Below are 54,531 nucleotides of genomic sequence, written 5' to 3'. Positions count from 1 at the left end.
ACATTTGCGGCCAGCGTTTCTGCCTGCCCTGTCGTTACTGATACTTGCGTACTTCCGGCACTCCCGAAGTTTTGGATAAAGATGTCCCTTCGTACGTTGAGTCCAGCTCGATTCGATCTGATCCAAAACGTATGCGTCACTTTTTTTCCCGCAAATGTTCGGACGTCTTCAATTCGCTGCGAAATACCTACTCGTGTACCTGTGCCTGCATTTGTTACCGTAATTCGCAGGCAGTAATTCGGTTCATTCGGAACTTCCGTCTGTCCAGGAGCAAAGGAACGGCGCGTAACATCTGCCGTCAATGTTCCATCGTACTGAATCGACCATCGGTCTGCTGAAAATCCGTTCAAACTCGTGAAGCTCGTACCCCTTTGCCAAATGTTAAAATTGCCATTAATTATCGCTTGGCGACTTAACCCCATTGTCGGGCCGGCAGTTAACGCCAAATTGTTATTGATGTAATCTCGCATTTGGTCAAGCAAACTCTGCATTGAATCTCGAAATGCATCTTCACTTGTCGGCGTTGTTGGAAAACTCGTTTTATTACGGTAACCGTCTGGCGGCGTAAATGTTAAAGGCATCGAATCCCTCCCCTACTTCACCTTTTTCACAACCATGTATTGAATAACCAAGCTCATCAAAGACAAGTTCTGATTCAAATTGCCATTGCTGAACTCAATTTGGAAGTACACGACCTTCTTCATTTTCGGTTTGATCCGCTCCGGCGGCGGGTACTCATTGACTGCCCACGTCCACGTCGCCCAGGTAGCCGTGTTCCAACGAAACGAATTTACATTCACATCCTCGCTGTCAGCCTTTTCTCCCTTTTCCGTGATGTACTTGATGTTAACGGTCGAATAGCCGCCTGCCTTGGATGTAAACCAAGCCTTTTTAATTGTCTTAAGCCAATCGGGCAAACCGAAGCTGAAGCGCTTCGTCTGCCACACGGCCGGGATCGGCTGCCCGAAGTCGTTGTAATTTGGCTGAAAGGTTACGACTCTGCCTGTTGTTCGGTCGCCATAATAGAGCGCGCGGTCATCTTGAATCCAGCAGCTCGCTTTAATATTGGTCTGCGGAAACCACGACAGCCGATCCTCGTCCGCCGCCACATCGCCGGTATCTGCGAATGGAGAAAGCCGATAATCCCACACGAAAGCCTGATTGCCGACGCACAGCCAGTACCGGCCGTCAAAGTCAACGCTGGAAGCCGCCTGCAGGTCGGAAACGCTCAGATCGAGCAGGCCCGGACGCGTCGGCGCGCCGTTAATGTTGCCGCTGATTGGGCGCACGTCTCGCTCGTCCTTTACCTGCGTGGACAGAAGGATGAACAATCCCAAGTCCGAATTCCCAAACACGATGTTATTGTCGATGATCTGCACGCTTCCCGGCATGTCGCAGCCGACGGCGCTATTGATCGGATACAGCGGGAACGAAGCGCCGATCTGACTCGCGCCCCAGAAGCCCTGCGTAACAGGGTTCGTGTAGGTCGTGAAATACAGGCTTCGTTCTTTCAGATAAACGAGCTTGTCGTAATGCTTCGCGCAGGCGACGAGCCGTTCCGAGGCGCTGCCGACGTCCGAGAATTCATTCTCCGGCCAGTATGTCGGATCCATCAGCCCGCTGCGAATAGCGCGGTTCGGATAGCTCGGATTCCCCCACAGAAAGACGCGCGTGTCGTTGTCGCCGCCGTAATCGATTGCGTAGCGGCAATTTTTGACCTTGGCTTCGTTACCCGCCGTCGTCTTCGCCGCCGTGACGATGACGTTGTTCGGCGCGCCAGTCGCGATGATACCGGTCGGCGACGTGCCGGCAGCGAAATCCACGTATGCATACGGCGTCGCCGTGCGGTTGACGGTGAAATGCGTGCCCTCCGTCTTCGCCGCACCGTTTACCATGACCGTAACAGCAGCCGCGTCTAAGCCGGTGAACGGGAAGTAGAATTTCGTCGCCGCGCCGTCCGCGCTGAAGCTTATCTTGAACGATGGCGTCAGCAGGTTGGCCTGTTCGTATGGCGTGCCGCTGCCGGTCGGCGTCGTGGAGATCAGAAGCGTCGGCACATATGGCGTCACCGCAGCCGCCGTCAGCGTGTCGCTGATCACGACGAAATTCGTACCATTGATATAATAGAGGAGCCCGCCGAACGCGAAGAATGACCCCTTCGCATTGGCGAGCCCGCTCATGATGGAGACCGGCGCCGACGTGCCGGACTGCGTATAAATGGCCGTGCCCCAGGCGAAGACCTTCACGCCCTGATACAGCCGTTCATAAGCACCGTTGATGCCGCCGCCGCCGAGGGACGACGCGTACACGTAGGCCTGCCCGTCGCGCTTATTAAGGATGGATCCGCGATCAATCGCGAACATATTGACCATGTACGGCGACTGGTTGTCGCGCACTTGTGTCGGGTCCTTCTTATAATTGACCCCGCCAGACATGAGCAGGTTCGCGTCGGCTCCTAAGCGCAGCTCCGGCGGGTCTGGCATGCGCGGCGGATGTTGGATGGCGATGCTCATCGCTCGATCACCTCTCTACGCGGAAAATCGTATATTCGCTCGACATTGCCATCGGTGCGCTGTCGATCCCATCGTTAAACAGGCCGAGGAATGTCGAAGCCTTCTCGCGGCTTTCGTTGTCCGGCTCGAGCGACAACACGTAGAAGTCGGCGTAATAGCAGAAAATCATATGATCGATCTGCCGCTCCGTGATCAGCGGCGAGCCGTTCAGGTTCGCGATCAGCAGCCGCGGCGGCAGATACGAATATTCGACCGTCACCGCTGCGCCCGAATCGTAATCCGAGCAGACGATCGTCGCCTGGTTGCGCTCGATCCAGTCAATTGGCTCACCGCTGGCGTCGTAGACGTTCCAGACTTTGACCACGGGCTGCGCGAGCGACGAAACGGTGAACGAACGCTTGTCGTCCAGCGTCATCGTCTCCTGCATCGTCAGAAAGTGCTTATCCCTCGCCGCCTTCTGATAGGCGTAATTCAGCCCGGCCACGATCTTATTGGCCGTCACCAGCTCGTCCCCGACGTACACGCCGCCGCTCTTGGGCAACTCCTCGTCTATATCCACCGCACACTGCTGGATCATCTCGTCAAGCGTCAAATTACGTCACCTCCGAACGTAAAAAGGGCAGGACATCGAATGCCCTGCCCCGTAAATGAGTGCGGTATACTATTCGGCCGCCGCTGCCTGCGGTGCCGGCGCGGACTCGCCGCCCTTGACTTCAATAATCGCGTTACCGAAGAGGCGATGCGCGCGGATGAAGTCGACTTCCTTCTTGCTGTTCGTCTCGTATTCGCCATGCTCGAACCGGATGTTCTGTCCCGGTACAGGAACGAGGATACCGTCCACGATGCTGTTTCTCGCCGGGACCATACAGAGCACCTGGTTAGGACAGCGGGAAGAGAATTTAGCCATGTTAATCCTCCTATCGATTTACTTATAGAGTACTTTGTGCAAATCGTTAATCCAAGAAACCGCCTGCCATCAGGTCGGCGAAACTAAACGATCCGTATTCGATGTTATTGGCATTAAAATACTCGCTCACCTTATCAACCAGCATCTGGCAAGTATCCTTCTTTACCGGATACGCATCTCCATCGACGACAATGCTCTGTTGTAGAGCCCACGCTACTGCCTCGGCTGTTTCGGCCGGCATTAATTCGGCACCCCCACGACTTTTATTGTTATTGAACCCGAAGTAGGGGCGACGGATGCGGAGAGTCTCAATGCCAACGACTCGAAAGCTCTGTCTAAACAAGGCAACGCGGTATTAAGTAGGTAGTAAATGCTGCCTTTGGGAACAGTTGTTTGTGCCCCAGCCCATGCTGTGCCGTTCCATTGATAAATGTTTTGAGGTGCTCCCAAATCAATCTTTTGGAGTGTCACCGAAACGTCTTGATCCATGGAATTGAACGCCCATATTTGGAATCTTTGGAACGCTGACAGGTCAAGATTAGGGCGATAGTTATTTGTGTCTCGAATCGCAAAGGCATTCTCATAAAACTGAACGCCTAGCTGAATGTTTCTGCTCATCAAGTCAACAGGCTGCGGATCCCTTGCCATCTGTTCCACCCTTTCAGAAGGCGGCCGAAGCCGCCCTGCATCAGCTCGCTACGCCAGTCAATACGGCGTGCGTATCCGGCAGCCGGACTTCAACGCCGGCCTCGGTGATGTACTGATCGACGCGGGAGTCCGAATCGTTCGCCTGGATGTTGGTTTCGAGTTTTGTGTCACGGCCGGCCAGCGGACGGTGCTTAACGTTCGCTGGATCGAGGATGACGCCATAGCCACCGTACACCGCGCCTTCCAAGATGTGCTGGTAGTTCATGATGCTGTATTTCCCGAATGGCGTGACGTACTCGAAGATCTCGAGGCCGAAGCTCTTGGCCTCCTGGTTGATTTGCAGCTTGTTCATCGCCCAGCCGTTGATAACAGAGAGCAGGCGGGCGGATGCGAGCATGATCTTGTTCTTCGAGCCGTATTTGAACACGACCTCGGAAATGTTGTTGTCGAACTCCGTCTGCGTCAGCTGGCCGCCGGCGTCGTAGTTGTTCTTCGTGAGGAACGACAGCAGACCGCCCGTCGTGCGCATAGGCTTCGAACCGGTCGTATCAAGTTTCCGTTCGCCGTACATGTAAGCCCGCGCGATGTCGATCTTGTGCTGCACGCCAGCTTTTGCTTGTTGGTAGGACAGGTCCTTCCCGCCGTACATCTTTGTTGCATTCTCGGTACCTGTCACGCCGAATGGCGTTTTGAAGATTTGTGTGAGGTTGAACTTCGGCACCTCTTGCGTCGACTTGAGTTCTCGAGTGCCGGAGCCCTCTTGGTTGGCGTTGCCGATGATGATGAGCGGATCATTGTCCACGAGCGCCGCGGCCGCCGTCAGGCCGTATCCGCGAATCACTGTCAGCGTCTGCGTGCCGGTATTGATCGCCGTCACGAGCATTACTTCGGCGGTACGCGGCACCTTCACGACGTCGTTCACCGAAAAGTAATTCGCATTGTCGACGACCAGCGCCGTGATACCGGAAGCATATCCGGCGCCGGCATTGATGGCGTCCCAGCGCGGAAGCAGATCGTCTTCCATCCATTCGAATTTCGGATTATTCGCGACTTCCGTGTTACGTTTCGCGATTTTCATAAAGCTCATGAACGGTTCTGCATTGGGTTGCAGAAGGCCGATCGTGTCGGACATGTCGACGACGATTTTATTTTGGGTGATATTCGCGGTATCGCGAACGCCAGAAACTACTGCCATGAACAATCATCTCCTATGGTTAGCCGAAGAGCCCGCCGCCCTTGCCAGCAGCGAGGATGTTGGCCTTCATCTGCTCGGCCGGGCTGAGGTCTGTCGGCTTTTGTTGTTTGTTGCCTTTCGGCATATTGGCCGCCTGCTTGTTGCGGCGTGTGTTCGCGGCGTCCTCGCGGCCGGCGCGCTTGCCTTGCTCGTATGCTTTGGAGGTGGAAGAGCCAAACGCTTCCTGCGCCGCCATGCGGAGAATACGTTCCGTCGGCTGCTGCATTAACTGCGGGTTGCCGAGCTCATTTGCGATCTCCGACACCTTTTCCCACACCTGCTTCATGCCTTCCTCAGTACGAGCAGCCGGGTAGGCCTTCGCGACGGCTTCGAAGTTGCGGCCGAGCGTCTCATTGTTGCGCTGCTCGAGGATCGGGGCGATTTCACCTTGCGTAGTGAAGCGAATCATTTGCAGCATCGTGCCGAACGGGTCGCTCTTGAATGAGTCCCAGAAGATTGCATTCGGATCCTGATGCTGGCCCGCAGGCTGCTGCTGCGTTGGCGCCTGCTGTTGCCCGCCCTGTCCGCCGCCCTGGCGCTGCTTGGTGAACTCGCGCTGCAGGTTCGTATACGCCTTAGCCAGGTCGTCCTGCGTCTTGAACTTACCGAGAATCAGGCCATCGCCTTGTCCGCTTTGCGGGGGCTCATCGTCGCCATCTTCCGGCTGTTCGTCATCGCCTTCATCGTCGAAGTCGGCGTCATTGTCATCCTGATCGTCGAATTCGGGATCGTCGCTTCCGGTCTGTCCGGCCGCCGCTGCATCGTCTTGTCCGGAATCGTCCGGGGACTCCAGCGGGGTTATCGTCTCATCACCGAAAATGCTCATTGGGTATTGCTCCTCTCAATGCGTGGAATATAAAAAAGGCTCCCGAAGGAGCCGATCCACCGAAGTGGGTTGCGGGCGCGGAGTCTCGCCGGGCCCGCGTGTTTACTGCTCTTCACCATCGCGAATCGTTTGATCTATAAATAAAAGCACCGCCTCCAAGGCTTCGGCCCCGGCGCGGTGCTGTAAAACGGATTCCCAGTCCTTGCACGTCATCAACTGCTCGCGGTGGTCGGCGGCGCGCTCAAGGATGTGCTGCTCAATGAGCTGCCAGCCTGCCATTTCCTGCACGAAGCGTAGCGCCTGAGCGCGTTCCTGCTCTGCGGCCATCGCTTACACCCCCGCGCCCTGCATCTGCATGCCCTGTTCCTGCATCGCGGCCGTGTTCGCGCCGCTCGCTCCCGGCGGGGCGGCGGCGTCCGGCGGAACACCACCCGGCGGCGCTGGCTGCCCGGGCGGCGGCATGAAGGCGGACAACACCTGCGCGACGTTCGGCGGCAACGATTGAATGAAGCGCTGAATCGTCTGCTGCTCCATCACGCCCGCGACTTGCGCGTCCGACGGAAGCAAATCTTCCGTATCTTGAATGTCGAAGCTTTCGAAGACTTTCTCCAACAGGTTCCGGCGCTTGTCCGGGAACTGCTGATAGAACGGATCCTTCGATGCGATGCCGTACAGCTCGACCATTCGCTGCTTGTACGCTTCCTTGTTCGCGATCGGCTCGACCGACGAGCCCGCCGGCGTCAGGTAGAATTCGCCCTGAATTTCCTCCGGACTGATCTCCGGCCATTCCGACTCGTCCTTGTCAAACAGCGGCAGAAGACGTATATCGTCGACGTACTGCTGATCGAGCTGAACCATCTTGCGCGTGATCGCGACGAGCAACGTCTTCTCGAGCGCCGAAATGACCATCTTAAAGCGCGTCGAAGCATTGTTGTCCTTGCTCATGGTCGTCGTGGCTGTTTCGCTCGCTCTGCTGCTGCCCATCACGACGTCCTGCGCGCCCGTCGCGTCCTGCGCGTCCTTTTTGATGGTCTGTTCCTCGTTAAACGATCCGCCAAGGTTGTTGTCCGGCGCCGGAAGCACGTCGAGATCGTCCATCTTGTCCAACTCGACATATCCGCCCTGCTTCCAACGAAGCTGCTGCTTCGGAATGTTCGCGCCGCGGCGTACCTTGAACATGCGCCGCATGCTGTACGAACGGTAATCGATGCGCTGGTTGCGCTCGGCATTCAGCTCCATCTGCAGGTCATAGACCATTTCGATGATGCCGATGCCGTAGAAGTTGCCCGGATCCGTACAGTAAACAGCGCGATCATACGGCTTCTTGCGGTGCCAGAACGGGTTTTCCGCGTCCTTGGCGAGGTACGCCCGGTTGATGATCACGACGCTACGGTCGTCCTCCCAGTAAAAATGCACCTCGTAGAGGTCGTCGTCCGCGCTCTGATCTATGTTCGCGTCATCCACGCTCGGCATGCCGATAGCGGTCATGCGGTAATTGCGTGCCTCGTTCGACGCGCTCAGCTTCGGGACCTTCTTCCAGTCCACCTTCATATCGTCGTCGTTCTCGGTCATGCCGTCGATGTCTGCCTTTGACAGGTAGCAGACGTGGCCGGCGAATCGCGCGTCATCAATGTCCGAAGCGTTCGGGTCCACAAAAAACAGGCCCAAGTCCAAGAACTTGACCTCTGGATCGTCATATTCCGGCACCGTCTCCTCGATCTGCACCCAGTCCGTGACCGGCGTCATGCCGTCGTCGTCCATGAGCGGAACCGGCGCCCCCGTCTCCGGGTCCATCTCGTCACTCATGACTGGCTGCTGTTCCCGGCGGATGCGCGTCCGCTCCGTGTACTTCCATCCCGTATACGCGACGGTCGTGCCGTACAGGCCGCAGATTTTCAAGCCGTCCGTGAACAAGTCGCGAATGTCCATAGGCACGTTCATCTGATAGTCGATGAGCGTCTCCATCTTCTTGGCCGCGATCTCCCACGGCTTGACCATCTTGTTCAGCCGAAAGTCCATGACACTGGTCGGCACGCCGCGCATGCGGATGTACGGCCGCGCCGCAAACAGTGTCTCGACAAGGCGCGGAAGGATCGTCTCCAGCATCGTAAAGGCCATCGGAATGCTGATGTTCGATCGGTCCGTGATCGGCTTACCCTTTTCGTCCCGCAACTGGTCGACCATGTTGCGGTAAATCTTGTAGTATCGCGTCCACTTGTCGCGGTACGTGCGGTCGCGGTAATTCTCCGCGGCTTCAATGCGCGTCATATACCAGCTCGCCGTTCGCTTCTTCTTTGTCGCTGCTGCTGCCATACGCCCTCCTTAATATCCGGTGCTCCCAAAGGCCACCTCGTAATCGACATCCTCGTATTCCTCCGGCTCGAGCACCATCGACTGTTGCCCGCGCGCCTGGTGCGCAATGGCGAGCGCCATGATCAGGTCGTCGTGCTTGCCCGGCAGCGCCTCCGGTCGGCCGTTGTCGTTGCGCACGAAGGACAGCATCTCCTGCAGCGTGGCGATGTCGTTGATGAGCTGGATGGACTCGCGCACGACGGTGACCAGTTCCGCAATGATGACCGGCCGCGTCACCTTGGTCGTCCTAAAGCCGTACTTCGGCTGCTCCGACTCGTTGATGTCGTCCAACTGCTCACGCCAGTATTGCCGGTGATAGCCCAAACGGTCGAGCTCCTTGACCGGATGCAGGTCGAAGTTGACCTCGATCGCCGTCAGCGCAATGTTGTAATACTTGCCCAGGCAGTACATCTGCTTCGCGTACAAATCCGTGTCGCTGTGCCCGTGCCAGACCGCCACCTGCTCGCCGGTGATGTTATCGAGCACTTGGCCCGCGCTGTAGTCCTTGCCACCCTCCGCTGTGTCGCCGCCGATGACGTACGGCCGGCGCGGCTCCGGCGCCACATAGATGGTCACGATGCCGTTCGGATCCGGAAGGAAGCGAATGCTGCTGTCGACAATCATCTGCCCGGTGTACGTGTACACGAAGTTGCCGCGCACGACCGGATCTCCGTGCTCGGCCCGCTGCTTGTACCGCTCCTGCAGTAGCTCGATGCGAGCCATGACCTTCTTCGCATCGAATACCGGAGTGCCGGTCATGAGGAAGGCTTCCATATCGTTCGCCGGGTACTCCTGCGCGAATCGTTCCTCGGCGCTCATATCGGCTGACGACGGCATGCTCGCGATCTTCCAACGGCGCCACTTGACTTGCTCAGGTGTCAGCTTGTACTTCTCAACGAGCTCCCGTTCGTCAGCTGTGTATTCCAGCATCTCCCCCTCGTTCAGCGGGAGCTGGTAATCCGGATGCTGGAACCAGGCGTAGAAGTGCGGCGTCCACGTATTATCGCCCTTCTTGGCGCCCTCGTACGTCTGATGGTAGTAGTTGCCGACGCCATTTGCAGTGCTCTCGATGACGATCTCACCGTCGATCGGCACAGCTTCGAGCAGACCGGTCATGAGCTCCTCAGGATTCGGCCAGAAAGCTACCTCGGAGCAGAGCAGATAGTTGATCGTCTGCCCGCGACCGAACTTGTCCGCGCCGGCGGTACCGACGTAGATCCGTGAGTTGTTGCCGGCGAAGAAGAATTCCTTGCGGTTGCCGTACTTCGGCTTGTTTTTGCCGTTGTTCAGCTGCTCCTTCTTCGCTTCCGGCAGCCGTTCGTACATGAGCTGCACTATCTGGAATATCTTCTGTGTCGAATCGCTGTCATGAGCTACTATGGCAGCAGTGACGTTCTCCTCGTTTATGACGCACTCAAAAAACCTCGCAACAGTTAAGGTGGAAAACCCTAACTGGCGAGGTTTGAGGATGATGTCGCGCTTCGTCTTCTCCATCCAGTAGAGCGCCTGAATCGGATTGAACAGCAACGGCACGACTTGCTTGGTCTTATTACGGATGAACAGGCGCTCCTGGATGTACGATTTCGGCTCCCGCACCCATCGCACCGTCTGCTTGACCTTGGCCTGCTCTTTGATGCGGTTATGGATGTTGGCGAGCAGCATCGCCCTCCACTCCGATCGTTCCTCTCTGCTTCAAAATCCGCTTCAAAAGCTCGTTGTATTCTTCAACCCATTCTGGCGGGATTCTGTTACCGGCGCATACAAATCGATTAATGCTTTCCTGCAAATCGCTAAACCGCCGTTCCTCCCATACAAAACGCGGTACGACACCGAGCATTGGACGAATCAAAAGCCCCACCTCCAATAATAGAATAGTGCCCCTATCAGCAACCAAATCGGCAAGGAGAGCAGACCTGCGATCACGGCGCCGACGATGGCGTTCGAGTCTTCATCGGTCGCTTCCTCTCAACCTCTCCAGTTCGTTCAAGGCGCGTGCAATCAACATGTCATCATCGTCAATCCGCGCTGGAATCGTCATTTGGAATTCACCCTTAGCGAGCCTAGAGAGAGCATCGCGACAGAAAGCGAGGTCAACTGGCTCTTTACATCGTTCTTGGAACTCTTCATGATTCATCCCTCATCCATCCCCCTCATTGACTGCTGCTGCTCCACGATACGCTGCATGCGCGGATTGCTCGCGATCTCGGCTTCGGCGATCTCGTAAGCCTCCATATTGACGCGCCGGAAGATGTCCATGAACAAGGCCAGGTACTCTTGAATCAGCGAGAATTCGAATGCCTTCTCGCGCAGGCTGGCCATGAACTGACTGTTCGCTCGGATCTCCCGGTTCAGCGCGGCCATGTTTCCGATGTTACGCCGCAGCTCCAAGGTGAACCCGATGCCCCAATGATCCAGCTTCGCAGTGTCGATGCCGTCCTCGCGCAACGAATCACTCAAGCGCCGCATGCGCGCCTCGAACAGGTCTGGGAGCTCCGCGATCCAGTCAAAGCGAGCTGCGAGCGTCGACGTCGTCTTGTACTGGAGCTCGATCAGGTCGATATCGCGGTCCACCAAGCGCTGCACACGCTCGCGATCCGCCTTGACGGCAAGTGCCACTTTCTCCGGCGGCGCCTGGTCGGACGCGGGAATGCCGGGAATGATGCCCTCGGTATACTCCAGGTAGCGCCGCACCGCCATGTTGCTGATCGGTTTCTTCGCTTCAAGGGTGCAGGCTTCGGCAATCTGCTGCGGGTTCATTCCTTCCCGCATACAAGCGGCCACGATGCTCTGCAACCCCAATTGTTCAATCTTCAGCGGCTTAGCCATGGCATCGCCCTCTTAACGTTAAAATTTCACGATATGGCTTTATAACGTGATCGGATTGGGCTCGTTTTAAAGTCCGTATTTTCTAAAACCCTGTAATACCAACGGTTTAAGGCTTAACGTTATAACGTTAAAACTTTCACTATATGGCTATTTGTACGACAAAAAACGCACATATTTGCATTACATTGTTCCGAGCGGGAACAAAAAAGAACCTCCGCCTTATACAAGGAAGAGGTTCGTCAGTTTCGCATATTCAATTTTCTCCCGCGACCTTTCGATGTAGACTTGCACCGTGCTCCTCCCCAGGTGCAATTCCCGTCCAATGTCCTCATAGGACATTCCGTCCACCACATGAAGCATGAAACATTGCCGCTCGCGGTCCGTCAAGTCCCGCATGGCCTCCTCGATGCGGAAGCGCTCATCGGCCGTCAAGTCCCGGGAAGATGAATCGCGCTCGATCACGTAGCGCGCGTTCGGAGACGCATACCGATCGATCCAGTCCGGGTCCCAGCTGCTGATACGCATAGGCCGCTCGACACCGCGGACGCTGCCGGGCCGGCGGCCGGTCTCCATCCACTCGATCGCGTAATCGCAGTCGCCGATCATCTCGGCAATCAGGCTGCGCTGGGCCTTGTCCTGCGTACGCGCATGCAGCGCCCTGACCATCTTGCGGGATCGACGGTAATTGTCCGGCGTCGCCTGCCCCATCTGCATGATCGTCACGCCTCCGCTGTGGTGGTACAGTTGTCCGATTGCCATCTCGATCATCTCCTTCGCTTGATGTGCCGAAGAGCGCCCGGGGAGGCGCCCTGTCGGTTTGGTTATGGATTAGGCCGTTTGTCGTTGCTCCAGAACTGCGACTCGTGCTTCCAGCGCTGCCAATCGGTCAGCAACGCCTTCTGCCTTGCCCTCCATCGCTCCATCAGTGGACTGTCCCTGTACGGTGGCGAGCGTTGCCACTTCCGCGGGAAATCGTTCTTCCGGCTCCGCAGCCACTTCAGGCGCTTCCTCCGGTTGCTGTGGCGATGTAGGCGGCGGCACCTGTACCGGCGTGATTCCGCGACGTTCAAGCATCCGATTAAGCTGCTCTACCTTCTCGCGCTTAACACGATCGGCGCGATCGGTATCCGATTCCGGCTTGAGCGTCGATGTAAGCACGAGACCGCCTGTGCCGTTGCTTACGCCCTGTCGGCCACGGTATGTACGCAGCATGCCTTCCAGCTCATTGATCTGGCTGTTCAGGCTTCCTACCTGCGTCCGTAGCCGGTCTCGTTCTGCCTCAGCTTCTTCCTTTTGTTGAACGGCGTTGTCGCGCTTCGAGAGCGCGTCTTTCAAATCATCCTGCGCCCGGAGCACCGCGGACTCTGCCGTCATAGCCCGGTTGGTCAGCGTCTCCTTGTCGGCTTCCAACTGGTTGACCATTGTCGCGCTGACCGCGAGCTGTTGTTCGAGATCCTGCAGCTTTGCACGATACTGATCGGATTGCTCGGCCATCTCGTCGTTATGAACCGAGAACGCGTATTCCTTGACTTGCCGAATCAGGTTTGCAATCTCGTCGTTCGCGCCGGTCACGCCCCAGCGAGCGTCGTAATCCTCCGGCAGTTGGATGTCCGCGACCTCTTCGGCCTGGCGCTGTAGTCGGTCTGCATCCGAAAGCTGGTCCTTGATTTGCTGCTGCTCGTTCTCGATGACCGTGATCTGAAATTTGTCATCGGAATTGTCCGGGTTAAGCGCCGCCTTTTGTGCCTCAAGCGCGTCGTAACGCGCCTGCAGTTCCTGCGTTGCGTTGTCGTCCATGGTATTGCTCCTCTCGTAGTATCGGGCGGGCCGCGTCCACCTGAACAGGTTTTGAATCCTTAAACATGTGTAGGAGACCGACTGCTCGGCCGACTGTATCAACCAAGATGCCATAATCACCATTCAGCTCCCATGAACAATTTTCAAATCGATGTTTGGGCATGCGCGACCCTCCGATGTATAATGATTTTGTCGTAATGCTGGGCCGCCTCTAGGTGGCTCTCTTTTTGTTCATCCGATTCATCGATCTTCTTCCGGCTTCTGAGCGTTAATTGCTTGCCGAGCGCCTGTAATTCCCGGCCCGTCAGACACTCGCGGTTGCAGTACCCATCAATGCGGCTGAATGCGGTCTTATATTGCTGGTTCATCGCGTCCCGTGTCGGGCAGACCGCGCAGCGCTGATCAAGTAGAGCGCCGATCCGCGTGATCGCTTCCGTTCGTTTCATGTCGTTCGTTTCCCCTTCCGCCGGATCGGATACCGGCCTTTTGGCGTTTCCTTCAGCGGCTCGTCCGATCTGCGCTTCATGTCTGCGTGACGCTCGCACATGGTCTCCGTGACCAGTGCATCGCCGCAGTAGATGCAAACGCCGTCTGCCTTACGTTTCGCTCGCAGCCTCCGCATGCTGTTCGCTTCGTTCATTCGCTTCCAACTCCTCAATGCGTGCTGTTTGCATCGCCACAATCTCGGCCATTTGCAAGTATTTATCCTGAAGCTCGGCAATGCGCGCTTGTGCGGCTTCGTATTGGGCGATCCAGTATCGAGACATGGCAGTATCAGCCGAGTATCGCCAGTCCCTCTCACACATTGCTTTATCCTTGGCGAGATCACGCATGTTCCGTTCCTCCGATCTTGGCGAGGCACTCGCGGGCGCGCTGGCCGCAGTCTGACTCATAATAAGTCGGTTCATAGACCGGGTATTCAAGCCGTATTGGTTCTGCGCTTGAATCAATCGAATGGACGTCTTCGTTCGCATACCACTTCACACATTCCAGCAGCGCCGCATTGTCGGCTTTTAAGCGCTCGATTTCCCCGGCGTAGTTACAGGAGCGTTGGTAGTTTTCATCGTTCAATGTTAAAAGTCGGCGTTTGTCTTCTTTCAGCCGCTCGATTTCCTGCCGGAGCGCGTCGTTGTCGTCTATCAATTGCTCATGCGCATCTTCTAGCGGAGAATACATCTCACAATAAAAACACCATTCGTTCAAGTGACATACGCATACGCTGCTCATTTCAGCACCTCCGGCGGCAAGGATAAGACGGCATTGCATAGGGCGAGTGGGGCGGTACGATCCTGCTCGTAAGACTCTACATCTTCGTTCTCATTCCACAAGTCAGCACTCCAATCGTTATCATTGTACTCATTGAATTTAAGCGTCAGCTTGAACCCCTTCCCTTGCAGCCATTCCACCAGTAGGCGCATGGCGTTCCAGTCGGAAGAATAATACGGGATGTCCTTCCATTCCACGAATCCACTTCTTTTTACATTGACCATACTTTTACCAGGTCCCGATTTCGGCCATTCAAAGCCGGTTAAGTCTTCGCCCATCAACTCCGCGATCTGGCGATCGATTTGCCTATCGCTCATGTTCAACCACTCCTAAGTTCCTCGATATTCAAACGGTGTTCGAGAAAACTATCTTTCTTGTCGTATGTCAATTACCAAAAACAACCCATTTTTCAATTCTAATTTCAACGATGTACTATAATGGTCATCAACTACAGATGTCGTTACTTCGACAACCTTGGCATCTCTTACATCAGGCGTACCGTTGTACAAATCCTGTCCAAGAAAATTAGAATACGCGATCAAAGTTCTCATTTTCTCATGTCCTTCCGTATTCAGTCTGCGTAATTATGTCACTGTGTCCGTCGCCGGCGTTCTCGGTCAGATCGGAGCAGCCACTACACAATTTCAGTTCTTTTAACGGCTCCGACCAGTGAGCATTTCCATACAACCTGCGATACTTAATACCAGGAGAAATTTGTCTTCCGCAGCTATCGCATTCGTACCACTTTCTGGCAGTATGAACCTTATTCTTGATAACGCAGCTCACGCAATCACCTCAAGATCCTCAATATTCATTCAGATACTTGAGCCTTTATATAAATTACTTTTTCGTCGTCAAGCCTTGTGATGTAATTAACGCCCGTAACAACCTCGAATGAATCAGGCATCATTACATGAATATCTTTGTCAGCGTCGAATTTACTTAATTCTGCAATTAAATCTTTGACCTTCACCATGATCACCACCTATTCATTGAGATGTATCAGTCCATGCAATAATATCCGTGTCCCACTCGCTCGATGTCGTCGTTCGTGGCCGGCTTGATGATAAACGCCCGGCCGCGGAGAAAGACGACGTATTCCTCTCCGTTTGCGAGATTCAAAATGTCTTCTTCAAACGGAAATTTCGCTTGCTCTTCCAAACCAATCCATCCTTTCAAGGGAGAAGGAGCAGCTTACGCCGCTCCGTTGTCGTTTTGTTCCGCGATCATCTTCTTCACGCGTTTTTTGTAGATGTTGAAGCTCGATTGCACGCGCGAGGAAGGCTGGTTAAGCTGTCGAGCGATCTCCATCCAGGTGCTGCCGGATTCGCGTTTGCGTTCAAGGATCTGCGGGAAATCATATGGGATGTCAGTGAAGGCGGGGCGAACGTCCAAGATGAACTCTTCCAGCTCTTCCTTGCTGACTTCGATTTCGGCCTCAGCTTCGGCTTCGGAGGCGTCAGCTGCGGACTCGTCGGCCGGGTCATGCTCGTCTGCAGCAGACCCATCTTCCTGCTCTTCCTCTCCGTCTGCCTCGCCTTCGTGTTCCTCCTCTGGCTCCATGCCGAAGTCAAGCTCCTCTTCCGCCAGGTCATTCAGCTCGTCTTCGTCCTCATCCTCGTCTGCTTGCGCTACGGCATCCACTACACCGCCGTTGTCGATCGTAGCTACAACGCCTGGACGACCATTCGGCGCCGGCTGGAGGTCCATCTGCATTTGCGGATCGTCGAAGGATACGAGCAGCTCCTTATTGATCGAATTCAGGTACAAGGCGCTGAACTGGCGCGCTGCGGCGTTGCTCATCGAGAGCTTGATCGTGGTTTTCGTCTTGTTGCTGCTGACGGCTTCGAGCGTGGTTGTGAAGGCTTTTTGCATGTGGTTTCGCTTCCTCTCGTTTTGATTTTGGTTAATACATCTTGCTGATACTTGTAGAGCTTGCCGGGCTCGTATAACGACCGGCATATTTGTGCCAGGATGAACGCGTCGCGGACGTTGTCGCTACCGTTGCGGAAGCCCCAAAGATCGTAAATCGGGATGATCAGGTCTTCCTTGCCACAGTTGCCCTTCGCGCCAGCGAAGTTCTTAAGCTGACCCGTGGCGACTTCATGGTACTGGATGCCGCGGCGGCGCAGTATCGTGCGAATGCCCCAACCGATACCGCCGAGCAGTGCCATTCGGTGGCCCTTTGCATAGGCGAAATCCTCGATGCAGACGATGTCGCCGGGGAGGACGAGGGCTGTGATGGCGTCGATCAGGCTGATCAGACGATCCGGGTCTCGCCCTTCCCGCGCAATCTCTTCCGCCTCCCAGACCTCGCCGTCGCCGTCGACAACGACGAATCCGGTCTTCGTAGACGGGTCGATGCCGACATACCGCCTATCCATCCGCCAATGCCTTCCGCAGCTCGCCGGCCGCGTACTCGTAACAACTCTGCCGAACGGCATCGCCTTTCGCGCGCATGACTTCCGCGCGGGTCTCGATGGCGTCTAGCACTCGTTCGACGGCAGCCTTGCTCACGCGGCGGGTTTTCCCTTGATCGGCTTCCATCGCCACCACCCCAATCCGTGCATCGTAGGCCAGAGCTGCGCGAACGCGGCCATCATCTCGCGTTTAGTTGCATAGATCCGGCCCAGCGGCTTTCCCTGATAGGTCAGCTGGTACTTCGTACGGGAGTGGCCGCGCCCGTTCAGCAATTCCTCGAACTCCGCGTAACCCTCTTTCAACGCCTCTTCTCCCAGGCCAGCCATCTCAGCGCTGACCTCTTCGGCCGTCGGAACAATTCCCGTCCGCATGTACACCTGACGAGCGTATTCGTACACCGTCCATTTGCTCAGTTCCACTGGTCAAGCACCTCCTGCACATATTCGTCGTATTCGCGCTGTATTTCTTCGCGGATCAGGTCGCGCAGCTCGTCTTCGCCAATCTCAAACTCGTTCACGCGCCTCTCACCCTCCCGATCTTGGAATCTTCCGCCGCCGCGACGCGGGACCAGAGTTCGCTGAAGGCGCCCGGTAGGAATGCCTCGATGTCCGCCGGCTTCGCGCCCGCGCTCTGCATGTCCTTGTACAACTGCCGCGACAGGTGATCCAATTCTTCCAGCTTGCTCCGCAGCAGCCATTCAAAACTGAGCCAAACTTCCTCCATGTTGCGATGATGGTACCGCGTCATTGCTGTATCCCACCTGTCAGCCGGAAGTCTTTACCTTCGACGGCGAAGGTGTTGCCGCGGGCCATGCCGAGCAGCCTGCTTGCCGCGGCGTCGCCAATGCGCTCCGTCAGCGTCTCCGAATCCTCGTTCGAGCTGAAGACGATCGGCCGCTTGGCCTTGTAGCGCTCATTGATGACCTGGTAATACATGTCGAGCCGGTATTCGCTCGGCTTCGCCTTGCCGATATCGTCCCAGACCAGCACGTCCGCGCGAATGGCAGATTCCAGCAGGCGGGAGACGACGGCGCCGTCGTCGTTGTAGGCGCGGGCCCGGGACAGTTCGTCCATGAACGCGACGTCCGAGATGCAAAACACCGTGTATCCACGGCGGAGCAGCTCTTTTGCGGCGGCGATCTGCAGGTGCGTCTTGCCGAGGCCGAAGTTGTTGTGCTGCGCCTTGGCTCTTGCGCGGGCTTCGCCTCGCATTTCCCGCAGCCGGGCTTCGCCGAAGGCGGCCAAGAATCCGAATCCGTTCTGCTGTTGCTTGAGCAAGTCTTCAAAGCGGTCAAGATAGCGTCGCATGCATTTCAGCATGTTTGCCTGCACGCTTGTGTCGGTGCGGTAAAGGTCAAACGTTGCTTGCTCGAACTCTTCAGGGATCATGGCGTGCTGCAGGCGGGCATTCAGCCGGCGCTGCTGCTGGCAGACGCATTCTTTGCCTGTCCAGCCGTCGACGATCCAGCCGTCGATGCAGCCATGCGGACAAGCGTCAGAGGGATTGGATGAGTCCGGGGTATTGCTGGTCGTAATATCCTTGTCCGATTGGTGAGCGCGTGCTCGTGCCTCCTCCACGCGGCGGCGAAGCTCTTCCGGACTGACTACTTCTTTGATCGCTATCAAGGCCATGAGCAGCGGCCTCCTTTCTCGTCGATTCCAAGTAGTGATGCTCCCGAATCACCGGGAGACAATAGTTAAACGTCTTGATGCGATCCCCTTCGAACCGGGGTTTATATTGCTCGAATGCTTTGTCGATCCCAGTTAGGACGGCACCTACCGGAACTCCCTCTTCGAGCACCTTCCGTATGGCGGCAATATCGGTGCCGGACAAGTCCAATCCGAAAGCACGGCGTAAGAGATAACGATCCTCGATCTGCTTGAATGGCGAAATTTCACTCTGTGAGTCGGTAGACGGCACCCCGTCGCCCAGATCGATCGATTCAATTTTCTCCTGTGCAATTTCAGAAGACGGAAGGACGGATAGATCTTTTACTGTAATATCTCCTGTAATATCTTTATTAGAGTGGACATTTTTGTCCACGAGACTGGACATTTCTGTCCACTCTCTCCTATCAGACTGGACATTTCTGTCCACTCTCTCAGGAGGTGAGTGGACATTTTTGTCCGGGCTATTTTGGAACTTCTTGGAGTTTCGAACGGTGAAAATCATTCCGTAAGGCGCTCGGGTCACTCGTATGTATCCTTGCTCTTCTAGCTGCTTGATCCAGCGCCTCACGGTTTTTTCTTCAACGTCGAATTGTTCGGCCAGTTCCTCACACTTGATTGGCTTGTTCCCCAGGACAATGCCCCACGTTATCCCATCCTTCTCGAGTTCCTTGGTCGTGGAGCTGATGCACCAGAGGAATAGCCACACCGCTGATCCTATGCTTTTGTAATGTCTGGGCTCCAACAACCCCGAGTAAATCGGAAAGGGATAACTGTCTGGCATGCCTTCATCCCCTATTGAATAGTTTCATCAGCCGGCTGTTCGCGGCTTGTACTGGTTCTCGGTCCCAAACACCTTCGCGTGCTTCGGCGTCCATGCCGGCGGTCCATACTTGCTCAGGTAGCCCAATCGATTTACCCAATCGTCCACGGGTTTCTCGGAATGCAGCGCCTTCAGGAGCGCCCAGCACCCCTCCACGTCATTCAGAGCGCGGTGCGCGCCTTCCAGCACGATGCCGTAGCGCTCGCACATGTCGGTCAACTTGTGCGGGTAAACATGCCGTTCCCAGCAGATGGTCAACGTATCGATAAATGAGTTCGTGAATGTCTTGCCGGCCAATCGCTGCAGGCCGTGATGGAAGAATTGAAGATCAAATGCCGCGTTGTGCGCGACCAGTAGACTGTCTCCCATGAGGTTGCGGAGTATTTTGAAGGCAAGCGCCTCGTCCATCGCGCCGCGGAGCATGAAGTCGTTGATGCCGGTCAGTTCCGTGATCTTCGGCGCCAGCTCACCGTCGAAGGCGACCAGCGTATGGAAGCCGGAGACGATCTTGCCGTCAATGGCGCGGATGGCGGCCATCTCGATAATGCGATCGTTCACTGGGTCCAGGCCGGAGGTCTCGAAATCAAAGATCGTTACGTCGTTTAGCAAGCAGTGTCCTCCTCTCGTCTTTCAACCAAATAATCTTCTCCCGCTCATTCACCGTCGCCGCCTCGACCGTAAAGCTCGGATACGCGACCGCAAAATACTCGCGGACGCGCACCTTGAATGCTGCTGGATCAGTCTTGCGAAGCTCCCAGATCGCGTCTGAGACGCCGGACTGCATCAGTGGGACGCCGAATTCGTCGTATCGTGGTTCGGCCATCAGGATAGATCAAGCTCTTCCTGCTGCTGGCCGTCCGCTGGCGTTCCCTCTGTTTCCGGCTGCACGTTGTAATCGTCCGGTCCGAGGTTGATCGGGGTATCCTCTGTCAACTGCTTGATGTCGGAGCGGACGATCTCGTCCTTGTTTACGGCCTCTGCGACTTCGACGCTGATCGGCAGCCACTTCCAGCCCGCTCGAACGGCTGTCTTCTTGCACATTTCAGCGTAATCTGTCACCCAAGGTCCGTTATTTGCTGCTTTCGACCGTTTACGATGCGCTTCGATGTCTTGGATGGGCAGGAACTCGATATAATGACCGCCATCCTTGAATTTCGCTACCATATATGCACCGGTGATCTGACCGCCTGCGTCGAATTTCTGGTCCTTCCGAAGAAACCAAGGAATGTGCTTCAAATCTTCTTCGAGACCGTAGACAAGCTCTACGAAATCATTTTCATAGGTGACGTGCGAAGCGATGGATTGGATGTTTCCGCTACGCCGAGCCAGATCGATCATACCTTTGTACCCGATGATGAACTGAACTTCATATTCGTTGGTCTTATTGTTGCGGAATGGAATGAGGTAGCAGTGTCCGAGCAACCCCGGCTCTAAGCCGAGCTGCGCGGACTGCATGACGGCCGCCATGAGAGACGGAATCGTGCATTGCAAAAGGAGTGGATTGGTCCGTATCGTAGTAAGCGCAATGCGGCTCAGCCGCTCGATGCTCATGTGCTTCGGCATGGCCTCGGCGATCTGACCCTTCATCTTCTCCAGGTAGGCGCCGATCGTAGCGGCCGGCGAAGGCGCCGGGGCGTTTCCGCCCTGCTGCGGCGCCCGCTGCTGGAGTTTGCCGGCGAGCTCGCTTGTGTTGCGACTTGCGTTGCTTGCTGCCATGGATTAATCCTCCTTGCTCGATTTAATCAGGAATTTCCGAACTGGCTTCGTAACGCCGTACTTCTCGTATAGCTCCGGCTCCACGGACTTGATGGCCTTCGTATCAAGCCGCGTCTCGTCATGGGATTTCCACGTAGCGACCTTCTCGCCGGCGTACAGCAGCGCTTCTGCGTCGCCCATTTCGGCCATCAACCGGTTTTTAGCGGCGGCGAATCGCGTATCTGCCGCCTTCGCCGCTGCCTGCGCCTCGCGCAGCTCCGTAATGAGCGGCGCCTGTTCGTCCGTCAGCGTCAGGTAGTGCTCCGGCCGGCTCGTCGGATATAGATAGTTCAGCAGGTCCGTCGCCGCGCCGCTGCCGTCTACCATCGGCGGAATGCCCTTCAAGACGTTGTTCTTCCAGAAGTCCTCCTCGATGGCGATCAGCGTCTTCACGAGCGACTCATCACGCTCGACATAACGATGCTCGAATCGATTGCCTCCGATCAGGACGGCGAAGTGGCCGAAATGCGCGCCGAGGACAGCTAAGTAATGTTGCAACTGCAGCGCGTAATGGTCCGGCGTCTTCCCGTTATCCCAATCTTCCGCCGCCCAAGCACTTGCTGTTTTTACCTCTAAAGGTCCACGGCGCTTATTACTGTCGGTCACGATACGGTCGACGTTTCCGAGCATGAACGGATGATTCGGATGCCGATAGAGCTTGTTGCTCCGCTGTACCTTCAGGCCGGTACGAACGGCGAATTCCTTCGCGACGACGTCTTCAAGGACGTTGCCCCAGTATGCCGGCTCGCCTGCCTCTTGTTCCGGCAGCTGCCCGGTTTTGTCCAGGAATACAGCTACCGGCGACTTCCACGGATTCATGCCGGCCACGGCCGCTGCGTCGGAGCCGCCGATGCCCTTCTTACGGAGCTTCAACCACGTCTCGCGGTCGATACCTTTGGTGACGGCTGCTACACTCATTGCCATGGTGATCTCTCCCTCTTGAATGGATGGGGCCACCGTGGTACGATGGCCGTATCAAATGATTTACCGAAGGCCCTTTGCAGAGGGCCTTTTTCTATTGGCGTACAACGGTGAAGCGAGCGATCGGCTCCGCTTCCTTGTCGTGCATCGTCGCCACTTGCTTGGCCGACTGCTCAATCACAGAAGAGATTCCAGAGATAAGACGGTCCCTGTCCGCGCCAGGATAATTATTGGCTAGGAAACAGCCGATGCAGCTCGAAACGGCGATGATGAATTCGGTACTTTCCAAGCCGTTAGAAATCCGCTCGTCCATCTCTTCGAAGAACTGAGCAACTTTATCCGCATTTTCACTCATGAGGCGATGCCTCCTTTCATATGTATTGATGCTTGTCCAGCATCTCGGGAGACACGATCAGGGGAGGAATGCCCGATCGCGCCTCCTGAGACAACGGACAAGCCGCTGTCATTTCCTTAAAACCCGGAGATGCTGGACGATGTTCGCCCAGTCCCCCTCCGAGAACACTCTTTCGTTATCGCCTACCTTGACGATAATTACACGATTCCGATTGTCCTTGCGGATGATACCGCCGAGAGCGACGACGCGCTCGCGAGCAATTCGCTCGTAGTTTGATGGTTTCATGGCCGCACCTTCACTGAATCAGCGCTTTGTGCTAAAATAGCCGTAATGAGGAACTTTAGACGGTCTCTCAATCGCACTCGCCCTGGCCGGCGGGTGTTTTTCATTTCCCGGTGCGCTGCCGCCATTTCAACCTCAATCCAATTCACGCTCGCAGCCCGCACTTCCGGATCCACGCGATTCGGATGACTATGTAGCCAATCCCAAAAATGCTGCATGTCGTTCGCGTACTGCTCGTAGCTGGTCAACGCCCTCCTCATAGCAGCACCTTCTTTTCAATGCCCGCAGCGTCAAGCGCGCATCCGAGGCAATGATCTCTTCCCTCGAAGCTGTATGCTGTCCGTGTCAGCGGCGATCCGCATTCGCATTTACGATAAGCATCATCGGATTCATGGATGCGGTACTTGTCCGGATCAAATGCCCCGGCGAAACGATGTTCAGGTTCACATTTGCTTAACATGGTTTGCTCTCTCCTTCCGCCTTCTCATAAATTGCACGACATCCAGCGCGGACTTCATCTGGCCGACCACCTGTTCAAGCGCTCGAAGCTTTGTCCATCCATCCTTGCCGCCAGAGATGTCCAACCCGACAATTTCTTGCCCGTTTGTAATTCGGGCCCATTCCTTGACCAACGCGTAACTCGGTTGCTTAACAATGCCTGCCTCAACCTTTGCGACGACGCTGCGGTCAACATGCAGCTTCTCAGACAATTCACGCTGCGATAGACCGGCGCGTTCTCGACAGGCTTTCAGCATTTCTCCAATCGGCTTCCCCGACTCCACGGTTCCTCTCACCTCCCCTCGTGCCAATTCCGCAACGTGGAGGCGTTCAGTGTTCCTTCCATATGAGCTATGATTACATCGTCAGGTTAAAACCCCGGAACATCCCCCTCGCGGCCCGCCATTTTGGCGGGTCCCTTCCTATATCAGAGGAACCTATGCGTTTCGCTCGACTGCAGTTTCAACTTCCTGCTTCTCCGGCTTTCGCGAACGCTTCGGACGATATGAAAGAATCGCATTCAAAGCCTTCTTCTGCCGTTCGCGATCTTCATCGAAATGATTCACGATCTCAACGTTCTTCGGTACGCGTTGAGCCACCATGCTCACCTCCCCCAAATGATTTCCCCAGTGCCCGCTGCGCGATCGCCGCGATCTGTTCCAGTGCTTCGATGCCGGCGGCTAACTGCGCCTCGACGATTGGCGCTTCTTCGCTGAAGTATTGAACCATTCGCATGATCTGCTGATCAAAGCCCGTGGAGTTGTTCACTTCGCTCTGAGCTTGGATAAGCAGCTTCTTCGCCTCCTGCATATCCGATCACCTCATGCAGTGTTTATTGTTGGCGTTTCGCCAACTTTTTCAGCAAAAAAATCCTTTACTTCTACCCCAAGCGCATTTGCTATGGCGGGAAGTAATTCCGCCTTGACCTTGCGCTCATTGCTCTCATACTTCGATAACGTCGAAGGATCAATGCCGACTTGTTCCGACACGAACTTGCCGGACAGTCCCTTGGTTTTCCTGATGATGCGGATGTTTTCACCGACGTTATTCATCTCTACCAATCCTCCTTTCTCCGTTTCCAAATCGCCAACTTATAATCTGATTATATGTTGACGAAACGCCAATGTCAACATATTTATTGGCTTATTGTCAATTATTATTTCCACTATGCCAACAATAGCTATAATAATCATGAGGTGTGTGCCCATGGATATAAAGAAAGAAATAGGAGAGCGTCTTCGCTATGCTCGAGATAGAGCGGACATTAAACAGAACCGCGCTGCCGTGCACGTCGGTATACACAATAGCACGCTGAACAAATACGAGTCCGGTGACCGGGAAGCTGACCACGAGACTATGGTCAAACTGTCCGATCTGTACCGCGTTAACTTGCACTGGCTTCTCACTGGCGAAGGTGAGATGGAGCTATCCGATCACCATGATCTTTTAAAGACCGCCAATCAAATGAAAAATGCAGCGTCTCTGAAAGAACAAGGTGCCGGGTCAGAATCCACTGGTGGACGAGCTTATTTCGGCGGTGCAGACAAGTATACGGAGGAAGAGCTTGCGATCGGGGAGGCTGCGTTCCAAGCGGCGATTAAAGCATTAAGGGAGCAACGAGAAAAGAAGAAAGGTGAATAGGCATGTCGAGGATATTCCAATATTCATTTTTCGCGACTATTTTACTCGGGTACATTGCTTTCGGTTATATTATCTATCACCTATGCGGACCGGCCTGGACATTCATTTTGACCGGACTATTCATTGGAATGTCAGTCATCGGGATAACACAGTACCAAAAAGAAATTGAGTATAATTTCAGCAAACGGCGATATTAAGCAAATCCCCCAGCCGATGGGGACAACTAATGGTGACGCTTGTATGAAAACTAGAATGAAGATAATACTCCTTGTGCTGGTCAGTATGATTTTCGGCGGTGTGGTCAGCGCTGCGGGAATTTGGGGAACATACAAGGGGAATAACATCATTCGTTTGACTGTAGACGGACGAGAAGTCTTGGTTAGCAAGGACGATGTGCCCGTCATCTCGTATAATAACCGAACGATGATCCCGATTTATTTATTGAAATATGCTGGTATTAATTATACGTGGGATCAATCCAACCAGACGGTGAACATCGTTACAAGCAAAAATGCAACAACAACGCCGACAACGCCTCAAGTCCCCGTCGCCACACTAGACTATCCGCTTCTTTATTCCAACGACGGCAAGACGTATCTTGGGAAGCTAACAACCAATAAATTTGACAGTGAATCAGTATTCAATGAATTCGGCGATTATGGCAGCAGTTTTTCAAAGACAAGCATATGGAACGAATTTGGTACATACGGTGGAGAATTTTCGAATCAAAGTCCGTTCAATAAATTTGCAACAAAGCCGCCAATTATTATTCAAAATAAGAAGGTCGTCGCATACTTATCGGTTAATACAACGCTCGGAAACGTCATCTCTCCGAACACCCTTTACGACACTTTGAAGAATAATGGCTTCTAAAATCGGTCTTTCACTCATTGTTGTCATGATTATCGCCATCCTAGCTACCGCGCGCGCCTATCTGAAGCATCGCGCATTTGAAAATGCCTTCCAACGGCAACTCCCTGTTGAAGTTTGGCAGGACGGAGAAATGCATGATCGCGGCCCGATCGAACGCCACACGCACGACGAAGTCGTCATCAACGGTATGCACTATCGCAAGCAAGCATTCGAATTTCGCATCAAATAATGGCCCAGCACCAAAGGGCTATTATTTTTCACTATAAAACAGAACATATATTCTCATTTTGGAGGGTTCAGCATGTCTTACATCGATTTTGCCCTGTACAAAGAGACTAGTTTGGAGCGGTGGATCAACCGCACGTACCAGCAGCATGGCCTGCATTACGCATCCGACATGGACATCGACCGCATCGCGGACATCTGGGGGATACAAATTTTCGCGTCCGCGGGGCCGTCGGAAGCGCGCTGGAAGGACGGTGATTACGCCTTCGTCTTCCTCAACGCCTATTTGAACAAAGAGCAGCAGCGCGAAGCCTTCTTTCACGAAATGTGCCACCCACTGCAGCATACCGGCGATCAGGTACGCATGCCGCCGCTATTCATGGAGCTACAGGAAACACAGGCCGGTCTGTTTCAGCTCTACTCCGCAATGCCGGTCTACATGCTGGAAGAATTTAAGGCTATCCAGCACCACGGCCATTACATTAAGGTTTTGTCAGAGGAATTCTGTTTGCCAATTGCACTTGTTGAGCGCCGTGTCGATCAGATCATCCGGCGCGTCCGGCAGGAACAGGCAGACCGAGAACTGATTGAGCTGCAGCGCCCCGCCGCCCCGCCGCCCTATAGCCAGCCAACACTCGATATCTTGGACAAGCTGCGCCGGCAGCTGCGCGAGAAGCAGGCTGTCAATGGATAACATCGGCGTCATTTATAACGAGAGCGGCTTCTTCGGCGAGCTGGCGCCGGAATGGATGGTCATCAATTGCGGCGGTCTGCAGGCGGACGAATGGCTGCGTACGCTCTACATCCCCCTTGTCGGCCCGTTCGTTCGCATGGAGATGGAGGAAAATGACGGCGAGGCGACTGTGGCCGTTCCCTTCAGTGCTTACACTCGGCATGCGGATAGGCCGGCGCAGATCGGCGTTCACCTGCCGACCGTGACGGCGTTTGTTCGAAAGTACACGGAGCACACCGATTGCGGCCAAATCCGCCGCTTGATCATACGCATTATGGACGCCGAGGAGGCGTTACAACTCGATATTCGAGAAAGGTTGATGGGCAATGTTTAAAATGCTTGATTCGAATAATATGATTGATCCATCGTTCCCGTTGTATGGCGTACGCATCTATTGTCGCGTTTCGTCGGAAGATCAACAGGAGCGAGAAACTATTGACTCCCAAGTTGAATTCGGGACGAAATACTGTGATCTTCACCGCCTGCCGATCGACGATTGGTACAAGGATGACGGCGTTAGTGGAAAAATCCCTCTCGAGGAACGGCCGGACGGCAAACGACTAATTGAAGACGCTCGTGCCGGAAAAGTTAAATTAGTCCTGATCTATAACATAAAACGTCTTGGTCGAACCGCTCGCGATATACTTAATTCCATTCACAAATTGGAGGAATTCGGGGTCAAGATCCGCAGCATGACCGAGCCGTTCGATACCGGGGATCCACAGGGACGATTCCTGCTGACCATTCTTGCCGGCGTGGCCGAACTAGACCGCGAAACGACGCTCGAGCAGCTTTGGCTCGGTGCCAATCGCGCGGCGCGCAAAGGGAAATGGCTCGGCGGCATCGTTCCTTACGGGTACCGCAAAAACACCGAATCCTATCTTGAGCTCAGCGAAGAACCGATTCCCGGCAAACCTGACCTGACGGAGCTTGGCGTCGTACAACTCATGTACAGCCTGCTCGCTTATCATAAATGGTCGACGGTCCGCGTCGCTGATTACTTCAATTCGCTTCAGATCCCTACATCCTACGTCCGCGACGGTCGCATGATCAAAGTCGGCAAGCGCAAGCAGAAGACGGCCGGCATCTGGACTCCAGGACGCATTTATAACATGGCGACCAGTACCATCTACAAAGGGCTGCATATCTACGGGAGGCGCTCGAGCAAAGTACGCGAGCTGATCGAACGTTCGATGCCGGCCTCCGTAACGGATTATGTATGGGATCTGGCGCAGGAGACGCTGCGCGAAAATGCTTTCATGTCGCCTGGTAATGCAACTCGCGACTATCTGCTTCGGGGATTGATTAAATGCGGGTCCTGTGGATTGTCATATCATGGCACAGCCTTCCGTGGGAGCGGCGGTGACGAGAAGTCTGTGTACTATATCTGCGGTGGGAAAACTGCCTATCGAGGGGAGTTAGGGAGCAAGTGCGTTTCAAAAAATATTCCCCAGAAATGGATTGAAGATTTGGTTTGGAAGCAGTGCCTCTCCTTCATCATGAACCCTGGTGATATTCTGGATGAGCTCAGTGACGACAAAAAGGAACACCAGGTCGTTCAATTGGATATGGCGAAGGAACGAGAGATGCTGCGTGCATCAATCGTGAACAAGGACTCCGAGCGCCATGATCTGCTCACGCTCTATCGGAAGAAGATGATAACAGCCGGAGATCTGGAAAAGCAGCTGCAGGAAATGATGCTGGAGAAAAAGGCATTGGAAGATCGCCTCGAAGAGCTGGATCACCAAATCACCGAAGAAGTAACCGTAACGATGAAGCAGGATAATGCAGCCGCGTTGCTGAAAGAATTACAGGACAAGGTGTTGGACGATCCGCCATTTGAGCTTAAGCGCGAAATCGTTCGTCTTCTCGTGAAGAACATCATCGTGGAAACAATGCCGCCTGATGATGACGATGATCAGTCATGGACCAAGCAATCCAAGGTCAATCTTCATGTCCACTATTGCTTTAAGAATTCCAAAGGTGTTCTTCCCACGGGTGCCCGTGCGGCTATTACGGCCACGATACCGATGATCAACGCTGCATATGCTCAGAGCTGCAAATCGCGCGCTACCGGAGCAAAATATCAGGGCCTCTGCTTGATCGCATCGATATGCACATCGAGGTTTCGCGACCGCTTTCGTCAGACGGACTGACAAGCGGCATGACAACGGATCAGATGAAGACGATGGTACTGCACGCCGCCGATCGCAGACTCAAGCGGCAAGATGGCCGCGCTAACCACGCAGATCTGGAAGGCGCGTCGCTGCGCAAAGCGATTGTCATGACCAAGGAAGCCGAAAGCATGCTGCAGCTCGCTTTCGATTCGCTGGGCATCAGCCTTCGGGCGCATGACCGTATTCTGAAGCTCGCCCGCACGATCGCCGATCTGGACGGTCATGAGCGCGTGGACAGCCCGCACATCGCCGAGGCTATCGGTTACAGGAGTCTGGATCGCAAGCTGCAGGCATTGTAGCGTGATAACGCGGCAGCTTAGCCATCGGCAATACGAGCCTCTTATCCGGCCATAGACGCAAAAAGCCGGCCCAACCGGCCGGCTGCAAGTCGCGCAATCCATTGCGCGCGATTCTCGATAGCGTTCATCTCGCGCAGCAGCTCCCAGCGCGAGCCGGGAACTTAACCAATCGATAACTTCCTCTACGCTCAGAAGGCAGACGCGATATGTCTAAGCTCGACCACCTCGTACGACGCCGGCAGCATCCCGGTCTGCGCCAACGTGATGGCAATCACGTCGAACCGGACCGGGCACCCATGCAGCTTGTTCACGGACAAGAAAACCTCCGCAATCGACCGCACCCGATGCTGTTTGCGATAATCGACCGACTCCGCCGCGGTGCCGAATCGGCCGCTTGCCCTGCGCGTACGCACCTCGACGATGACGATTGTGCCGTCAAACTTCGCAATAATATCCAATTCCCCCGAACGACAGCGCCAATTTCGTCCCAAGATTTCATAGCCTTGCCTAAGCAGGTAATCGACGGCTTGCGCTTCGCCGTATACGCCGATCGAGCGCCGATCGTCCCTCTTTCCAGTATTCGATGCTTTGCTCAATGCTGGTCTCCTCCCGCACGTTGATCGGACCGATACACGAAGGAAAGGATTTCGGCGACGAGCGTATACAATTCCGGCGGAATTTCATGGTCCAGATCCAGTTTCGACAAAACCTCGACGAGCGAAGAATCCTGCTGCACGGGTACGCCATGTTCCGTCGCTTTCTCGAGAATCGCTTCCGCCAGCTTGCCCTTGCCTTTCGCGACGATGACCGGCGCCGGCTGTTCGCCGGGCTCGTATTTGAGGGCGACGGCTTTCTTGGAAGGTACGTAAGCTTCCGACTTCGCCGATAATCCGCGTTTCTTCGCTGCGCTCATACCCGGAGATCCACGCCTTTGTATGCATTCGTCGACCATGCCTGTCCATCCGCCGTCGCCGCGAGACCGGACTGTCCGTTCAATCGTTCCGCGATACGCTCCGGCATGTCTTCGACGCGCAGCGTGAGCAGCTGATAACCGGCATTCGACATGGCTGTGTTCAATTCGTCCCTCGCGGCTTCGACGAGCTGCGCGGTCGCGGGATGATCGTTCCAGACGTGAAGATTGACGATTTTATTGATGACCTGCACGTCAATGACCGTATCGCCCAAATTTTTCATGCGCAAATCGAAGACGAGCCTGCAGTTCTCGCCATCCAGCTCCCCTTTGCGCCCTCGCCTCGTCTGAATATGGACGGAAGCCGTTTGATTGCCGTCCTGCCCTTTCATCGGAATAAACATCGTGACATGCGAGAAAAGCGCGCCGTTCTTCTCCGGCGACAGCAGCAGCTGCTGCCCCGTAATTTGCGCCACGAGCTGCTGCGCCGTATCCCGAAGCTGTTGAGGCGCTTCGTCGCTTGCCGCAATCGTCAGCAAAGCGCTTTTCATCGATTCCGACGGATGAATCCATCCGTCATCGCCTGCGATAGCAGCCGGAGCTTGACCGAAGGGCGTCGTGCTTGCGGCCTGCAAGGCCGCTGCGGCATTCCGTGCCAGAACGCCATTCCCTGCGCTATCGTGTTCTACCGCCGTCTTCGTGCCATGCGATTGACCGTCTTGTCTTGCATCCGCCGCCTCGTTCGCTATAACGGGCGTCTGTCGAACCGGCGGCTTCGCGATATCCGCAGACGAACTATCCTTCAAGACAGCGACCGCGAGCAATCGCTCGTGGTCGACGCCCATCCATTTCATGACCTGCTTGACCCAATTGCCGTTTGCTGCATCCTGGGCATCGGGTTGTACCGTTTGCGCGCTCGCAGTCTGCGAAGCCTGACGGTTGTTCGCCGCGGCGGCAAGCAGCCTTAGCTGTTCGGCCTGATCCGCGTTTCCGCTAAGCTGACTTCCATTCGGCAGCCTCCCCGCTGCCGCATGCATGCTGCGTTCGTTTCCCGGCAAAGCATTCGCCGGCTGCGCGTTCAATTGCCGTGCATTCGGCTGCTGCGATACCGCATCCAGCTCCCCGTCCATAGAAGACGCCTGCATGCCTGCGCCGGCTGCCGCTTGAGCGCCAGACTGCCGTTGCGGCGTTCCGCCTGCCTGTGCAACCCCGCTGCCAGCCGGCGCTTGCACGGCATCGTCCGCTCCGGCTGCTTGCGCTAACCCGGCTCCGGCAGGCGCGCTTGCCGCCGCTTGCTGCGCACCCGCCGGCCCCGCCCCAGCGCCTGCGCCACCGGCGCCAGGTGCCGGCGCCGCCGCGCTGCGCGCCGCCAGAGCAGCAGCAGCGCCGGCTGCTCCCCGGGCCACCGGCTCCGCGGCGGTGCCCCGGGCGCCTGCGGCGCCCACGGGCGGCTGCTCCCCGCCGCCGCCCGCACGCATAAGCGCTGCGCCTTCGGACAGCAGCGCATGCAGCTTCGCTGCGGCCGCTTGCGCCGCCCCCTGCGGCTGCGAGGCAGACCCGCCCGCGGCGGCCTGCCCCGCAGCCGCGCCCGTGCCGCGCCAAGCGGCAAGACCCGCCTCCAGCGCCTCCAGCAGCGCATGCGCCGGCGGCCCGGCAATGACCTGCTGAAGCGCGCCGATCGTCGCGCCCGTCATCGGCAGCCCGCGCTTCGCGGCCAGCGCGGCCGCCCGCATCCAGGTCTGCGCGTCGCCGCCGGCAGGCATGGCGGCCAGCGCCGCTTTGAATTGACCCGCCAGCTCGCGCGTCAACACGACGCCGTCCTTGCGCAGCGCGCCGACCAGCTCGGCCGATGCCTTCGTATCCGGCAGGCCGAGCGCCTTGATCCATGCCTTCACGCTCGCTTCCGCGGCCGCGGCGGATTTCGGCTCGGCTTGCTTTAGCACGAGCGCCCCTTCTCCCGATTCCGGCTGAACCTGCAACAGCATCGCTTGCCCGGGACTCATCGGCGTCTCCAGCTTCGCCAGCACGGAAGTTCCATTAATCTGAACGATGCCTTCCTCGTCGCCGGTCATCTTCACAAGCACGCCCCGGACCGTCTGGCCGACCTTTAGCTCCAGCGCCTTGCCTTCGCCCGGCTGCGCATCGCCGGCGAGGCCTTTCAGTAATTGTCCGATCGACATCGACATAACCCGCACATCCTTCCACTCGCGCAAAACCTATAGCTCTATTATCGGCTCCGCCGCGCCGTGCCTGAACCCCCAATTCAACGTATGCTTGCCCGGGCCTCAGCATCGGCTATGTCATCTGTCTTCCATCACGCCTTTTGCATCTTCTATCTTCCTCTTGCGTCTTCCCTCTTCTTGCTTTTACATCCCCTCTGCCGCCTCCCGTCCGCACTGCGAACGCAAGCCATCCACCACATCACGAGACGTCTAGAACATCACCTGCTGCTCCACGTCCTGTCCTTCCGCTTCCGCCCGTTCGGCGAACAGCTTGCCGAGGAAGCTCCGGCGGTGCATCGGGCTCGGCCCGTGCTCCAGCAGCTTCTCGCGATGCAGCTTCGTCGCGTAGCCTTTATGAATCGCAAGACCATATTCGGGGTACAGCTTGTCCCATTCGTCGCAGCATAACCGGTCCCGCGTCACTTTGGCGAGAATCGATGCCGCCGCGATGGACTGGCTTCGCGCATCGCCTTTAATAATCGCTTCTTGCGGCAGCTCGCAATCGACCTTCTCCGCATCGACGAGCAAATAATCCGGCTGCGTCCCCAGCATCCCAACCGCTTGTTTCATCGCCAGCCGCGCGGCTTGCTTAATATTGATCTCGTCCACCGTGGCGGCATCGACGCGCGCGACCGCCCAAGCTTCGGCGCATTCGAGAATTTGCCAATACAGAGCCTCGCGTTTCTTCTCCGACAGCTTCTTGGAATCGTTAATCCCTTCGAGCACCAGCCCCACGGGCAGAATGACGGCCGCCGCAACGACGTCGCCGAACAAGCAACCGCGGCCGACCTCGTCGATGCCGGCCAATTGCCGAAACCCCTGCTCCCACAGTGGCTTCTCGAACTCTTCCAACATTCGCATTTCCCCGCTTCCCCAACATTCTCGTACGCCAATCCTATGTAAATAAGCCTATACCTGCTATTATCGCAATTTATAAGGCCGCTGTCATACCTTCATTTATGCCAATACTCGCCAACAGCCGCGATCTCTTATGACCATGTCCCCGCACTCCCAATTGCCTTTGATCCAATCCACTGCCCGAACAACGCAAAACGGCCGCCCTGTCATCCGGGCAGCCGTTCTTCGTGCTTGCAGCTATGGCGATTCCAGCGTAATGCGGCCCAAGTTCCCGGCGCGCAGCTCGCGCAAAATAATGCCCGACGCTTTCTCCAAATCGACGCGCCCGCCGCTCATGAGGCAGCCCCGCTTGCGGCCGATGTCTTCCATGACGCGGACGAGCTCGTTGTTGTCTTCCAGGTCGCGCGGCGGCTCCGTCAGTCCGAAACGTTCCGCTAGCGCATCCCAGTAACGGCCCGCCAGCTCCTTGATGGCGAAGAACGCGACATCCTCCACGTTCAGCACCTGCTCGCGTATCGCGCCCGTCATCGCCAGCTTATAGCCGACGAGCTGATCCTCGAACTTCGGCCATAGAATCCCCGGCGTATCGAGCAATTCCATCTCGGTGCCGACTTTGATCCACTGCTGGCCTTTCGTCACGCCGGGCCGATCGCCGGTTGCGGCGATGTTGCGTCCGGCAAGCCGGTTGATCAGCGTCGATTTGCCGACATTCGGAATGCCGACGATAAGTCCGCGCACGGCGCGCGGAATCATGCCCTTGTTGATTTGACGAGCGATCTTCTCGTGCAGCAGTTCCTTCACTTTCAATGGAATCTCGGCCACCCGGTTTCCGGTGGAAGCGTCGATCGCCAGGCTCGCATAGCCCAGATCGGCAAAATACGTCCGCCATTGCTCCGTCGTCCGCGCATCGGCCAGATCCGCTTTATTCAACAGGATCAGCCGCGGCTTGCCCTGCAAAATTTCATCTACCATCGGGTTCCGGCTGGAAAGCGGTACGCGGGCGTCCAGGAGCTCGATCGCGATATCGATCAATTTCAGCTTCTCCTGAATTTCCCTTCTCGCTCTCGTCATGTGGCCGGGAAACCACTGAATCGTCATGCTGTCCTTCACCTCATCCGTGTTTCACGAAAGCCAATTTGTTAAGCGGCCAGAAAATAATGTCCGCCCGGCCGACGATCTCCTTGTCGTCGACGAAGCCGATCATCCGGCTGTCCTTGCTGTTGCGCCGATTGTCGCCGAATGCGAGCACATGGCCCTCGGGCACGACATCCGTATCGAAGTTGGCGTTCGGGAAGTTCCGTTCCGGACCGCCGTTATTGTTGAAAATTTCGCCTTTCGCTTTGGCCTCCTCGATCGATTCCTTCAAGTAAGGCTCGTCGACCAGCTTGCCGTTCACGTAGAGATTATCGTCTTCGTACTTGATTTTATCGCCCGGCACGCCGATAACGCGCTTAATGAAGTCGCGCTGTTCGTCCGGTACATGGAACACGAGGACTTCGCCGCGTTTCGGATGGCGCAGCTCGTAAATCGCCTTGTTGACGATCAATCGTTCGCCCGTATAGAAATTCGGTTCCATGGATGGCCCGTCCACGATGAACGGCGCAAACAGGAAGTAGCGAATGACCAATACGAGAATCGCGGCGATCGCAAGCGCCTTGACCCATTCGAACACTTCTTTCTGCATGCGTCCGCCTGGCGGCTTGCTTGGCGTTTCAGGAGCATCCGCACCGTCAACGGCCGTATGTTGTTCTTCCGGCTTCAACTCATCCTGCCTTGTTAGTTGTTCGTCATTGCGCTCCTGTTGATCCATCGTCACACCTCTTCGATTGCAGGAATATTAGCCCTCGACCGCCAACGCGGCGCCCCTATTATATGTATAGCAAAACGTGTTTAAAAAAGCGAAAAGGGACTTGTTTGCGCAAGTCCCCCTCTTGACGATCATTAGCGAATTTCTTTGATACGTGCAGCTTTACCGCGAAGATTGCGGAGATAGTACAGTTTCGCGCGACGGACTTTACCGCGGCGTGCAACTTCGATCTTCTCAATTTTCGGCGAGTTCACTGGGAACGTTCTTTCTACGCCAACGCCGTACGAAATTTTACGCACTGTAAAAGTAGCGCTGATGCCGCCGCCGCGACGTTTGATTACAACGCCTTCGAACAGCTGGATCCGCTCGCGGGAGCCCTCGATTACTTTCACGTGTACCTTAAGCGTGTCGCCTGGGCGAAAGCTAGGAAGGTCAGTACGAAGATTTTCTTGCGCAATAGTTTGCAAAAGATTCATTTAGGTTCAACTCCTTCCACCATAGACGTTCTTATAAGCTGCCGGAATCCCTTTGGAAACCGGGTCTCTGCTTTATAGCGGACCGTCCGAGTTAACAAAGCAACATCTGCTATTCTAACACAATTCCGCCCAGAACACAACAACGGAGTTAATATAAAATCACGGTTCACGAGCAGCGCTATTGCGGATCCTGCTGCTGCCGAAGCTTCATCTGCTCCTCGAGCCAGAGGCGCTCCTTCTTGGTCAGTTCTACGTTCTCCAACAGCTCGGGACGCCGTTCCAGCGTCCGCAGAATCGATTGCCGGCGCCTCCATACCTCTACATTCGCGTGATGGCCGGACAAGAGCACCTCGGGCACTTCCCAGCCTCGGAATACGGCCGGGCGCGTGTAATGGGGATGCTCCAGCAAGCCCGTGCTGAAGGAATCCGTCACGGCCGACGTCTCGTTGCCCAGCACGCCGGGCAGCAGACGGACGATGCTGTCGATCATGACCATCGCCGGCAGCTCGCCGCCCGTCAGCACGTAATCGCCCAGCGAGATCTCGTCCGTCACCAAATGCTGGCGGATCCGCTCGTCGTAGCCCTCGTAGTGGCCGCATACGAAGATCAGATGCTCCTGGGCCGACAGCTCTTCCGCCTTCTTCTGCGTGTACGGGTCGCCCTGCGGGCAGAGCAGGATGACCCGCGGCTTCTCCCCGCCTTCGGGCATAAGCGCCTCCACGGCCGCGAATAGCGGCTCGGGCTTCAGCACCATGCCGCCGCCGCCGCCGTACGGGTAATCGTCCACCGTATTATGCTTATTATTGGCATAATCGCGGAAGTTAACCGCGTTCAAGCCGACGATGCCCTTATCCCGCGCTTTGCCGAGAATGCTGGCGCCGAAGACGCCTTCGAACATTTCGGGAAACAGCGTCAACACATCGATGCGCATGAGCTAGATCAGCCCTTCCATCAGATGAACCTTCACCGTTTTGTTCGGAATGTCCACGTTCAGTACGACGTCGTCGATCACGGGAATGAGCAGCTGCTTGCCTTTCGGCAGCCCGATGACCCAGACGTCGTTCGCGCCCGGCACGAGAATTTCCGTAATGACGCCAAGCTCCTTGCCTTCGTCGGTCACGACGTTGCAGCCGATGATCTGGTGATGATAATATTCGCCTTCATCCAGGTCCACCATGTTGTCCTTCGTTACTTTCAGCGCCCAGCCCTTGAATTTCTCGACTTCGTTGATGTTGTCGTACCCTAGCAGCTTGACGATGTACATGCCTTTATGTTCCCTGGCGCTCAGCACTTCCACTTCCAGCTGCTGTCCGTTCTCTTCGTTCACGAGCGTCAGCACGGATTTCGGCGCGAAACGCTCCTCGGGAAAATCGGTTTGCGATACGATTTTCACTTCGCCGCGAATGCCGTGCGTATTCACCAGCTTACCGACTGATAACCATTGCTGATCCATTCGTTGTCTCCTGACTTTTCGTATTTGTCAATGTGAAACGACCATCGAAAAAGAGCTAGGATGGATATCCTAGCCCTGTCTCGATGTACGATCGCTACGAAATGATATCGACCATGACGCGTTTCTGCGATTTAACGGCCGCCGAAGCGACCACCGTTCTCAGCGCTTTGGCGATCCGCCCCTGCTTGCCGATCACTTTCCCGACGTCGTCGGGGTTGACGGACAGCAGGTAGACGGTGCCGCGATCGTCTTCTTTCACGTCGACGCGTACATCCTCCGGGTTATCCACTAAAGCCTTCGCTATGACAAGAATCAATTCTTTCATCACAATAGGCCCCCCGCATGGAGTAGTTATTTTTGAAGTTTGGACTCGTGAAGCTTCGTCATTACGCCTGCTTTGGAGAGCAGGTTGCGGACGGTGTCGGAAGCTTGCGCTCCGTTTTGAAGCCATTTAAGAGCCTTCTCTTCGTCGATGTTGACTTGAGCCGGTTGAGCAACCGGATTATAAGTACCGATTTCTTCAATAAAACGGCCGTCACGCGGGGAACGGGAATCGGAAACTACCACACGGTAGAAAGGCGCTTTATGCGCACCGATACGTTTCAAACGAATACGTACTGCCATGAGAATTCACCTCCTTCAAAAAATATCGTCTGTCAGAATGGCAGGGTTAACCGTTAGAACGGAAACTTCATGCCTTTCGGAAGCATGTTCTTAAGCCCTTTCATGCCGCCCTTCGGACCTTTGGGGCCCATCATCGACGAGAACTGCTTCATCATCTTCTTCATGTCGTCGAACTGCTTGATCAGCCGGTTCACTTCCGCGACGGAAGTACCGCTGCCTGTCGCAATCCGTTTGCGTCTGCTGTGATTGAGAATTTCGGGCTTGCGCTTCTCTTCCTTCGTCATCGATTTGACGATCGCTTCCACGCGCCCGATCTGCTTCTCATCCACCTTGAGGTTCTTCATGTCCTTCATCTTGCCCATGCCCGGCATCATGTCGAGCAATTGATCGAGCGGCCCAAGCTTGCGAACCTGCTCCATCTGCTCCAGGAAATCCTCGAACGTGAATTCCGCCGTGCGCATCTTGCGCTCCATCTCGGCCGCTTTCTCCGCGTCGATGCTGGACTGCGCTTTCTCGATCAGCGACAGCATGTCGCCCATGCCGAGAATCCGGGAAGCCATCCGCTCCGGATGGAACGGCTCGAGCGGTTCGATCTTCTCGCCCGTCGCCGCGAACTTGATCGGGCAGCCGGTGACGGCTTTGACCGACAACGCCGCGCCGCCGCGCGTATCGCCGTCGAGCTTCGTCAGAATGACGCCCGTCAGCTCAAGCTGACTGTGGAAGCTTTGCGCGACGTTGACCGCCTCCTGGCCTGTCATGGCGTCGACAACGAGCAGCACTTCGTCGGGATTCGTCGCTTCATGAATCTGGCGAAGCTCCGTCATGAGCGCTTCGTCGATGTGCAGCCGGCCGGCCGTATCGATAATGACATAATCATGGCCGTTGTCCTTGGCAAGCTGGAGGCCTTGGCGGGCAATCTCGACCGGCGACGTCTGATCCCCGAGCGTGAACACCGGCACCCCGATCTGCTCGCCGAGCACTTGCAGCTGCTTGATGGCGGCAGGGCGATAAATATCGCCCGCGATCATGAGCGGCTTATGCTTGTCCTTGAGCAGCAGCTTCGCAAGCTTCGCGGACGAGGTCGTCTTGCCGGCGCCCTGCAAGCCCGCCATCAGGATGACGGTCGGCGGCTTGTTCGCTTTCGCGAGCTTCGTGTTCGAACCGCCCATCAGTTCTGTCAGTTCTTTGTTAACAATGTCGACGACGACCATGCCAGGCGTGAAGCTCTTCGACACTTCAAGGCCGATCGTGCGTTCCTTCACCTTCGCGATGAAATCCTTGACGACCTTGAAGTTAACGTCGGCTTCGAGCAGCGCCAAGCGAACCTCGCGCATTGCCTCGTTCACATCGTCCTCGGACACTTTGCCCTTGCCGCGCAATTTGCCGAACACATTCTGCAACCTGCTGGACAATCCTTCAAATGCCATCGTCGTCACCTCCTGTTTATGTAGCTTTCGTTATTATTCGTTACGCAGCCCTTGCGCGATCGCCATCAGCTCTTCGCGAAGGTCGCCGTCCGCCAGCGTTTCCGCCGCCGCGTCCAGCTTCTGCAGCCATTGCTCGGCCGCCTCGTGCTTCGCAAGCAGCTTCAGCTTGCTTTCGCAATTCTCGAGCACGGCTTCCGCCCGTTTCACGTGTTCGTAGACCGCTTGCCTGCTAATATTGAACTCGGTCGCAATTTCCCCGAGTGAATAGTCGTCATGGAAGTAATACTTAAGAAAGGTCTGCTGCTTCTCCGTCAACAGCTGCTCGTAGAAGTCGAACAGCATATTGATCCGTGTCGTCTTCGCCAAGGCGTCGGTTTCATGAACCGTCATGCGATCCGCTCCTTTGCGTCAAGGCAATTACCTTTACACCATATCCACGACGACTATCATAGCGCAAGGGTCTATGCACTGTCAAGTATATTTCCTTGTCACTTAGAAACGCAACGTTCACAGAGCAAAATGCGCGCCGTGAACGTTGCGTCATTAACGGCCGGATTCCTGTTCGTCTTCAACGGCTTGCAGCAAGCCGCCGAACAGCGCGTGCACGAATTGCTCGGAATCGAATTCCTGCAAGTCCCCCATCTTCTCGCCGAGTCCGACCAGCTTCACAGGCAAATCCAGCTCGTTGCGGATCGCGATGACGATGCCGCCCTTGGCCGTTCCGTCCAGCTTCGTCAGCACGAGTCCCGTTACGCCGCTCTTCTCGCCGAACAGCTTCGCCTGGCTGAGCGCGTTCTGTCCGGTCGCCGCGTCGAGCACCAGCAGCACTTCATGCGGCGCGCTCGGAATTTCGCGCTGGATCACGCGGAAGATCTTGTTCAGCTCTTCCATTAAATTATGCTTGTTCTGCAGACGTCCGGCCGTGTCGCAGAGCAGCACGTCGACGCCGCGCTGCTTGGCCGCGTGTACCGCGTCATACATGACCGCCGCCGGGTCCGCGCCGGATTCCTGCTTGATGACGTCGACCCCGACGCGCTTGCCCCATACTTCCAGCTGCTCGATCGCCCCAGCGCGGAACGTATCGCCTGCCGCGAGCAGGACGGATTTGCCTTCGCTTTTGAATTTATGCGCGAGCTTGCCGATCGTCGTCGTTTTGCCGACGCCGTTGACGCCGACGAACAGAATGACGGTCATGCCCGACTCCGCCATCCGCAGCCCTGTCTCGGCGTTGCCCTTCAGCAGCTCCACGAGCCGTTCGGACAGAATCGGCTGCAGCTCGGCCGCTTCCTCGATCTTGCGCTTCTTTACTTCGGCCCGCAGGTCGTCGATCAGCTGCATGACGGTGTTCACGCCGACGTCGGCGCCGATCAGAATTTCTTCCAATTCTTCGTAGAACGCCTCGTCGATCTTCTTGCGGCGCGTAATCAGCTCTTCGATCTTGCCGACGAACGCGGTGCGCGTCTTGGTCAAGCCTTCCTTGAATATGGACGTGACCGCCTCGGTCTTCTGGGCGATGCTCTCTTTCAGCCGTTTAAAAAAACTCATTCTGTGGACCTCCATCCCATTAATCAACAAGCCATGTCATACGCCGCGAAAGCCGGGCCTCGCGGCATGACGCTCGGCTCCGGCTTTCTTGTATACGTTTGTTACGGGTCAGCGGGTGCAGCGATTTAAGCGGATACCGCTTCTTCGTCGTCGAGCCGGACGGAAACGAGCTTGGATACGCCGCCTTCCTCCATCGTCACCCCGTACAGGACGTCCGCCTCTTCCATCGTGCCTTTGCGGTGCGTCACGACGATGAATTGCGTCAGCTCCGAGAACTCGCGCAAATATTGGGCGAACCGGGCGACGTTCGCCTCATCCAGCGCGGCTTCGACCTCGTCGAGCACGCAGAACGGCACCGGCTTGACCTGCAGGATGGCGAACAGCAGCGCAATGGCCGTGAGCGCGCGCTCGCCCCCCGAGAGCAGCTGCAGGTTCTGCAGCTTCTTGCCCGGCGGCTGCGCGACGATGTCGATGCCGCTGTCGAGCACCCGGTCCGGTTCGACCATGATGAGGTCGGCGCGCCCGCCGCCGAACAGCTTCGAGAACACGACCACGAAATGGCCGCGGATCGCTTCGAACGTCGTGCGGAACCGGCGGCTCATCTCGTCGTCCATCTCGCGGATGACTTGATACAGCGTCGTCTTCGCTTCGATCAGGTCGTTCTTCTGATCGTTCAGGAACGTGTACCGTTCCTTGACGCGCTCGTATTCGTCGATGGCGCCGAGATTGACTTCGCCCAGGCTGGAGATGCGGCGTTTCAGGTCGCGCACCTCGTTCTGCAGCGCAAGCACATCCTCCGGCACCGGATAGCGCTCCTTTGCCAGCTCGTAGCTGAGCTCGTATTCCTCGCTCAGCTTGCGCAGCAGGTTGTCCAGCTCGACGTCGAGCCGATTGACGGCGATTTCGATTTGGCGGAGCTGGTCCTCGACCGTGCGCAGCTGCGTGCGCTGATCCTTCGTTTCGCTTTCGCCCTGCTCCAGCTCGCGGGTCAGTTCCGCGCGCTCGGCCCGCTTCAGATCCGTCTGGTCGGCGCAGCCGTCCCGCTTCAGCTTGAGCGCGTTCAGCTGCTCCGTCTGCTTCGCGCTCTCTTCCCCGTGCTGGCGCGTGTCTTCCTCATGGCGCAGCGCCATGTCGCGGATGCCGGCCAGCTCCTGCTTGGCGCGGCCGATGTCGGATCGCACCCGCGACGCCTGATCCTCGAACGACATTTTCTCCTGATCGGTCTTGGCGAGCGCGATCTTGAGGTCGGTCAATTGATCCTGCAGCTGCTCCTTGGCGGATTCGCCCGCCTTGCGGCGCTCCTCCGCGACGCGGATCGCTTCCTGCAGGCGCGCTTCTTCCCGCGTCAGCTTCCCGAGCCGTTCCTCGGCGTCTTGGGCGGACTGGCTGATCTGCTTCAGCTCCGTCTGATGTCCGGCGCTATCCGCTTGGAACAATTGCGCCTGATCGTCCAGATGCCGCTTCTCGTTGTCGAGCTGCTGCAGCTCGGCGCGCAAATGCTGCTCGTCGATGCGCAGCTTCTCGCCCAAAGCACGGAGCTCGTCGACGTTCTGATTCCGAATCGACTGCTCCTTGCGCAGGTCGCCGATCTTGTCGCGCAGCATCGCGAGCTGCCCGTCCGTCGATTTGATCTCCTCGTCCAGCTGCTCGATCTGCCGCTGACGGCCGAGCAGGTTGGCGCCCTTCTTCTGAAGGCTGCCCCCGGTCATGGAACCGCCGGCGTTGACGACGTCGCCTTCCAGCGTGACGACGCGAAACCGGTATTGAATGCGCGCCGCTATCCGGTTCGCCTGCTCCAGCGTTTCGGAGATCAGCACGTTGCCCAGCAAATTCTCGACGATCTGCGCATACTTGGCGTCGCAGGACACCAATTCGGACGCGATGCCGACGAAGCCTTCCATGCCCGAGATCGTTCTGCGCTCATGCTCGGGTATGTACCGTCCGCGGATAACGTCGAGCGGCAGGAACGTCGCCCGGCCCAGCTGGCGCGATTTCAGGAACGCGATCGCCGCGCGGGCGCTGCGTTCATCGTTCATGACGACATGCTGCAGCGCGCCGCCGAGCGCGGTCTCGATCGCGACCTCGACCTTCTCCGGCACGCGCACGAGCTCCGCCACGGCGCCGTGAACGCCTTCGATGCCGCCTGTCGCGCGGCGCGAAGCTTTCAGCACTTCCTTGACGCCGTGCATGAAGCCGTCGAGGTCGTCCTGCATTTCTTTCATCGTATCCCTGCGGGAAGTGAGCGCCTCCAGCTTCTGCTCCCACTTGCGAATCGCGGACTGCGTTTCCTCCAGCAGCTTCTGGCCGTTCTGCAGCCCTTCCGCTTCGCTGATGTACTTGTTCCGCATCTTGTTGATGTCCGCAAGCGTCGTCTCCAGCTTGTTCGAAAGCTCCGCTCTGCGGGCCGTCATCCGCCCGTTCTGCTCCTGCCACTTGGCATGCTCGTCGCCGAGCCTTTCCATCCGCCGCTGCAGCGCTTCTTCCTGCTGGTTCGCGTAGCGGATTTCGTTGCGCAGCTGCGCCATCGAGCTGAGCACGTCGAGCAGCTCGCCCTTCAGCGATTCTTCCGCATCGCCGGACGCCGAAGCGGTCGTCCCGAGCAGCTGCGCCTCCTCTTCCGCCAGCTTCTTGCGCAGCGCCTCGAGATCGTTGTCAAGCAAAGCCGCCTTGCTGCGGAACTCCGCTTCTTCCTTCGTCAGCGCCGCGATCCGTTCGTTCTGCGCCGTCATCGATGCTTCCAGCTGCGCGCGATTCTGCTCCAGGTTGCGTTTGCGCTCCTTGAGCACTTCGCCGTAGCCTTCGCATTTCTCGTACTCTTCGCTGTATTGCAGCATCGCTTCGTGAAGCCGGTCAAGGGCTTCCTCCAGCTCGCGGAGCTTCTGCCGATCCTTCTCCAGCATCGCGTCATGCTTGCTGACGACCGTGGACAGCGATAGCTGCTCTTCCTGCAGCTTCGCCATGCGCGCGTTCGATTCCGTCCAAGATTGATGCACCGTATCGATATTATGTACATACATGGAGATTTCCGCGGTCTTCAGCTGATCGCGTAGCTGCTTGTACTGAATCGCTTTCTCCGATTGCACGCGCAGCGGCTCGACCTGATCCTCCAGCTCCGTTACCAAGTCGTGAATGCGGAGCAGATTCGACTCCGTATCCTCCAGCTTCTTCTGCGCCTCGCGTTTGCGCGACTTGTACTTCACGATGCCCGACGCCTCTTCGAAAATCCCGCGGCGGTCTTCGGATCGCGTGCTTAAAATTTCTTCGATCCGGCCTTGTCCGATAATGGAATACGCTTCCTTGCCGATCCCCGTATCCATGAACAATTCCGTTATATCTTTCAGTCGGCACGACTGCTTGTTGATCAAATATTCGCTATCGCCGCTGCGGTGCACGCGCCGCGTAACGGTCACTTCGTTGTAGTCCAGCGGAAGCGCCCCGTCCCCGTTATCGAGCGTGAGCGACACCTCGCCGAAATTGACCGCTTTGCGCGCGTCGCTTCCCGCGAAAATAATGTCTTCCATTTTGCCGCCCCGCAGGCTCTTCGCGCTTTGCTCGCCCAATACCCAGCGGATGCTGTCGCTGATGTTGCTCTTGCCGCTGCCGTTCGGACCGACGACCGCGGTAATGCCGCGGACGAATTCCAGTTCCGTTTTGTCGGCAAACGACTTAAATCCAGCTAACTCAATCCTTTTCAGGAACATCGCTTACCTTCACCTCATCGCTTATTGTACCATAATTCCAGCCAAAAGGTCAGGGTCGAAAACAGTCGAATGAAGTCGATAAATATGCTTACATCCGTTACGCTCCACCATATATGGAATTATTCCCCATGCCATTCCATGATCGTCAACATAAAAAAATCCCGGTACCTTGAAGGTGACCAGAATTTTCGTTCAGCCTTATATGCCGTTACTTGGACAGCTTCCGCCATGCTTCCGCCGCCGACTGCTGTTCCGCTTCTTTCTTGGTCCGGCCGCTGCCGGAACCGTAGGCAGTATCGCCGATGAACACCGCTACGACGAACTCACGGTCATGCGCGGGCCCGCGTTCTTCGACGATCCGGTATTCGATCGGACCCATGCCCGCCTGCTGCGCTTTCTCCTGCAGCGTCGATTTGAAGTCCTTGCCTACCATTACGCCGTCGTTGTCGATATGCGGGAACATGTGCGACGCCAGAAACGTTCGGACGGCTTCCAGCCCTTGATCCAGGTAGATCGCGCCGACGAACGCTTCGAACAGGTCGGCAAGCAGCGCGGGACGCTGCCGTCCGCCAAGCTGTTCTTCGCCGCGTCCGAGCAGGATATGCGAGCCGAGATCGAGCATTTCCGCGAAACGCGCCAGCGATGCCTCGCATACGATCGATGCCCGCATTCGCGTCAGCTGTCCTTCCGGCCGTTCCGGGAACGTGCGGTACAGGTACTCCGATACGGTCAGCTGCAGGATCGCGTCGCCGAGAAATTCGAGCCGTTCGTTATGCTCCGTGGCACTTTGACGATGCTCGTTGACGTACGACGTGTGCGTGAACGCCTGCCGCAGCAGCTTCACCGTACGAAAACGGAGCTGCAGGCGCTGCTGCAGCTCGTCAAATTGATCATGCTTCATATTTCTTCATCACGATCGTCGCGTTATGTCCGCCGAAACCGAACGAATTCGACAGCGCGTACTGTACGTCCGCTTGACGCGGCACGTTCGGTACGTAATCGAGATCGCACTCCGGATCCTGATTCTCGAGATTGATCGTCGGCGGGATGACGCCGTTCTTCAGCGTCAAGCCGAGGATGACCGCTTCCACGCCGCCGGCAGCGCCGAGCAAATGGCCGGTCATCGATTTCGTCGAGCTGACCGCAAGCTTGTAAGCATGCTCGCCGAACGTCTTCTTGATCGCCGTCGTTTCCGATTTGTCCCCGACCGGCGTCGACGTACCGTGGGCGTTGATATAATCGATCTGCGCCGGCTCCACGCCGCCGTCGCGAAGCGCCTTGGCCATGCAGCGCGCCGCGCCGTCCGGATCCGGTTCGGTCATGTGGTAAGCGTCGCCGCTCATGCCGTAGCCGATCACTTCCGCGTATATGCGCGCGCCGCGTTGCTGCGCATGCTCGAGCGATTCCAGCACCAATACGCCGGAGCCTTCGCCCATGACGAAGCCGTCGCGGTCCACGTCGAACGGACGGGATGCCCGCGCAGGCTCGTCGTTGCGGGTCGACATCGCGCGCATGGAGCAGAAGCCCGCCATGCCCGTCGGTCTGATCGTCGCTTCCGCGCCGCCGCAGATCATCATGTCGGCATCGCCGCGCTGAATAAGCTTGTACGAATCGCCGATGGAGTGCGTGCCGGTCGCGCAGGCCGTTACCGCCGTGCTGTTCGGGCCTTTCGCGCCGGTCGCCATGGAAACCTGGCCGGAGGCCATGTTCGCGATCATCATCGGGATGAAGAACGGGCTAACGCGCTTCGGCCCTTTCTCCAGCAAAATATTATGCTGGTCTTCCCATGTGCCCAAACCGCCGATGCCCGAGCCGATCATGACGCCGACGCGCTCCGCGTCGACGTCCGTGCCGATGCTTACGCCCGCGTCCTTGACGGCAAGCGTGCTCGCTACGACCGCGAATTGGACGAAACGGTCCATGCGGCGCGCTTCTTTCTTGTCGATCTCATAGTCTTCCGGGTTGAAGTTCTTTATTTCAGCCGCAATGCGGGTCGGATATTCGGATACGTCAAATGCTTCAATTAAGGAAACGCCGGATTTGCCTTCCATTAAATTGCCCCAGAACGTCTCCAGTTCGGAACCGAGCGAAGTCATAACCCCCATGCCCGTAACGACAACTCTCTGCTTCATCTCTATTCACCTCTGATGGGAACTCTAATCCACGATCTATTTATAAAACGCTAATGCGCTTTCACTTCTTCAGGATGCGAGGGCTGCATCGCTCTAATATGGAGAGAAGTCCCGCTTGTGCAACGGGACTTGTCATTAGTTGTATTACATCATTACTTCGCCAGAGAAGTTATGTAATTTACGACTTCTCCTACACTCGTAATTTTCTCTGCATCTTCATCAGAGATTTCCATATCGAACTCATCTTCCAGTTCCATGACCAATTCAACGACATCAAGAGAGTCCGCTCCAAGATCTTCTTTAAACGAAGCTTCTAGCGTCACTTCCGACTCGTCTACGCCAAGGCGGTCGACTACGATGCGCTTTACACGATCATATACATCGGACATCCGGTTCACCTCCTCCATGGTATTATACGAGAATTGCGGACAAAATGCCATACATCAAACGGCGTGACCGCTGACAGGCCGTGTCCGGTAAAACTACATATACATGCCGCCGTCGACGTGAATCGTCTGACCCGTCATGTAAGCGGCAGCGTCCGAAGCCAAGAAACGCACGGCGGCCGCGATATCCTTCGGATCGCCGAGACGCGCAAGCGGAATGTCCCCCGCCAGCTTCTCGCGCATTTCCTGCGGCAGCTTATCCGTCATGTCCGTCTGGATGAAGCCCGGCGCGACGCAGTTCACCGTAATGCCGCGCGATGCCAGCTCGCGCGCGGACGCTTTCGTCAATCCGATGACGCCCGCTTTGGCGGCGACATAGTTGGCCTGCCCCGGATTGCCGAGGACGCCGACGACGGACGAAATGTTGATGATGCGGCCCGAGCGCTGCTTCATCATATGACGGGTGACGGCTTTCACGCCGTTGAACACGCCCTTCAGGTTCGTCTCGATGACTTGGTCGAACTCTTCTTCCTTCATGCGCATGATTAGATTGTCACGCGTGATGCCCGCGTTATTCACCAAAATATCAATGGCGCCGAACGTATCGATCACTTGCTTCACCATGCCGTCGAACTCGTCCGCTTTGCCGACGTTCGCTTTCAGCACGAGCGCTCGTCGTCCCAGCGCCTGCACCGCTTCGGCCGTCTCGGCCGCGGCCGCTTCGCTGCCGGAATAGTTGATCGCGACGTCCGCTCCCGCTTCGGCCAGCTCCAGCGCGATCGCGCGGCCGATGCCGCGGGATGCCCCCGTGACCAATGCTACCTTGCCAGAAAGATCTCCGAACATTGTTGTTTCTCTCCCTTCATTTGCGACTTGCGACCCCCTAAATCCCCCTCGCCAGGGGGACCCCAAGGGCTTCCGGCCCTCTGGACACCCGGAATGGTATAACGTCGGCGCTACAGAGCAGCGCACCCGGGTTATGTATGTGCTTGGCTCGTTTTCGTCCCTGACGGGACACACTCTACGATCGGCGCTCGCGAGCTACCTGCTGTCCCTTACGGGACCATGGTAACGTCGTCCGCCGCAGAAGCGGTTGAGAGCCAATCCGTGCCAAGCCTCGCTTTCGTCCCTGGCGGGACACGCTTTACGCTAGTGCACGCTGCAAGCCTGCGCCTGCGGCTGGCTTGCCGGAGGCGGCAGGTTCCCGCCGCCGAAGTTGGTGGTACTGCTGCATGCGGCAGCAGCTTTTCAGGCAGGCTGCGCCTGCCTGAGGGGCGGCATTAATTTGCCGCCCATTGGCTGCTGCAGTGCTTTCACCATAGGTGGAAGCACTGCAAACTCGAAAACAGGTGAAACAGAGCGGCCGGAGGTCGGTATGGAGTCGGAAAAGCGTCAGCGGTCGCCTTGTAGTCTGATTTCTACCTATAGTCTCCTATAGAATCAAAGAAATCAGCGCTACAAAAGCGATTGGAGACCCATACCGACCGCAGGCCACGGGCTCGTTCACCATTGCGACTAGCAAGTTTTCAAGCTCTTCAAACTCTTCAAGCTCTTCAAACTTTCACTGCGCTACAGCGCAATCGCCTTCAACGCTTCCAAGCTATTGATCGAAATGACTTTAACCGTTTTGTCGATCTTCTTAATCAGGCCGGCGAGCACGGTGCCCGATCCGATCTCGACGAAAGTGTCGACGCCTTGCTCGATCAGGTAGCGTACGCTGTCTTCCCACAATACTGGGGAGTATACCTGTTCTGCGAGCAAATTGCGAATTTCGCCGCTTGCCGTGACCGGCTTGGCGGTTACGTTAGCGATAACCGGAATGGATGCATCCTGCATCGTTACGGACGCCAGCACGCCTTGCAGGCGTTCCGCCGCCGGCTTCATGAGCGAGGAATGGAACGGGCCGCTGACTTCGAGCGGAATCACCCGTTTCGCGCCGGCTTCCTTGCCGCGTTCGACGACGGCCTGCACGCCGGCTGCCGTGCCGGATACGACGATCTGGCCCGGGCAATTGACGTTAGCAAGCTCCACCGCGCCTGCGTCCGCGGAAGCGGACGCGCATAAGGCCGCCAGCGCTTCGCGTTCGGCGCCGAGCACGGCCGCCATTGCGCCTTGACCGCTCGGCACCGCTTGCTCCATGAACTCGCCGCGGGCGCGGACGGTGCGGATCGCATCTTCGAACGACAGCGCTCCGGCAGCCACGAGCGCGCTGTACTCGCCGAGCGAGTGGCCTGCCGCGAAATCGGCCTTCAGGCCGCTTTCCTTCAGCGCTTCGAGGAACGCGGCGCTGACCGCGAGCAGCGCGGGCTGCGTGTTCGCCGTCTGCTTCAGCCGCTCCTCCGGCCCATTGAAAATCAGTTCGCTCAGCTTGAAGCCCAGCGCTTCGTCGGCCGCGTCGATCACGGCCCGCGAAGCTGGGATCGCTTCATAAATATCTTGTCCCATGCCGACGGCTTGAGCGCCTTGGCCGGGAAATACGAATGCGGTCTTGCCCATCTGTTACAGCACCTCCGACAGGATTGCATGTTTGATCCGAGAAAGAAAGATAATAATTACCACACGAGGACGGAAGCGCCCCACGTCAGCCCGCCGCCGAAACCGACCAGCACGATGCGGTCGCCTTCATGGACGCGGTTCTGCTCGACGGCTTCGGCAAGCGCGATCGGAATGGACGCCGCCGAGACGTTGCCGTATTTGTGCAGGTTAATCATGCACTTCTCTTCCGGCAGATCCAAACGGTTCAGCGCGGATTGAATGATCCGGATGTTCGCTTGGTGCGGCACCAGCAAGTCGATGTCCTTCTTGTCGACGCCCGCCTTGCGCAGCGCTTCTTCCGCGGCGTTGCCCATGATGCGCACCGCGAATTTGTAAACTTCGTTGCCGGCCATATAGATGAAATGCTGCTTGCCTTCGACGCTCTCCGCCGAGGAAGGCATCCGCGATCCGCCGCCGCATACGCGCAGCAGCTCGCCGCCGCCGCCGTCGGCGCCAAGCTCGAAGGAGCGGAAGCCGCGGCCTTCGGGAACCGTGCCGAGCACGACCGCGCCAGCGCCGTCTCCGAACAGGATGCACGTATTGCGGTCCGTATAGTCCGTAATCCGGGAGAGACATTCCGCGCCGACGACAAGCACGTGCTTATACATGCCGGTCGCGATCATGTTGGAGGCCGTCGCCAGTCCGTAGATAAAGCCGGAGCAGGCGGCGGACAAGTCGAACGCGGCCGCTTTCCGGGCGCCGAGTTTATCCTGCAGCAAGCAGGCCGTCGACGGGAAGAACATATCCGGCGTAATCGTCGCCACGATAATGAGATCGAGCTCTTCCGCCGTCAGTTCGGCAGCAGCCAGCGCCTTCACGGCCGCATGATACGCCAGGTCGGACGTCGCTTGCTCCGGCGCCGCGATTCTGCGCTCGCGCATGCCGGTCCGCGTGACGATCCATTCGTCATTCGTTTCGACCATCCGTTCCAGGTCTTTGTTCGTCAAAATGCGTTCGGGCACGTATTTGCCGGTGCCGATTATTCCTACGGGATGTAGCATCATGCTCCCACTCACTTCCTGCTAATTTCCGCTGCAATAGAAGATACCAGATTGCTTTGAATCGCCAATTTGGCTTGCCGCACCGTGTTCCGGACAGCTTTGACGTCGGAGGATCCGTGGCATTTGAACACAAGTCCGTTGATGCCAAGCAGGGGAGCTCCGCCGTGCTCGTTATAATCCATTTTCTTGCGCAGCACGCGAAGCTTCGGCATCAGAACCGACGCGGCCAATTTCGTAATCAGCGAGTTCGAGAAAATATCCCGGAGCGTCTTGAACAGCGTTCCGGCCGTTCCCTCCATCGCCTTAAGCATAATATTGCCCGCGAAGCCGTCGCAAATCAGTACGTCGCAGTTGCGCACCAGCACGTCTCTCGCTTCCACGTTGCCGATGAAATGAATCGGCGCCGCTTCGAGCAAGTCGAACGCCGCTTTCGTTAGCTCGTTGCCCTTCATCGCTTCGGTGCCGACGTTAAGCAAGCCGACGCGGGGCTTGTCGAGCCCGTTCATCCGCGCCCGGTAAATGCTGCCCATGATCGCATACTGCAGCAGGTGCTCCGGCTTCGCGTCCATGTTCGCGCCGAGATCGAGCGCGAGCACGCCCGCGTCGTCCATCGTCGGCAGCATCGTGCCGAGCGCCGGACGCTCGATCCCTTCCAGCCGTCCGACGACGAGCAGCGCCGTCGTCATGAGCGCGCCCGTATTGCCGGCCGACATCATCGCTTCCGCCTGCCCGTCGCGCACCATCTGTCCGGCCATGACCATCGACGATCCCTTCTTGCGGCGAACCGCTTTGACCGGCTCGTCGTCCGGACCGATAACGTCGTCCGCATGGACGATCTCCACGTTCGACGGAACGTTGGCGCCGAGATGCGTCTTGATCTGTTCCGTGTCGCCAACCAGAATAATTGTAACCTCGGGCATTTCCAATGCCGCTTGCAAAGCGCCTTTAACGATTTCAGAAGGAGCGTGGTCGCCCCCCATCGCATCAACCGCGATCCGCACCATCCATACCTCCTTCGATGACCGACTCGCCTGCGGAACGGAAAATGACGAAGCTGCCTTGAAACACCATTTCATCGCTCACGTAAGAGAAAACCTCGACCTTGGCTTTGCTTCGCCCGCCGGAGATGGACCTTACGTAAGCTTTGGCTATGCATTTCTCGCCAAGCTTGACTTGCCGGACGAAGCGGATATCCGCCGTCGCCGTCAATGCGATTTCATCGTTGATGACCGCTACCGCGAGCGAATTCGCCTGCGCGAACACATGGTGGCCGCGGGCGATGCCGGTTCTGCTGAATACATGCTCTTCCTTGATTTCGAAAATGGAAATGCCGCTGCGGTCCAGCTGCAAGTCCACGATATCGCCGATAACCTCGTCAAGCGCCAATGAACGGACCGGGTCGTACGAACGTTCCGCCATTAGTTTCATGCGCTCCCGCAGCTCGGGAATGCCCAGCTCCAGGCGGTCGAGTCGCACCGTCTGGATGCTGACTTTCAACTGCCGCGTCAACTCTTGATCCGTTATAAAAGGATTATCGTCTATCAGCGAAGTGAGCAGCTGATGACGCTCGCGTTTCGGAAGCCGTTCGATGGTCCGCACCACCTTTGCCAAATATCCTAAGTATATGCCCCGGCTGCAATTCATACTCGGCAAGGCCGAACCGGCGGCTAATTCCCGGCGATGAAGCCGCCATCTTACAATCAGCTATTATAACCAGGTACTAACAGTATATAGAAGATCGTCGCTTCGCGCAATGTCGGGCGGCTTTTTCGGGCGCAAACCGCTCATGCGCTTGGGACGACGAGCGGATAAGGCGCTGCCGTAACACGATCGGCGCCGTACACAACAACAGCACCTCATCCGGAGATGAAGTGCTGTTCGTGGCGCTCAAACTATTGTTTGATGATCTCTCTAGTTTTGTAAGTTCCGCAAACTTTGCAAACGCGGTGAGCCAATTTCAATTCTCCGCATTGATCGCATTTCACCATGCCCGGCACCGCCAGTTTGAAATGCGTGCGGCGCTTGTCACGACGCGTCTTGGATGTTCTACGTTGTGGTACTGCCATGTTTCCCACCTCCTTAACAGAATTGCCCCGGGCGAACCGCTGTCGCCTGCCTGACGGCGGCGCAGCGGCTGCATCCCGGAGAAATACAAGAACAGGGCATCGTCCGAGAACGAATGCGTTCTTGTACGGTAAAGCGGATTGCGCATTATTCCTGCGAGTCTTTAAACAAGTCTTTCAACGCGGCAAGTCTCGGGTCGATCCGTTCGTTCGAGCAGCCGCAATTTTGCTCATTTAGATTGCTTCCGCATGTGTGGCAAAGACCTTTGCAATCTTCGTCGCACAGCGGCACGAATGGCAGCGCAAGCATCAGCATTTCTTCCAGCATCGGCTCGAGCTCCAGCTTGTCCTCTTCCACCGGAATGGTCTCTTCCGGCTCCGAGCCGTCGATTTCGGCTTCAAGCTTGAAGCGTTCATGAAACGGCAGCACGACATGTTCCGTGGTCGGTTCCAAACAGCGGGAGCAGGACAGCTCCACGTCGACCTTCAATTCGCCCTCGACATGAGCAATGCCTTCTTCGCCCCAAGCCGTCATGTTCACGTCCATCGGACTCGCGTTCAAGACATCTTTGCGCACTTGCTTCAGCCAATCGGTGTTCAAGCTGGACTTGAACGTCGTTCTCGTTCCTTTGGCCGCTAATTCGCGTACATGAATCTCCATGATATCACTCCAAACAAACAAAGTTTATTATATCGATTACCGATTCGTTTTGTCAACATTTTCACGTCGTGATATAGTGAAAAATATACGATTCATCGCTCGGAGGAATGCCCATGCGCACGGTCGGGATCATTGTCGAATACAATCCGTTCCATAACGGACATCTATATCATTTGCAGCAATCGTTGAAAATAACGAAAAGCGACGCCGTAATCGCGGTCATGAGCGGCCATTTTCTGCAGCGCGGAGAGCCCGCGCTGCTGAACAAATGGACGCGCGCCGAGATGGCGCTGCGCGGCGGCTGCGACGTCGTCGTCGAGCTGCCCGTCGCCTATTCCTCGCAGGCGGCGGAGTGGTTCGCCTACGGCGCCGCGGCGCTGCTGGACGCGACCGGCGTCGTCGACGCGCTCTGCTTCGGCAGCGAGGCGGGCGACATCGCGCCGCTCCGCCGCGTCGCGCGGCTGCTCGCCCATGAACCGGACGCGTTCGCGGGATTCATGGCGGATGAGCTGCGGACAGGCGCCAGCTATCCCGCCGCGTACAGCGGCGCCGTCCGGCGGTTCATGGCCGCGGCCGGCGACGCGGAAGCCGCGGCCTTCCCGTTCGAGCAGCCCAACAATACGCTCGGGCTGCACTATCTGCTCGCGCTGGAACGGCTGGGCAGCGCGATCGAGCCGTTCTCGCTGCGCCGCGAGAAAGCCGGCTATTCGCAGACGAGCATCACCGACGCGCAGATCGCCAGCGCGACGGCGATACGCAAGCTCGTCGCGGAATCGCCGTCGCCGGACTGCGCCGCCCCGTTCGTCCCGGCGTCCACACTCGAGCTGCTGCTCCGCGATCACGAAGCCGGACGCGGCCGCAACAGCTGGCAGCACTATGTGCCGCAGCTGTTCCATAAGCTCGTGAGCGAACCGGCGGCAGCGCTCGGCCGCTACCACGAAATAAGCGAAGGATTGGAGCACCGCATCAAGCGCGCGCTCCCCGAGCTGACCGAGCTGTCGTTCGAGCCGCTGCTGGAACGGCTGAAGACGAAGCGCTACACGCGCACCAAGCTGCAGCGGGCGCTGCTCGCCATCCTGCTCGGGCACGACAAAGAACTGCTGGCCCCGGACCGCCTCCGCACCGGCGTGCAATACATCCGCGTGCTCGGCTACTCCGAACGCGGCAGGGAACTCCTCAAGCGGATGCGCAAATCGGCGAAGCTGCCCATCCTGCAAAGCGCCGCAGGGCACGCAGCCGATTTCCCCTACCTCGCGCTCGACGTCCAGGCGACATCGGTTTACGCTCTGGCTTGGCCGGACGCATCGCCGCGAGACCTGTTCCGCGACTATTACGAAAAGCCAATCAGCATCTAACAGCTAAGCGGCAGACGGCGGCAATAACCTGCCGCCTCAGCCAAGCCAGCCGCAGGCGCAGGCTTGCAAGTCCCCCAAGGGACACAACACACCAACTTCGGCGGCGATGACCTGCCGCCTCAGCCAAGCCAGGCGCAGGCTTGCTGCGTCCCGCAAGGGACGCAACACACCAACTTCGGCGGCGATGACCTGCCGCCTCAGCCAAGCCAGGCGCAGGCTTGCTGCGTCCCGCAAGGGACGCAACACACCAACTTCGGCGGCGATGACCTGCCGCCTCCGGCAAGCCAGCCGCAGGCGCAGGCTTGCAATGAGCGCCACAGTAAAGCGTGTCCCGCA

Annotated in this window: 70 protein-coding genes (1 of these 70 running past the window's edge); 8 read left to right on the top strand and 62 right to left on the bottom strand. The window is 56.9% G+C overall.

From position 1 onward, the window contains the following. The 37 genes from GXP70_RS12470 to GXP70_RS12295 all read right to left on the bottom strand — a co-directional run. On the bottom strand, positions 1-581 hold the 5' portion of the coding sequence (locus tag GXP70_RS12470; RefSeq protein WP_162357068.1) for a hypothetical protein. The gene continues 541 nt to the left of window position 1, outside the view; 581 of the gene's 1,122 nt are visible here — the first part of the coding sequence; it begins with the start codon at positions 579-581; the stop codon falls past the left edge of the window. Between the two features lie 12 nt (positions 582-593). Next, positions 594-2,513, bottom strand: a complete 1,920-nt coding sequence (locus GXP70_RS12465) for a hypothetical protein (protein WP_162357066.1) — start codon at positions 2,511-2,513, stop codon at positions 594-596. A 7-nt stretch (positions 2,514-2,520) separates the two neighbouring features. Then, positions 2,521-3,105 carry a hypothetical protein gene (locus tag GXP70_RS12460; protein WP_162357065.1) on the bottom strand — a complete coding sequence of 195 codons (585 nt, stop codon included), beginning with the start codon at positions 3,103-3,105 and terminating at the stop codon, positions 2,521-2,523. Positions 3,106-3,174: 69 nt separating this feature from the next. Beyond that, positions 3,175-3,420 (bottom strand): hypothetical protein, encoded by a 246-nt coding sequence (locus GXP70_RS12455; protein ID WP_162357063.1) that lies wholly within the window; start codon positions 3,418-3,420, stop codon positions 3,175-3,177. Positions 3,421-3,466: 46 nt separating this feature from the next. Beyond that, entirely contained in the window at positions 3,467-3,661 is a 195-nt protein-coding gene (locus GXP70_RS12450) for a hypothetical protein (RefSeq protein ID WP_162357061.1), read from the bottom strand. Beyond that, entirely contained in the window at positions 3,661-4,068 is a 408-nt protein-coding gene (locus GXP70_RS12445; protein WP_162357059.1) for a hypothetical protein, read from the bottom strand. The genes GXP70_RS12450 and GXP70_RS12445 overlap by 1 nt, the downstream gene beginning before the upstream one ends. 40 nt (positions 4,069-4,108) lie before the next feature. Beyond that, positions 4,109-5,200 carry an SU10 major capsid protein gene (locus GXP70_RS12440; protein WP_162357058.1) on the bottom strand — a complete coding sequence of 364 codons (1,092 nt, stop codon included), beginning with the start codon at positions 5,198-5,200 and terminating at the stop codon, positions 4,109-4,111. Positions 5,201-5,282: 82 nt separating this feature from the next. After that, a complete protein-coding gene (locus tag GXP70_RS12435; RefSeq protein WP_162357056.1) occupies positions 5,283-6,128 on the bottom strand; it encodes a hypothetical protein in 846 nt (281 codons plus the stop codon). Between the two features lie 102 nt (positions 6,129-6,230). Continuing rightward, entirely contained in the window at positions 6,231-6,455 is a 225-nt protein-coding gene (locus GXP70_RS12430; RefSeq protein WP_162357054.1) for a hypothetical protein, read from the bottom strand. A gap of 3 nt (positions 6,456-6,458) precedes the next feature. Continuing rightward, on the bottom strand, positions 6,459-8,441 hold the full coding sequence (locus GXP70_RS12425; protein ID WP_162357053.1) for a portal protein: 1,983 nt from the start codon (positions 8,439-8,441) through the stop codon (positions 6,459-6,461). A gap of 9 nt (positions 8,442-8,450) precedes the next feature. Then, positions 8,451-10,142: a terminase large subunit gene (locus GXP70_RS12420; RefSeq protein ID WP_162357051.1), complete on the bottom strand. Its 1,692-nt coding sequence runs from the start codon at positions 10,140-10,142 to the stop codon at positions 8,451-8,453. Continuing rightward, positions 10,120-10,329, bottom strand: a complete 210-nt coding sequence (locus GXP70_RS12415) for a hypothetical protein (protein WP_162357049.1) — start codon at positions 10,327-10,329, stop codon at positions 10,120-10,122. Before GXP70_RS12415 ends, GXP70_RS12420 begins: the two co-directional genes overlap by 23 nt. 281 nt (positions 10,330-10,610) lie before the next feature. Further along, positions 10,611-11,306 carry a hypothetical protein gene (locus GXP70_RS12410; RefSeq protein WP_162357048.1) on the bottom strand — a complete coding sequence of 232 codons (696 nt, stop codon included), beginning with the start codon at positions 11,304-11,306 and terminating at the stop codon, positions 10,611-10,613. A gap of 219 nt (positions 11,307-11,525) precedes the next feature. Continuing rightward, entirely contained in the window at positions 11,526-12,065 is a 540-nt protein-coding gene (locus GXP70_RS12405) for a sigma-70 family RNA polymerase sigma factor (RefSeq protein ID WP_162357046.1), read from the bottom strand. A 69-nt stretch (positions 12,066-12,134) separates the two neighbouring features. After that, positions 12,135-13,103, bottom strand: a complete 969-nt coding sequence (locus GXP70_RS12400) for a hypothetical protein (RefSeq protein ID WP_162357044.1) — start codon at positions 13,101-13,103, stop codon at positions 12,135-12,137. 143 nt (positions 13,104-13,246) lie between these two features. Beyond that, the gene (locus tag GXP70_RS12395; RefSeq protein WP_162357043.1) at positions 13,247-13,549 is read right to left on the bottom strand and encodes a zinc-finger domain-containing protein; all 303 of its coding nucleotides are present in this window, start codon (positions 13,547-13,549) and stop codon (positions 13,247-13,249) included. A 150-nt stretch (positions 13,550-13,699) separates the two neighbouring features. Then, positions 13,700-13,936 (bottom strand): hypothetical protein, encoded by a 237-nt coding sequence (locus GXP70_RS12390; protein WP_162357041.1) that lies wholly within the window; start codon positions 13,934-13,936, stop codon positions 13,700-13,702. Next, positions 13,929-14,330 carry a hypothetical protein gene (locus GXP70_RS12385; RefSeq protein ID WP_162357040.1) on the bottom strand — a complete coding sequence of 134 codons (402 nt, stop codon included), beginning with the start codon at positions 14,328-14,330 and terminating at the stop codon, positions 13,929-13,931. The genes GXP70_RS12390 and GXP70_RS12385 overlap by 8 nt, the downstream gene beginning before the upstream one ends. Further along, positions 14,327-14,686 carry a hypothetical protein gene (locus tag GXP70_RS12380; RefSeq protein ID WP_162357039.1) on the bottom strand — a complete coding sequence of 120 codons (360 nt, stop codon included), beginning with the start codon at positions 14,684-14,686 and terminating at the stop codon, positions 14,327-14,329. The genes GXP70_RS12385 and GXP70_RS12380 overlap by 4 nt, the downstream gene beginning before the upstream one ends. A 494-nt stretch (positions 14,687-15,180) precedes the next feature. Next, a complete protein-coding gene (locus GXP70_RS12375) occupies positions 15,181-15,345 on the bottom strand; it encodes a hypothetical protein (protein WP_162357038.1) in 165 nt (54 codons plus the stop codon). A 26-nt stretch (positions 15,346-15,371) separates the two neighbouring features. After that, positions 15,372-15,530 carry a hypothetical protein gene (locus GXP70_RS29570; protein WP_192043451.1) on the bottom strand — a complete coding sequence of 53 codons (159 nt, stop codon included), beginning with the start codon at positions 15,528-15,530 and terminating at the stop codon, positions 15,372-15,374. Between the two features lie 33 nt (positions 15,531-15,563). Beyond that, positions 15,564-16,244: a hypothetical protein gene (locus GXP70_RS12370; protein WP_162357037.1), complete on the bottom strand. Its 681-nt coding sequence runs from the start codon at positions 16,242-16,244 to the stop codon at positions 15,564-15,566. After that, positions 16,169-16,753, bottom strand: coding sequence for a hypothetical protein (locus GXP70_RS12365; protein ID WP_225442777.1), 585 nt, complete (start codon positions 16,751-16,753; stop codon positions 16,169-16,171). The genes GXP70_RS12370 and GXP70_RS12365 overlap by 76 nt, the downstream gene beginning before the upstream one ends. Continuing rightward, positions 16,746-16,886: a hypothetical protein gene (locus tag GXP70_RS12360; protein ID WP_162357036.1), complete on the bottom strand. Its 141-nt coding sequence runs from the start codon at positions 16,884-16,886 to the stop codon at positions 16,746-16,748. The genes GXP70_RS12365 and GXP70_RS12360 overlap by 8 nt, the downstream gene beginning before the upstream one ends. Beyond that, on the bottom strand, positions 16,883-17,209 hold the full coding sequence (locus GXP70_RS12355; protein ID WP_162357035.1) for a hypothetical protein: 327 nt from the start codon (positions 17,207-17,209) through the stop codon (positions 16,883-16,885). The genes GXP70_RS12360 and GXP70_RS12355 overlap by 4 nt, the downstream gene beginning before the upstream one ends. A 94-nt stretch (positions 17,210-17,303) precedes the next feature. Beyond that, the gene (locus GXP70_RS12350) at positions 17,304-17,537 is read right to left on the bottom strand and encodes a hypothetical protein (protein ID WP_162357034.1); all 234 of its coding nucleotides are present in this window, start codon (positions 17,535-17,537) and stop codon (positions 17,304-17,306) included. After that, on the bottom strand, positions 17,534-18,367 hold the full coding sequence (locus GXP70_RS12345) for an ATP-binding protein (protein WP_225442776.1): 834 nt from the start codon (positions 18,365-18,367) through the stop codon (positions 17,534-17,536). The genes GXP70_RS12350 and GXP70_RS12345 overlap by 4 nt, the downstream gene beginning before the upstream one ends. Continuing rightward, positions 18,285-19,241, bottom strand: coding sequence for an HTH domain-containing protein (locus GXP70_RS12340; protein WP_162357033.1), 957 nt, complete (start codon positions 19,239-19,241; stop codon positions 18,285-18,287). The genes GXP70_RS12345 and GXP70_RS12340 overlap by 83 nt, the downstream gene beginning before the upstream one ends. 27 nt (positions 19,242-19,268) lie before the next feature. After that, positions 19,269-19,889: a 3'-5' exonuclease gene (locus GXP70_RS12335; protein WP_162357032.1), complete on the bottom strand. Its 621-nt coding sequence runs from the start codon at positions 19,887-19,889 to the stop codon at positions 19,269-19,271. Beyond that, positions 19,864-20,103, bottom strand: a complete 240-nt coding sequence (locus GXP70_RS12330; protein WP_162357031.1) for a hypothetical protein — start codon at positions 20,101-20,103, stop codon at positions 19,864-19,866. The genes GXP70_RS12335 and GXP70_RS12330 overlap by 26 nt, the downstream gene beginning before the upstream one ends. Further along, positions 20,103-20,996 (bottom strand): recombination protein RecT, encoded by an 894-nt coding sequence (recT, locus tag GXP70_RS12325; RefSeq protein WP_162357030.1) that lies wholly within the window; start codon positions 20,994-20,996, stop codon positions 20,103-20,105. Before recT ends, GXP70_RS12330 begins: the two co-directional genes overlap by 1 nt. Before the next feature lie 3 nt (positions 20,997-20,999). Then, complete coding sequence (locus GXP70_RS12320) at positions 21,000-21,959, bottom strand: YqaJ viral recombinase family nuclease (protein WP_162357029.1); 960 nt, start codon at positions 21,957-21,959, stop codon at positions 21,000-21,002. A 91-nt stretch (positions 21,960-22,050) separates the two neighbouring features. Continuing rightward, positions 22,051-22,311 carry a hypothetical protein gene (locus GXP70_RS12315; RefSeq protein WP_162357027.1) on the bottom strand — a complete coding sequence of 87 codons (261 nt, stop codon included), beginning with the start codon at positions 22,309-22,311 and terminating at the stop codon, positions 22,051-22,053. A 538-nt stretch (positions 22,312-22,849) separates the two neighbouring features. Beyond that, positions 22,850-23,053, bottom strand: a complete 204-nt coding sequence (locus GXP70_RS12310; protein ID WP_162357025.1) for a hypothetical protein — start codon at positions 23,051-23,053, stop codon at positions 22,850-22,852. Further along, positions 23,037-23,375, bottom strand: coding sequence for a helix-turn-helix domain-containing protein (locus tag GXP70_RS12305; RefSeq protein WP_225442775.1), 339 nt, complete (start codon positions 23,373-23,375; stop codon positions 23,037-23,039). Before GXP70_RS12305 ends, GXP70_RS12310 begins: the two co-directional genes overlap by 17 nt. Before the next feature lie 286 nt (positions 23,376-23,661). Further along, positions 23,662-23,901 (bottom strand): hypothetical protein, encoded by a 240-nt coding sequence (locus tag GXP70_RS12300; protein WP_162357023.1) that lies wholly within the window; start codon positions 23,899-23,901, stop codon positions 23,662-23,664. Positions 23,902-23,912: 11 nt separating this feature from the next. Next, complete coding sequence (locus GXP70_RS12295) at positions 23,913-24,143, bottom strand: helix-turn-helix domain-containing protein (protein WP_162357021.1); 231 nt, start codon at positions 24,141-24,143, stop codon at positions 23,913-23,915. 154 nt (positions 24,144-24,297) lie between these two features. Here GXP70_RS12295 and GXP70_RS12290 point away from each other — a divergent pair, with 154 nt between their 5' ends. The 7 genes from GXP70_RS12290 (at position 24,298) to GXP70_RS12260 (ending at position 29,039) form a co-directional block, all read left to right on the top strand. Next, complete coding sequence (locus tag GXP70_RS12290; RefSeq protein ID WP_162357019.1) at positions 24,298-24,732, top strand: helix-turn-helix domain-containing protein; 435 nt, start codon at positions 24,298-24,300, stop codon at positions 24,730-24,732. A gap of 240 nt (positions 24,733-24,972) precedes the next feature. Next, positions 24,973-25,605, top strand: a complete 633-nt coding sequence (locus tag GXP70_RS12285; protein WP_225442774.1) for a copper amine oxidase N-terminal domain-containing protein — start codon at positions 24,973-24,975, stop codon at positions 25,603-25,605. After that, the gene (locus GXP70_RS12280; RefSeq protein WP_162357018.1) at positions 25,595-25,834 is read left to right on the top strand and encodes a hypothetical protein; all 240 of its coding nucleotides are present in this window, start codon (positions 25,595-25,597) and stop codon (positions 25,832-25,834) included. The genes GXP70_RS12285 and GXP70_RS12280 overlap by 11 nt, the downstream gene beginning before the upstream one ends. 72 nt (positions 25,835-25,906) lie before the next feature. Continuing rightward, positions 25,907-26,524, top strand: a complete 618-nt coding sequence (locus GXP70_RS12275) for an ImmA/IrrE family metallo-endopeptidase (protein WP_162357016.1) — start codon at positions 25,907-25,909, stop codon at positions 26,522-26,524. Next, positions 26,517-26,897, top strand: a complete 381-nt coding sequence (locus GXP70_RS12270) for a hypothetical protein (RefSeq protein ID WP_162357014.1) — start codon at positions 26,517-26,519, stop codon at positions 26,895-26,897. The genes GXP70_RS12275 and GXP70_RS12270 overlap by 8 nt, the downstream gene beginning before the upstream one ends. Continuing rightward, positions 26,890-28,719: a recombinase family protein gene (locus GXP70_RS12265; RefSeq protein WP_225442773.1), complete on the top strand. Its 1,830-nt coding sequence runs from the start codon at positions 26,890-26,892 to the stop codon at positions 28,717-28,719. The genes GXP70_RS12270 and GXP70_RS12265 overlap by 8 nt, the downstream gene beginning before the upstream one ends. Further along, on the top strand, positions 28,608-29,039 hold the full coding sequence (locus tag GXP70_RS12260) for a magnesium chelatase subunit ChlI family protein (protein WP_225442853.1): 432 nt from the start codon (positions 28,608-28,610) through the stop codon (positions 29,037-29,039). The genes GXP70_RS12265 and GXP70_RS12260 overlap by 112 nt, the downstream gene beginning before the upstream one ends. Before the next feature lie 188 nt (positions 29,040-29,227). Here GXP70_RS12260 and GXP70_RS12255 read toward each other — a convergent pair whose 3' ends face one another. From GXP70_RS12255 to GXP70_RS12135, 25 genes are all read right to left on the bottom strand, one after another. Then, a complete protein-coding gene (locus GXP70_RS12255; protein ID WP_162357010.1) occupies positions 29,228-29,635 on the bottom strand; it encodes a YraN family protein in 408 nt (135 codons plus the stop codon). After that, on the bottom strand, positions 29,632-29,952 hold the full coding sequence (locus tag GXP70_RS12250) for an EscU/YscU/HrcU family type III secretion system export apparatus switch protein (protein WP_162357008.1): 321 nt from the start codon (positions 29,950-29,952) through the stop codon (positions 29,632-29,634). Before GXP70_RS12250 ends, GXP70_RS12255 begins: the two co-directional genes overlap by 4 nt. After that, on the bottom strand, positions 29,949-32,135 hold the full coding sequence (gene fliK / locus GXP70_RS12245) for a flagellar hook-length control protein FliK (protein WP_162357006.1): 2,187 nt from the start codon (positions 32,133-32,135) through the stop codon (positions 29,949-29,951). The genes GXP70_RS12250 and fliK overlap by 4 nt, the downstream gene beginning before the upstream one ends. A gap of 246 nt (positions 32,136-32,381) precedes the next feature. Beyond that, positions 32,382-33,032, bottom strand: coding sequence for a ribonuclease HII (locus GXP70_RS12240; RefSeq protein WP_162357004.1), 651 nt, complete (start codon positions 33,030-33,032; stop codon positions 32,382-32,384). Positions 33,033-33,266: 234 nt separating this feature from the next. Next, a complete protein-coding gene (gene ylqF, locus GXP70_RS12235) occupies positions 33,267-34,127 on the bottom strand; it encodes a ribosome biogenesis GTPase YlqF (protein WP_162357002.1) in 861 nt (286 codons plus the stop codon). A gap of 13 nt (positions 34,128-34,140) precedes the next feature. Then, positions 34,141-34,839 (bottom strand): signal peptidase I, encoded by a 699-nt coding sequence (gene lepB / locus GXP70_RS12230; protein WP_162357000.1) that lies wholly within the window; start codon positions 34,837-34,839, stop codon positions 34,141-34,143. A 131-nt stretch (positions 34,840-34,970) separates the two neighbouring features. Further along, on the bottom strand, positions 34,971-35,312 hold the full coding sequence (rplS, locus tag GXP70_RS12225) for a 50S ribosomal protein L19 (protein WP_090637675.1): 342 nt from the start codon (positions 35,310-35,312) through the stop codon (positions 34,971-34,973). 178 nt (positions 35,313-35,490) lie between these two features. Further along, the gene (gene trmD / locus GXP70_RS12220) at positions 35,491-36,243 is read right to left on the bottom strand and encodes a tRNA (guanosine(37)-N1)-methyltransferase TrmD (protein WP_162356998.1); all 753 of its coding nucleotides are present in this window, start codon (positions 36,241-36,243) and stop codon (positions 35,491-35,493) included. Positions 36,244-36,246: 3 nt separating this feature from the next. After that, positions 36,247-36,765, bottom strand: a complete 519-nt coding sequence (gene rimM / locus GXP70_RS12215; protein WP_162356996.1) for a ribosome maturation factor RimM — start codon at positions 36,763-36,765, stop codon at positions 36,247-36,249. Between the two features lie 94 nt (positions 36,766-36,859). After that, entirely contained in the window at positions 36,860-37,090 is a 231-nt protein-coding gene (locus tag GXP70_RS12210) for a KH domain-containing protein (protein ID WP_161740395.1), read from the bottom strand. A 26-nt stretch (positions 37,091-37,116) separates the two neighbouring features. Beyond that, on the bottom strand, positions 37,117-37,389 hold the full coding sequence (gene rpsP / locus GXP70_RS12205) for a 30S ribosomal protein S16 (protein ID WP_126016297.1): 273 nt from the start codon (positions 37,387-37,389) through the stop codon (positions 37,117-37,119). A 53-nt stretch (positions 37,390-37,442) separates the two neighbouring features. Next, positions 37,443-38,816, bottom strand: coding sequence for a signal recognition particle protein (gene ffh, locus GXP70_RS12200; protein ID WP_162356995.1), 1,374 nt, complete (start codon positions 38,814-38,816; stop codon positions 37,443-37,445). A gap of 33 nt (positions 38,817-38,849) precedes the next feature. Then, positions 38,850-39,206 (bottom strand): YlxM family DNA-binding protein, encoded by a 357-nt coding sequence (gene ylxM, locus GXP70_RS12195; RefSeq protein ID WP_162356994.1) that lies wholly within the window; start codon positions 39,204-39,206, stop codon positions 38,850-38,852. Between the two features lie 153 nt (positions 39,207-39,359). Further along, a complete protein-coding gene (gene ftsY / locus GXP70_RS12190; RefSeq protein ID WP_162356993.1) occupies positions 39,360-40,361 on the bottom strand; it encodes a signal recognition particle-docking protein FtsY in 1,002 nt (333 codons plus the stop codon). A gap of 125 nt (positions 40,362-40,486) precedes the next feature. Beyond that, positions 40,487-44,062 carry a chromosome segregation protein SMC gene (gene smc, locus GXP70_RS12185; protein ID WP_162356991.1) on the bottom strand — a complete coding sequence of 1,192 codons (3,576 nt, stop codon included), beginning with the start codon at positions 44,060-44,062 and terminating at the stop codon, positions 40,487-40,489. A 208-nt stretch (positions 44,063-44,270) separates the two neighbouring features. Next, positions 44,271-44,963, bottom strand: a complete 693-nt coding sequence (gene rnc, locus GXP70_RS12180) for a ribonuclease III (RefSeq protein ID WP_162356989.1) — start codon at positions 44,961-44,963, stop codon at positions 44,271-44,273. After that, complete coding sequence (fabF, locus tag GXP70_RS12175) at positions 44,953-46,194, bottom strand: beta-ketoacyl-ACP synthase II (RefSeq protein ID WP_162356987.1); 1,242 nt, start codon at positions 46,192-46,194, stop codon at positions 44,953-44,955. The genes rnc and fabF overlap by 11 nt, the downstream gene beginning before the upstream one ends. 152 nt (positions 46,195-46,346) lie before the next feature. Further along, positions 46,347-46,583: an acyl carrier protein gene (gene acpP / locus GXP70_RS12170; RefSeq protein WP_090637695.1), complete on the bottom strand. Its 237-nt coding sequence runs from the start codon at positions 46,581-46,583 to the stop codon at positions 46,347-46,349. A 93-nt stretch (positions 46,584-46,676) separates the two neighbouring features. After that, positions 46,677-47,426, bottom strand: coding sequence for a 3-oxoacyl-[acyl-carrier-protein] reductase (gene fabG, locus GXP70_RS12165; protein WP_162356985.1), 750 nt, complete (start codon positions 47,424-47,426; stop codon positions 46,677-46,679). Between the two features lie 723 nt (positions 47,427-48,149). Next, positions 48,150-49,076 (bottom strand): ACP S-malonyltransferase, encoded by a 927-nt coding sequence (gene fabD, locus GXP70_RS12160; protein ID WP_162356984.1) that lies wholly within the window; start codon positions 49,074-49,076, stop codon positions 48,150-48,152. A 56-nt stretch (positions 49,077-49,132) separates the two neighbouring features. Then, complete coding sequence (locus GXP70_RS12155) at positions 49,133-50,119, bottom strand: beta-ketoacyl-ACP synthase III (protein WP_162356982.1); 987 nt, start codon at positions 50,117-50,119, stop codon at positions 49,133-49,135. Positions 50,120-50,127: 8 nt separating this feature from the next. Further along, complete coding sequence (gene plsX / locus GXP70_RS12150) at positions 50,128-51,117, bottom strand: phosphate acyltransferase PlsX (protein ID WP_162356980.1); 990 nt, start codon at positions 51,115-51,117, stop codon at positions 50,128-50,130. Beyond that, positions 51,101-51,718, bottom strand: a complete 618-nt coding sequence (gene fapR, locus GXP70_RS12145) for a transcription factor FapR (RefSeq protein WP_162356979.1) — start codon at positions 51,716-51,718, stop codon at positions 51,101-51,103. The genes plsX and fapR overlap by 17 nt, the downstream gene beginning before the upstream one ends. Before the next feature lie 290 nt (positions 51,719-52,008). Further along, entirely contained in the window at positions 52,009-52,182 is a 174-nt protein-coding gene (gene rpmF, locus GXP70_RS12140; protein ID WP_162356977.1) for a 50S ribosomal protein L32, read from the bottom strand. A 145-nt stretch (positions 52,183-52,327) separates the two neighbouring features. Next, positions 52,328-52,840, bottom strand: coding sequence for a YceD family protein (locus tag GXP70_RS12135; RefSeq protein WP_162356975.1), 513 nt, complete (start codon positions 52,838-52,840; stop codon positions 52,328-52,330). Positions 52,841-52,953: 113 nt separating this feature from the next. Here GXP70_RS12135 and GXP70_RS12130 point away from each other — a divergent pair, with 113 nt between their 5' ends. After that, entirely contained in the window at positions 52,954-54,195 is a 1,242-nt protein-coding gene (locus GXP70_RS12130; RefSeq protein ID WP_162356974.1) for a nucleotidyltransferase, read from the top strand. The last annotated feature ends 336 nt before the right edge of the window (positions 54,196-54,531 follow it).

The organism is Paenibacillus lycopersici (assembly GCF_010119935.1).
GTDB lineage: Bacteria > Bacillota > Bacilli > Paenibacillales > Paenibacillaceae > Paenibacillus_Z > Paenibacillus_Z lycopersici.
The sequence above is the reverse complement of the archived record's forward strand: the minus strand, read 5'-3'. Positions and strand labels throughout refer to the sequence as shown.

Coding starts and splice junctions, on each gene's coding strand:
- GXP70_RS12465 (WP_162357066.1), bottom strand. CDS start 2,513: ATGAGCATCGCCATCCAACATCCGCCGCGCATGCCAGACCCGCCGGAG.
- GXP70_RS12455 (WP_162357063.1), bottom strand. CDS start 3,420: ATGGCTAAATTCTCTTCCCGCTGTCCTAACCAGGTGCTCTGTATGGTC.
- GXP70_RS12450 (WP_162357061.1), bottom strand. CDS start 3,661: ATGCCGGCCGAAACAGCCGAGGCAGTAGCGTGGGCTCTACAACAGAGC.
- GXP70_RS12445 (WP_162357059.1), bottom strand. CDS start 4,068: ATGGCAAGGGATCCGCAGCCTGTTGACTTGATGAGCAGAAACATTCAG.
- GXP70_RS12440 (WP_162357058.1), bottom strand. CDS start 5,200: ATGTCCGACACGATCGGCCTTCTGCAACCCAATGCAGAACCGTTCATG.
- GXP70_RS12435 (WP_162357056.1), bottom strand. CDS start 6,128: ATGAGCATTTTCGGTGATGAGACGATAACCCCGCTGGAGTCCCCGGAC.
- GXP70_RS12430 (WP_162357054.1), bottom strand. CDS start 6,455: ATGGCCGCAGAGCAGGAACGCGCTCAGGCGCTACGCTTCGTGCAGGAA.
- GXP70_RS12425 (WP_162357053.1), bottom strand. CDS start 8,441: ATGGCAGCAGCAGCGACAAAGAAGAAGCGAACGGCGAGCTGGTATATG.
- GXP70_RS12420 (WP_162357051.1), bottom strand. CDS start 10,142: ATGCTGCTCGCCAACATCCATAACCGCATCAAAGAGCAGGCCAAGGTC.
- GXP70_RS12410 (WP_162357048.1), bottom strand. CDS start 11,306: ATGGCTAAGCCGCTGAAGATTGAACAATTGGGGTTGCAGAGCATCGTG.
- GXP70_RS12405 (WP_162357046.1), bottom strand. CDS start 12,065: ATGGCAATCGGACAACTGTACCACCACAGCGGAGGCGTGACGATCATG.
- GXP70_RS12400 (WP_162357044.1), bottom strand. CDS start 13,103: ATGGACGACAACGCAACGCAGGAACTGCAGGCGCGTTACGACGCGCTT.
- GXP70_RS12395 (WP_162357043.1), bottom strand. CDS start 13,549: ATGAAACGAACGGAAGCGATCACGCGGATCGGCGCTCTACTTGATCAG.
- GXP70_RS12390 (WP_162357041.1), bottom strand. CDS start 13,936: ATGCGTGATCTCGCCAAGGATAAAGCAATGTGTGAGAGGGACTGGCGA.
- GXP70_RS12385 (WP_162357040.1), bottom strand. CDS start 14,330: ATGAGCAGCGTATGCGTATGTCACTTGAACGAATGGTGTTTTTATTGT.
- GXP70_RS12380 (WP_162357039.1), bottom strand. CDS start 14,686: ATGAGCGATAGGCAAATCGATCGCCAGATCGCGGAGTTGATGGGCGAA.
- GXP70_RS12375 (WP_162357038.1), bottom strand. CDS start 15,345: ATGGTGAAGGTCAAAGATTTAATTGCAGAATTAAGTAAATTCGACGCT.
- GXP70_RS12370 (WP_162357037.1), bottom strand. CDS start 16,244: ATGCAAAAAGCCTTCACAACCACGCTCGAAGCCGTCAGCAGCAACAAG.
- GXP70_RS12365 (WP_225442777.1), bottom strand. CDS start 16,753: ATGGATAGGCGGTATGTCGGCATCGACCCGTCTACGAAGACCGGATTC.
- GXP70_RS12350 (WP_162357034.1), bottom strand. CDS start 17,537: ATGACGCGGTACCATCATCGCAACATGGAGGAAGTTTGGCTCAGTTTT.
- GXP70_RS12340 (WP_162357033.1), bottom strand. CDS start 19,241: ATGCCAGACAGTTATCCCTTTCCGATTTACTCGGGGTTGTTGGAGCCC.
- GXP70_RS12330 (WP_162357031.1), bottom strand. CDS start 20,103: ATGGCCGAACCACGATACGACGAATTCGGCGTCCCACTGATGCAGTCC.
- recT (WP_162357030.1), bottom strand. CDS start 20,996: ATGGCAGCAAGCAACGCAAGTCGCAACACAAGCGAGCTCGCCGGCAAA.
- GXP70_RS12320 (WP_162357029.1), bottom strand. CDS start 21,959: ATGGCAATGAGTGTAGCAGCCGTCACCAAAGGTATCGACCGCGAGACG.
- GXP70_RS12315 (WP_162357027.1), bottom strand. CDS start 22,311: ATGAGTGAAAATGCGGATAAAGTTGCTCAGTTCTTCGAAGAGATGGAC.
- GXP70_RS12310 (WP_162357025.1), bottom strand. CDS start 23,053: ATGTTAAGCAAATGTGAACCTGAACATCGTTTCGCCGGGGCATTTGAT.
- GXP70_RS12300 (WP_162357023.1), bottom strand. CDS start 23,901: ATGCAGGAGGCGAAGAAGCTGCTTATCCAAGCTCAGAGCGAAGTGAAC.
- GXP70_RS12295 (WP_162357021.1), bottom strand. CDS start 24,143: ATGAATAACGTCGGTGAAAACATCCGCATCATCAGGAAAACCAAGGGA.
- GXP70_RS12290 (WP_162357019.1), top strand. CDS start 24,298: ATGGATATAAAGAAAGAAATAGGAGAGCGTCTTCGCTATGCTCGAGAT.
- GXP70_RS12285 (WP_225442774.1), top strand. CDS start 24,973: ATGAAAACTAGAATGAAGATAATACTCCTTGTGCTGGTCAGTATGATT.
- GXP70_RS12280 (WP_162357018.1), top strand. CDS start 25,595: ATGGCTTCTAAAATCGGTCTTTCACTCATTGTTGTCATGATTATCGCC.
- GXP70_RS12275 (WP_162357016.1), top strand. CDS start 25,907: ATGTCTTACATCGATTTTGCCCTGTACAAAGAGACTAGTTTGGAGCGG.
- GXP70_RS12270 (WP_162357014.1), top strand. CDS start 26,517: ATGGATAACATCGGCGTCATTTATAACGAGAGCGGCTTCTTCGGCGAG.
- GXP70_RS12265 (WP_225442773.1), top strand. CDS start 26,890: ATGTTTAAAATGCTTGATTCGAATAATATGATTGATCCATCGTTCCCG.
- GXP70_RS12250 (WP_162357008.1), bottom strand. CDS start 29,952: ATGAGCGCAGCGAAGAAACGCGGATTATCGGCGAAGTCGGAAGCTTAC.
- fliK (WP_162357006.1), bottom strand. CDS start 32,135: ATGTCGATGTCGATCGGACAATTACTGAAAGGCCTCGCCGGCGATGCG.
- GXP70_RS12240 (WP_162357004.1), bottom strand. CDS start 33,032: ATGCGAATGTTGGAAGAGTTCGAGAAGCCACTGTGGGAGCAGGGGTTT.
- ylqF (WP_162357002.1), bottom strand. CDS start 34,127: ATGACGATTCAGTGGTTTCCCGGCCACATGACGAGAGCGAGAAGGGAA.
- lepB (WP_162357000.1), bottom strand. CDS start 34,839: ATGGATCAACAGGAGCGCAATGACGAACAACTAACAAGGCAGGATGAG.
- rplS (WP_090637675.1), bottom strand. CDS start 35,312: ATGAATCTTTTGCAAACTATTGCGCAAGAAAATCTTCGTACTGACCTT.
- trmD (WP_162356998.1), bottom strand. CDS start 36,243: ATGCGCATCGATGTGTTGACGCTGTTTCCCGAAATGTTCGAAGGCGTC.
- rimM (WP_162356996.1), bottom strand. CDS start 36,765: ATGGATCAGCAATGGTTATCAGTCGGTAAGCTGGTGAATACGCACGGC.
- GXP70_RS12210 (WP_161740395.1), bottom strand. CDS start 37,090: ATGAAAGAATTGATTCTTGTCATAGCGAAGGCTTTAGTGGATAACCCG.
- rpsP (WP_126016297.1), bottom strand. CDS start 37,389: ATGGCAGTACGTATTCGTTTGAAACGTATCGGTGCGCATAAAGCGCCT.
- ffh (WP_162356995.1), bottom strand. CDS start 38,816: ATGGCATTTGAAGGATTGTCCAGCAGGTTGCAGAATGTGTTCGGCAAA.
- ylxM (WP_162356994.1), bottom strand. CDS start 39,206: ATGACGGTTCATGAAACCGACGCCTTGGCGAAGACGACACGGATCAAT.
- ftsY (WP_162356993.1), bottom strand. CDS start 40,361: ATGAGTTTTTTTAAACGGCTGAAAGAGAGCATCGCCCAGAAGACCGAG.
- smc (WP_162356991.1), bottom strand. CDS start 44,062: ATGTTCCTGAAAAGGATTGAGTTAGCTGGATTTAAGTCGTTTGCCGAC.
- rnc (WP_162356989.1), bottom strand. CDS start 44,963: ATGAAGCATGATCAATTTGACGAGCTGCAGCAGCGCCTGCAGCTCCGT.
- fabF (WP_162356987.1), bottom strand. CDS start 46,194: ATGAAGCAGAGAGTTGTCGTTACGGGCATGGGGGTTATGACTTCGCTC.
- acpP (WP_090637695.1), bottom strand. CDS start 46,583: ATGTCCGATGTATATGATCGTGTAAAGCGCATCGTAGTCGACCGCCTT.
- fabG (WP_162356985.1), bottom strand. CDS start 47,426: ATGTTCGGAGATCTTTCTGGCAAGGTAGCATTGGTCACGGGGGCATCC.
- fabD (WP_162356984.1), bottom strand. CDS start 49,076: ATGGGCAAGACCGCATTCGTATTTCCCGGCCAAGGCGCTCAAGCCGTC.
- GXP70_RS12155 (WP_162356982.1), bottom strand. CDS start 50,119: ATGATGCTACATCCCGTAGGAATAATCGGCACCGGCAAATACGTGCCC.
- rpmF (WP_162356977.1), bottom strand. CDS start 52,182: ATGGCAGTACCACAACGTAGAACATCCAAGACGCGTCGTGACAAGCGC.
- GXP70_RS12135 (WP_162356975.1), bottom strand. CDS start 52,840: ATGGAGATTCATGTACGCGAATTAGCGGCCAAAGGAACGAGAACGACG.
- GXP70_RS12130 (WP_162356974.1), top strand. CDS start 52,954: ATGCGCACGGTCGGGATCATTGTCGAATACAATCCGTTCCATAACGGA.